General features: G+C 68.8%; 44 protein-coding genes (1 of these 44 running past the window's edge). 21 read left to right on the top strand and 23 right to left on the bottom strand.

Annotation, left to right across the window (positions count from 1 at the left end):
- The 5 genes in view from VLK61_RS03245 to VLK61_RS03225 are tightly spaced (at most 17 nt apart) and all read right to left on the bottom strand, a layout consistent with a single transcriptional unit that may run on beyond the window.
- Positions 1 to 1,053, bottom strand: the 5' portion of a protein-coding gene (locus VLK61_RS03245) for an acetyl-CoA C-acyltransferase (protein WP_325418240.1). Its footprint begins 129 nt before the window's first position; only the first 1,053 of its 1,182 coding nucleotides appear in the window; the start codon lies at positions 1,051 to 1,053; its stop codon lies beyond the left edge, outside the window.
- Positions 1,046 to 2,503 carry an acetate--CoA ligase family protein gene (locus tag VLK61_RS03240; RefSeq protein ID WP_325418238.1) on the bottom strand — a complete coding sequence of 486 codons (1,458 nt, stop codon included), beginning with the start codon at positions 2,501 to 2,503 and terminating at the stop codon, positions 1,046 to 1,048. The genes VLK61_RS03245 and VLK61_RS03240 overlap by 8 nt, the downstream gene beginning before the upstream one ends.
- The gene (locus VLK61_RS03235; protein WP_325418236.1) at positions 2,500 to 4,080 is read right to left on the bottom strand and encodes a class I adenylate-forming enzyme family protein; all 1,581 of its coding nucleotides are present in this window, start codon (positions 4,078 to 4,080) and stop codon (positions 2,500 to 2,502) included. Before VLK61_RS03235 ends, VLK61_RS03240 begins: the two co-directional genes overlap by 4 nt.
- A 4-nt stretch (positions 4,081 to 4,084) precedes the next feature.
- Positions 4,085 to 4,957, bottom strand: a complete 873-nt coding sequence (locus VLK61_RS03230) for an SDR family oxidoreductase (protein WP_325418234.1) — start codon at positions 4,955 to 4,957, stop codon at positions 4,085 to 4,087.
- A 17-nt stretch (positions 4,958 to 4,974) separates the two neighbouring features.
- The gene (locus VLK61_RS03225) at positions 4,975 to 5,955 is read right to left on the bottom strand and encodes a Bug family tripartite tricarboxylate transporter substrate binding protein (RefSeq protein ID WP_325418232.1); all 981 of its coding nucleotides are present in this window, start codon (positions 5,953 to 5,955) and stop codon (positions 4,975 to 4,977) included.
- Between the two features lie 151 nt (positions 5,956 to 6,106).
- Between VLK61_RS03225 and VLK61_RS03220 the strand changes: the two genes are divergently transcribed.
- Complete coding sequence (locus tag VLK61_RS03220; protein ID WP_325418230.1) at positions 6,107 to 6,373, top strand: hypothetical protein; 267 nt, start codon at positions 6,107 to 6,109, stop codon at positions 6,371 to 6,373.
- Between the two features lie 79 nt (positions 6,374 to 6,452).
- On the opposite strand, the gene VLK61_RS03215 is transcribed toward VLK61_RS03220, so the two are convergent.
- The 11 genes from VLK61_RS03215 to VLK61_RS03165 form a co-directional block, all read right to left on the bottom strand.
- Complete coding sequence (locus VLK61_RS03215; protein ID WP_325418228.1) at positions 6,453 to 8,036, bottom strand: methyl-accepting chemotaxis protein; 1,584 nt, start codon at positions 8,034 to 8,036, stop codon at positions 6,453 to 6,455.
- A 125-nt stretch (positions 8,037 to 8,161) separates the two neighbouring features.
- Positions 8,162 to 9,514, bottom strand: coding sequence for a DUF1254 domain-containing protein (locus VLK61_RS03210; RefSeq protein WP_325418226.1), 1,353 nt, complete (start codon positions 9,512 to 9,514; stop codon positions 8,162 to 8,164).
- A complete protein-coding gene (locus VLK61_RS03205) occupies positions 9,514 to 10,890 on the bottom strand; it encodes a sulfotransferase family protein (RefSeq protein ID WP_325418224.1) in 1,377 nt (458 codons plus the stop codon). Before VLK61_RS03205 ends, VLK61_RS03210 begins: the two co-directional genes overlap by 1 nt.
- Positions 10,884 to 13,337 carry an efflux RND transporter permease subunit gene (locus tag VLK61_RS03200; RefSeq protein WP_325418267.1) on the bottom strand — a complete coding sequence of 818 codons (2,454 nt, stop codon included), beginning with the start codon at positions 13,335 to 13,337 and terminating at the stop codon, positions 10,884 to 10,886. The genes VLK61_RS03205 and VLK61_RS03200 overlap by 7 nt, the downstream gene beginning before the upstream one ends.
- A gap of 71 nt (positions 13,338 to 13,408) precedes the next feature.
- Positions 13,409 to 14,500, bottom strand: a complete 1,092-nt coding sequence (locus tag VLK61_RS03195; RefSeq protein ID WP_325418222.1) for a WD40/YVTN/BNR-like repeat-containing protein — start codon at positions 14,498 to 14,500, stop codon at positions 13,409 to 13,411.
- On the bottom strand, positions 14,500 to 15,858 hold the full coding sequence (locus VLK61_RS03190) for a DUF1329 domain-containing protein (RefSeq protein ID WP_325418220.1): 1,359 nt from the start codon (positions 15,856 to 15,858) through the stop codon (positions 14,500 to 14,502). Before VLK61_RS03190 ends, VLK61_RS03195 begins: the two co-directional genes overlap by 1 nt.
- Positions 15,859 to 15,869: 11 nt before the next feature.
- Positions 15,870 to 17,534, bottom strand: a complete 1,665-nt coding sequence (locus VLK61_RS03185; RefSeq protein ID WP_325418218.1) for a DUF1302 domain-containing protein — start codon at positions 17,532 to 17,534, stop codon at positions 15,870 to 15,872.
- Positions 17,535 to 18,200: 666 nt separating this feature from the next.
- Positions 18,201 to 18,821, bottom strand: coding sequence for a glutathione S-transferase family protein (locus tag VLK61_RS03180; RefSeq protein ID WP_325418216.1), 621 nt, complete (start codon positions 18,819 to 18,821; stop codon positions 18,201 to 18,203).
- A gap of 59 nt (positions 18,822 to 18,880) precedes the next feature.
- The gene (locus VLK61_RS03175; RefSeq protein ID WP_325418214.1) at positions 18,881 to 21,409 is read right to left on the bottom strand and encodes an MtrB/PioB family decaheme-associated outer membrane protein; all 2,529 of its coding nucleotides are present in this window, start codon (positions 21,407 to 21,409) and stop codon (positions 18,881 to 18,883) included.
- Positions 21,410 to 21,438: 29 nt separating this feature from the next.
- The gene (locus tag VLK61_RS03170; RefSeq protein ID WP_325418212.1) at positions 21,439 to 22,422 is read right to left on the bottom strand and encodes a DmsE family decaheme c-type cytochrome; all 984 of its coding nucleotides are present in this window, start codon (positions 22,420 to 22,422) and stop codon (positions 21,439 to 21,441) included.
- Between the two features lie 31 nt (positions 22,423 to 22,453).
- Entirely contained in the window at positions 22,454 to 23,047 is a 594-nt protein-coding gene (locus tag VLK61_RS03165) for a CHRD domain-containing protein (RefSeq protein WP_325418210.1), read from the bottom strand.
- A 207-nt stretch (positions 23,048 to 23,254) separates the two neighbouring features.
- Between VLK61_RS03165 and VLK61_RS03160 the strand changes: the two genes are divergently transcribed.
- Positions 23,255 to 23,419 (top strand): hypothetical protein, encoded by a 165-nt coding sequence (locus VLK61_RS03160; RefSeq protein ID WP_325418208.1) that lies wholly within the window; start codon positions 23,255 to 23,257, stop codon positions 23,417 to 23,419.
- A gap of 56 nt (positions 23,420 to 23,475) precedes the next feature.
- On the opposite strand, the gene VLK61_RS03155 is transcribed toward VLK61_RS03160, so the two are convergent.
- Entirely contained in the window at positions 23,476 to 24,225 is a 750-nt protein-coding gene (locus tag VLK61_RS03155) for a tyrosine-protein phosphatase (RefSeq protein ID WP_325418206.1), read from the bottom strand.
- 166 nt (positions 24,226 to 24,391) lie between these two features.
- Here VLK61_RS03155 and VLK61_RS03150 point away from each other — a divergent pair, with 166 nt between their 5' ends.
- Positions 24,392 to 25,057, top strand: a complete 666-nt coding sequence (locus tag VLK61_RS03150) for a hypothetical protein (RefSeq protein WP_325418204.1) — start codon at positions 24,392 to 24,394, stop codon at positions 25,055 to 25,057.
- 20 nt (positions 25,058 to 25,077) lie between these two features.
- Here the strand turns inward: VLK61_RS03150 and VLK61_RS03145 are convergent, their stop codons facing one another.
- Both VLK61_RS03145 and VLK61_RS03140 read right to left on the bottom strand, forming a co-directional pair.
- On the bottom strand, positions 25,078 to 26,292 hold the full coding sequence (locus VLK61_RS03145; RefSeq protein ID WP_325418202.1) for a hypothetical protein: 1,215 nt from the start codon (positions 26,290 to 26,292) through the stop codon (positions 25,078 to 25,080).
- On the bottom strand, positions 26,292 to 27,962 hold the full coding sequence (locus VLK61_RS03140) for a hypothetical protein (RefSeq protein WP_325418200.1): 1,671 nt from the start codon (positions 27,960 to 27,962) through the stop codon (positions 26,292 to 26,294). Before VLK61_RS03140 ends, VLK61_RS03145 begins: the two co-directional genes overlap by 1 nt.
- A gap of 112 nt (positions 27,963 to 28,074) precedes the next feature.
- On the opposite strand from VLK61_RS03140, the gene tssB reads away from it, so the two are divergent.
- The 8 genes from tssB to VLK61_RS03100 all read left to right on the top strand — a co-directional run bounded on the left by tssB (position 28,075) and on the right by VLK61_RS03100 (position 37,382).
- Positions 28,075 to 28,581 carry a type VI secretion system contractile sheath small subunit gene (gene tssB / locus VLK61_RS03135; protein ID WP_325418198.1) on the top strand — a complete coding sequence of 169 codons (507 nt, stop codon included), beginning with the start codon at positions 28,075 to 28,077 and terminating at the stop codon, positions 28,579 to 28,581.
- A gap of 4 nt (positions 28,582 to 28,585) precedes the next feature.
- Positions 28,586 to 30,088: a type VI secretion system contractile sheath large subunit gene (tssC, locus tag VLK61_RS03130; protein ID WP_325418196.1), complete on the top strand. Its 1,503-nt coding sequence runs from the start codon at positions 28,586 to 28,588 to the stop codon at positions 30,086 to 30,088.
- A gap of 99 nt (positions 30,089 to 30,187) precedes the next feature.
- A complete protein-coding gene (tssC, locus tag VLK61_RS03125; protein WP_325418195.1) occupies positions 30,188 to 31,630 on the top strand; it encodes a type VI secretion system contractile sheath large subunit in 1,443 nt (480 codons plus the stop codon).
- 15 nt (positions 31,631 to 31,645) lie between these two features.
- On the top strand, positions 31,646 to 32,449 hold the full coding sequence (locus VLK61_RS03120; protein WP_325418193.1) for a type VI secretion system accessory protein TagJ: 804 nt from the start codon (positions 31,646 to 31,648) through the stop codon (positions 32,447 to 32,449).
- A complete protein-coding gene (gene tssE, locus VLK61_RS03115) occupies positions 32,446 to 32,958 on the top strand; it encodes a type VI secretion system baseplate subunit TssE (RefSeq protein ID WP_325418191.1) in 513 nt (170 codons plus the stop codon). The genes VLK61_RS03120 and tssE overlap by 4 nt, the downstream gene beginning before the upstream one ends.
- A gap of 22 nt (positions 32,959 to 32,980) precedes the next feature.
- A complete protein-coding gene (tssF, locus tag VLK61_RS03110; RefSeq protein ID WP_325418189.1) occupies positions 32,981 to 34,810 on the top strand; it encodes a type VI secretion system baseplate subunit TssF in 1,830 nt (609 codons plus the stop codon).
- Between the two features lie 56 nt (positions 34,811 to 34,866).
- On the top strand, positions 34,867 to 35,853 hold the full coding sequence (gene tssG, locus VLK61_RS03105; RefSeq protein ID WP_325418187.1) for a type VI secretion system baseplate subunit TssG: 987 nt from the start codon (positions 34,867 to 34,869) through the stop codon (positions 35,851 to 35,853).
- The gene (locus tag VLK61_RS03100) at positions 35,850 to 37,382 is read left to right on the top strand and encodes a class I SAM-dependent methyltransferase (RefSeq protein ID WP_325418185.1); all 1,533 of its coding nucleotides are present in this window, start codon (positions 35,850 to 35,852) and stop codon (positions 37,380 to 37,382) included. Before tssG ends, VLK61_RS03100 begins: the two co-directional genes overlap by 4 nt.
- Positions 37,383 to 37,461: 79 nt before the next feature.
- On the opposite strand, the gene tssA is transcribed toward VLK61_RS03100, so the two are convergent.
- Positions 37,462 to 38,703: a type VI secretion system protein TssA gene (gene tssA, locus VLK61_RS03095; RefSeq protein ID WP_325418183.1), complete on the bottom strand. Its 1,242-nt coding sequence runs from the start codon at positions 38,701 to 38,703 to the stop codon at positions 37,462 to 37,464.
- A gap of 38 nt (positions 38,704 to 38,741) precedes the next feature.
- On the opposite strand from tssA, the gene tssH reads away from it, so the two are divergent.
- From tssH to tagF, 10 genes are all read left to right on the top strand, one after another.
- Positions 38,742 to 41,411 (top strand): type VI secretion system ATPase TssH, encoded by a 2,670-nt coding sequence (gene tssH, locus VLK61_RS03090; RefSeq protein ID WP_414636762.1) that lies wholly within the window; start codon positions 38,742 to 38,744, stop codon positions 41,409 to 41,411.
- A gap of 66 nt (positions 41,412 to 41,477) precedes the next feature.
- A complete protein-coding gene (locus VLK61_RS03085; RefSeq protein WP_325418182.1) occupies positions 41,478 to 41,957 on the top strand; it encodes an Hcp family type VI secretion system effector in 480 nt (159 codons plus the stop codon).
- 158 nt (positions 41,958 to 42,115) lie between these two features.
- The gene (locus VLK61_RS03080) at positions 42,116 to 44,050 is read left to right on the top strand and encodes a type VI secretion system Vgr family protein (RefSeq protein WP_325418180.1); all 1,935 of its coding nucleotides are present in this window, start codon (positions 42,116 to 42,118) and stop codon (positions 44,048 to 44,050) included.
- Between the two features lie 2 nt (positions 44,051 to 44,052).
- Complete coding sequence (locus tag VLK61_RS03075) at positions 44,053 to 44,643, top strand: DUF6931 family protein (protein ID WP_325418178.1); 591 nt, start codon at positions 44,053 to 44,055, stop codon at positions 44,641 to 44,643.
- A gap of 1 nt (position 44,644) precedes the next feature.
- On the top strand, positions 44,645 to 44,947 hold the full coding sequence (locus VLK61_RS03070) for a PAAR domain-containing protein (RefSeq protein ID WP_325418176.1): 303 nt from the start codon (positions 44,645 to 44,647) through the stop codon (positions 44,945 to 44,947).
- Positions 44,948 to 45,008: 61 nt separating this feature from the next.
- On the top strand, positions 45,009 to 46,517 hold the full coding sequence (gene tagH / locus VLK61_RS03065; RefSeq protein WP_325418174.1) for a type VI secretion system-associated FHA domain protein TagH: 1,509 nt from the start codon (positions 45,009 to 45,011) through the stop codon (positions 46,515 to 46,517).
- Positions 46,518 to 46,582: 65 nt separating this feature from the next.
- On the top strand, positions 46,583 to 47,923 hold the full coding sequence (gene tssK / locus VLK61_RS03060) for a type VI secretion system baseplate subunit TssK (RefSeq protein WP_325418172.1): 1,341 nt from the start codon (positions 46,583 to 46,585) through the stop codon (positions 47,921 to 47,923).
- Positions 47,920 to 49,281, top strand: a complete 1,362-nt coding sequence (tssL, locus tag VLK61_RS03055) for a type VI secretion system protein TssL, long form (protein ID WP_325418170.1) — start codon at positions 47,920 to 47,922, stop codon at positions 49,279 to 49,281. The genes tssK and tssL overlap by 4 nt, the downstream gene beginning before the upstream one ends.
- A 1-nt stretch (position 49,282) precedes the next feature.
- A complete protein-coding gene (tssM, locus tag VLK61_RS03050) occupies positions 49,283 to 52,843 on the top strand; it encodes a type VI secretion system membrane subunit TssM (protein ID WP_325418168.1) in 3,561 nt (1,186 codons plus the stop codon).
- 45 nt (positions 52,844 to 52,888) lie between these two features.
- Positions 52,889 to 54,148 (top strand): type VI secretion system-associated protein TagF, encoded by a 1,260-nt coding sequence (gene tagF, locus VLK61_RS03045; RefSeq protein WP_325418166.1) that lies wholly within the window; start codon positions 52,889 to 52,891, stop codon positions 54,146 to 54,148.
- 17 nt (positions 54,149 to 54,165) lie between these two features.
- On the opposite strand, the gene VLK61_RS03040 is transcribed toward tagF, so the two are convergent.
- The 3 genes from VLK61_RS03040 to VLK61_RS03030 all read right to left on the bottom strand — a co-directional run.
- Entirely contained in the window at positions 54,166 to 55,248 is a 1,083-nt protein-coding gene (locus VLK61_RS03040; protein ID WP_325418164.1) for a hypothetical protein, read from the bottom strand.
- A gap of 9 nt (positions 55,249 to 55,257) precedes the next feature.
- Positions 55,258 to 55,842: an OmpA family protein gene (locus tag VLK61_RS03035; protein ID WP_325418162.1), complete on the bottom strand. Its 585-nt coding sequence runs from the start codon at positions 55,840 to 55,842 to the stop codon at positions 55,258 to 55,260.
- A gap of 53 nt (positions 55,843 to 55,895) precedes the next feature.
- Positions 55,896 to 57,671 (bottom strand): caspase family protein (locus VLK61_RS03030; RefSeq protein WP_325418160.1); only part of this gene is annotated, 1,776 nt, incomplete at its 5' end.

Genomic DNA, 57,671 nt, shown 5'->3' with positions numbered 1-57,671 from the left:
CATGCCGAACGGGTGGCCGATGGTGATGCCGCCGCCATTGACGTTGAGCCGGTCCATGGTGATGCCCAAGCGCTCGGCGCAGTACAGCACTTGCACGGCGAAGGCCTCGTTCAGTTCCCACAGACCGATGTCTTCGACCTTCAGCCCGTGTTGCTGCAGCAGTTTCGGCACGGCGAACACGGGGCCGATGCCCATCTCGTCGGGCGCGCAGCCGGCGGTCGCGAAGCCGCGGAACCAGCCCAGCACCGGCAGCTGGCGTCGTACTGCCAGGTCGGCATCCATCAGCACGCAGGCCGCTGCGCCATCGGACAACTGGCTCGCATTGCCCGCGGTGACGCTGCCGCCTTCGTTCACCGGTTTCAGGGTCGCCAGCGCCTGCGCCGTCGTGCCCGGGCGGGCGCCTTCGTCGCGCGCCAAAGTCACGTCCTCCTGCCAGACCTTGCCGTCCTTGTCCTTGCACGACATGGTGGTGCGGAGGGGCACGATCTCGGCGTCGAAATGCCCCGCGGCCAATGCGGCGGCGTAGCGCTGCTGGCTGCGCGCGCTGTACTCGTCCTGGCGGCTGCGATCGATGCCATAACGGCGTGCCACGAGATCGGCCGTATCGATCATCGGCATGTAGACCTCGGGCCGGTTCCGCATCAGCCACGGCTCTTCGCGCATGAAACGGTTGGTGTGCTCGCGCACGCAGCTGACGGACTCGGTGCCGCCGGCCACCGCGATGCTCAGCGAGCTCGCCTGGATCGCCTGCGCGGCGATGGCGATGCTCTGCAGGCCCGACGAACAATAGCGGTTCACGGTCATGCCGCTGACCTGCTCGGGGAAGCCGGCCGCGAGCGCGCTGATGCGGCCCACGTTGAACCCGTTGGCGCCTTCAGGGAAAGCGCAGCCGAGCACGACATCCTCGACCTCACCGGGGTCGATGCCGGCGCGCTGCACCGCATGGCGCAGCACGTGGGCCCCGAGCGTGGCGCCATGCGTCAGGTTGAGGGCGCCGCGAAACGCCTTGCCGATGGGCGTGCGGGCGTAGGAGAGGATGGCGACGTCAGGCATGCAATGTCTCGGGTTCTGAATTCGCGGTTTGGGAGAGTGCGTCGGACAAGGCGAGTGCACTCAGGTGCTCGGCATGGCCAGCAATCTCGCGCAGCGCCTCGGCTTCGCCGGCAAACACCGGCAACCCTTGTGCGCTGAAGGCCTGCCGCACCCGCGGGTGCGGGCTGTACACCCACAGCGGCTTGCCGCTGGCCTGCGCTGCGGCGCGGCAGTCGCGCGAGAAGCGCTCGACGTCGTAACTCGGACCGCCGATGGCCAGCAAGCCCAGCAGCACGCAGTCGGTCGCCGGGTCGGCCATCGCGCACTGCATCACGTCGCCCAGCAACGACGGTTTGGCCAGCAGCATCGCGGTCAGGTCGATCGGGTTGCGGTTGAGCGAGAAGTCGGGCAGCAGTTCGCTCAAGCGCGCCTGGCTGGCCGGGGACAGCGGCGCCAGCGTCAAACCGACACGCCAGGCTTCGTCCGCCGCGATGACGCAGGACGCGCCGGAATTGCTGACCACGACCAGCCTCGGCGCCGCAACCGCGCGCTGCGTGTCTGCCGCGCGCAGGTAGCCCGGCACGCAGCGCAGCATCTCGCCCATGTCGGCGACGGTGCGGCAGCCGCTGTCGGCGAACAAGGCATCCAGTGCGTCGTTGCCGGCGCCGAGGGAACCGGTGTGCAGAGCAGCCGAACGGCAGCCGTCCGCCGAGCGCCCTGCGCGCACCGCCACCACACACACACCACGCTGCCGCGCCGTCTGCAGTGCCGTCTGCATGCGCTCGGCGTCACCGACGTTCTCCAGGTACAGCAGGATCAGGCGCACCCCGGGCCGTTGCGCCAAAGCCGCGACGAAGTCGGCCGTGTCGAGGTCGGCTTCGTTGCCGGTGGCGGCGACACAGCGCACACCCACGCCGGCTTCGCGCAGCAGCGCGTACACCGAGACACCGAACGCGCCGCTTTGCGACACGATCGCCACCGGTCCGTCCAGCGGCACGCAGTCGGCGTAGATGGAGGCGAAGGACAGCACCGCGCCGCTGTCGAACGAGGCCACGCCGATGCTGTTCGGGCCGAGCAAACGCATGCCGCCGCGGCGGCAGATGTCCACCAGCTTCTGCTGCTCAGCCTGCCCCTGGGCGCCGACTTCCGCGTAGCCCGAAGCGAACAAGACCACGGCTCGCACACCCAGTTGTGCACACAGGCTCAGCTGGGCTTTGACGGCTTCCGAACCAACGCACAGGATCACGGTGTCGGGCACTTCCGGCAGCGCGTCCAGCGACGCATAGGCTTGCAGCCCCTGGATGCGCTCGGCGCGCGGGTTGACCGGATAGACGCGGCCGCGAAAGCCCTGCTGCGCCAGATACTGCAACGGCCGCCCACCCACCTTGTGAGGGCTGTCCGACGCCCCCACGACCGCGATCGAGACCGGGCCGAGCAAGGCCTGCAGATCGTGCAAAGCAGGGGCCGTCATGGCTGGGCCCCCTGGGCCATGTGGGGCACTGCGGGCGCTACAGGCACCTCAGGCACTTCCGTATTGGCCATCTCCTTGAGCCTGGCCTTCAGCAGCTTGCCGGTGCTGGTGGCCGGCAACTGCGCCAGCGAAATGATTGCTGTGGGCACCTTGTACGGCGCCAGCCGCTCGCGCAGAAAGGCCTTCAGCGCCAGCGTGTCCACGGTCAAGCCGGCGACCGGTTCGAGGTAGGCCACCACCTCTTCGTCGCCCGGCACGCTGCGGCCCACCACCGCGCACTGCGCGACGCCGGGAAACTCGGCGAGGGCGCGTTCGATCTCGGCCGGGTAGACGTTGAAGCCGCCGCGGATGATCATCTCCTTGCTGCGCCCGGCAATGGACAGGTCGCCGTCGGGGCCGAAAACGCCGATGTCGCCGGTGTGCAGCCAGCCGCGTTCGTCAATGGCGGCGCGGGTCTGCACCGGGTCGCGGAAGTAGCCCTTCATCACGTTGGGGCCGCGGATGCAGACCTCGCCGCGCGAGCCGGCGGCCAGGGCCCGGCCAGCGGCATCCTGCACCTCGACCTCGATGCCCGGAATCGGCCAGCCGGCGGTGATGTCGCGTGGCGGCGCATGGCCGATGGTGCGTGTGGCGGCGGGTGCGGACTCGGTGAGACCGTAGCCATGGTGCAGGCGCAGGCCGAGCAGGCTTTCCGTCTGCGCCTTGCGCGTGGCGTCGATCAGCGAGCCGCCGATGTAGATCATGCGCAACCGGTTCGGCACCAGTGTGCGGCCCTGCTGCTGGCACCACTCGTGCAGCCGCGCGTACATCGCCGGTACACCCTGGAAGGCCGTGATCGTGCCCTTGGTGATCGCGTCGGCCAGTGCTGGCGCGGTGAAGCGGCTGACCAGGCGCAGCGTGGCACCCGCGCGCAAACCGCACAGCAGCGCGCTGACGAGGCCGAAGGAGTGCGAGATCGGCAAGGCGTGGAAGATCACGTCGTCGGGCAACAGCACTTCCTGCTGCAGTGACGCGCGCGTCACGAAATCGAGATTGGCATGCGTCAGCATGACGCCCTTGGGCAGGCCGGTGCTGCCCGAGGTGTAGATCATCACCGCCACGTCGTGCTCGCCGCCCGAGTCGCTGCCATCGGCCGCCGTGCCGGGGCCGTCGCAAACCTGCAGGCGGCCTTGTGGAAGCTGTCGCAGCGTGGCCGGCGCAGCAGCGGCCTGGCGGCGCTCGGCATGGGCCGCGGCCTCGTCGGATGATGAGCTGGCGTAGTAGACGAGCCGCGGCTCGCAGTGGCTGCAGATGGCGTCGATCTCGGCCCCTGACATGCGTGCGTTCAGCGGCACCGCCCAGGCGCCGTTGCGGATGGCGCCGAACAGCGCCACCACCATGTCGGCGCTGTTCTCACCCACCAGCACCACCCGCTGGCCACGGCGCAGGCCGGCCGCGGCGAATTCGCTTGCGGCCACGCCGATGCGCTGCGACAGGTTGCGGTAGGACAGCGTGCTGCCGTCGTCGAGCACCAGCGCCGGGTGCTCGCCGCGGCCCTGCACGACGATCTGGTCGACAAGTTCACCGATGCCTGTCATCGCGTCAGCTTGCATTCGACTTGTCGCGCTGGTCCTGGCCGCGAATGGCCTCGCGCATGTCGCGCCACTGCGCGTCGCTCAAGTCGGCCAGCTCGGTGAACGAAGCGCCGTTCTGGCGGTGGCCGGCGCCGTCGATGGCGATGGTCTCGCCGGTCAGCCATTCCACGCCGTCGGCCATCAGGAACACCGCCAGGTTCTGCAACTCGCCCATGCGACCGACGCGGTTCATCGGGTTCTTCACCGTCTGGTCGCTCCACTCGACGCCCGGGCTCAGACGCTTGTTCGCGCCTTCCGTCGGGAACACGCCGGGCGCGATGGCGTTGAGCCGGATGCCGTAGCGGCCCCATTCGATGGCCAGCGACTTGGTCATCACGTCGACCCCGGCCTTGCTCATCGCCGAAGGCACGACGAAGGGCGCGCCGGTGCGCACCCAGGTGACGACGATCGAGATCACCGAGCCCTTGTGGCCACTCGCTATCCAGCGCCGGCCGACATGGTGGGTGGCGTAGTAGGTGCCGTGCAGCACGATGCCGGCCACGGCATCGAAGCCGCGCGGCGACACGTCCTGCGTGCGGCTGACGAAGTTGCCGGCGGCGTTGTTGACCAGGCCGTCGAGCGGGCCGAAGTCGCTCCAGATGCGGCCGATCATCGCGTCCACCTCATCGGCGTGGCGGATGTCGACGGCGTGTGTTGCCACCACGCCGCCATATAGCGCCATCAGCTCGGCCGCACTGGTGTCGAGCACCGGTTTGCGGCGGCCGCAGATGTGGATCTCGGCGCCCAGCTCCAGGTAGCGAGCAGCAATCTCGCGGCCCAGCCCGGAGCCGCCGCCGGTGATCAGGATGCGTTTGCCTTTGAGCAGATCGGTTTGAAACATGACGCGTTCCTTGGCTGTTACTCGAGCGAAATGTTCTTGGCCTTGATCAGCGGCGCCCATTTCGCCGTTTCGGCCTGGATGAACTTGGCAAAAGCCGCGCTGTCGATGGGCGCTGGCACGACCAGCCCGACCGCTTCGAACTGGGCGCGGAACGACGGGTCGCGCACCGCCAGCGCCACGGCTGCGTTGAGACGGGTCACGATGGCCGCGGGCGTTTGCTTGGGCACCAGCAGGCCGAACCAGGTGCTGACATCGAAGCCCGGCACGCCGGATTCGGCCACCGTGGGCACCTCGGGCAGTGCCGGCAGCCGCTTGGCGCTGGTGACGGCGATGGCGCGCAGCTTGCCGCCTTTGATCAGCGGGATCGACGAGCCCACCGAATCGATCATGAAGTGCGTCTCGCCGCCCAGCACGCCGTTGAGCGCCGGGGCGCTGCCCTTGTACGGCACATGCAGCAGTTGCGTGCCGGTTTCCAGCTGCAGCAGTTCGCCGGCCAGGTGCAAGGTGCTGCCCAGGCCGGTGCTGGCGAAACTGGTGTCGCCGGGCTTGGCCTTGGCCGTGGCGATCAGGTCGGCCAGCGTGCGCGCGGTGCTGTCGCTGCGCACCACCAGCACCAGCGGCGTCTCGGCAATGCGCGCCGCCGGCGTGAAGTCGCGCACCGGCTCATAACCGAGCTTGGGATAGAGCAGCGGGTTCATGACCACGGTGGCGGCTGCCGCCATCATCACCGTGTAGCCATCCGCCGGCGACGTGGCCAAGGCCTGCGCCGCCAGCGCCGTGTTGGCACCGGGCTTGTTCTCGACGATCACCGGCTGGCCCAGCTCCTTGCGCAACAGTTCGGCCACCGAGCGCGACAACACGTCGGTGATGCCGCCCGGCGGATACGGCACCAACATCCGGATCGGCTTGTCGGGATATGCGGCGGCTGGCGCCGTGCCGGTGAACAAGATGCCGAGCACGCAGGCCGCGACGCGGGCATAGCGCAGGAGGATGGTCATGGCGGCACCTTTCTGGTTCGATAAATCTAGTCAGCGACTAGTTTATGGAGATGTGCCATTGAGGGCATAGGTGATTACGAGAGGCAGACGTAATCTTTTCATCGACTAGACTTGGCGACCTGGCGGTACGGGGCGCGGCGTTCCTTGGAAGATGGGCGCCGGCGAATGGGATGCCGTGATCCGCATGCACCTCTTCACGCGCTCCCGCGTCTTCCTGGGCGTGGGCCTGTCGGGCGTGATAGAGCCCGGACCGGCGGATGCGATCGACTTCCTCGGCTGCTGCGGCAGCGGGTCGAACCGGCGGCTGGCCCGGGCCGGCCCCCAGCAGTCCGATCCAGACGATGCCGATCAGGCGAGACGCCTATTTCCCCGCAGCCATGAGATGTCCTCCGGCATTCCGCGCCGGCGCGGCGCCTGATTCGTGCGCCTCGGTCGGGGGGCGACGCCGCGCCGCAAGGCCCTGTACTCGATGACGGCGTTGCGCTCAGCGCTGCGCCTCACCCGTCTGTGGCCTGCAGCTTGAAGGCCGACACGGCCTGCGTCAGGTGACGTGCCTGGTCTTGCAGCGAGAACGCCGCCGCGGCGCTTTGTTCGACCAGCGCGGCGTTCTGCTGCGTCATGCGGTCCAGCTGGGTCATGGCTTCGTTGATCTCGCCGATGCCGCTGCTCTGCACCGTGGCCGAGCTCATGATCTCGGTGTTGGTGCTCGTCATCTGGCGCACCGAACTGACGATCTGCGCCATGCTGTGCCCGGCGTCGCGCACCAGCCGGCTGCCGGCTTCGATCTGCTCGACCGAGCTGCCGATCAAGGCCTTGATGTCCTTGGCCGCAGCGGCCGAGCGCTGCGCCAGCGTGCGCACTTCGTTGGCGACGACGGCGAAGCCGCGGCCTTGTTCGCCGGCCCGCGCCGCTTCCACCGCGGCGTTGAGCGCCAGGATGTTGGTCTGGAACGCGATGCCGTCGATCACGCCGATGATGTCGGCAATCTTGCCGGACTGCGCGGCGATCCGGCCCATGCTGTCCACCACCTCGCTCATCACCTGGCCGCCCCGTTCGGCGGCGGTCTGGGCCTGGCCGGCGAGTTCACTCGCCGTCTGCGCCAAGGTGGCGGACTGCTGCACCAGGCCGGTCAGCGCCGTCATCGAACTGGTGGTGCGCTGCAGGTTGGCGGCCGCCGCTTCGGTGCGCTGAGACAAGTCGTCGTTGCCGGCGGCCACTTCGGTCGATGCGGTTTCGATGGCCTGCGCGGTGTCGCGCACCGAACTCACCAGGCTGTGCAGGCTTTGCTGCATCGTGCCCAGTGCGCTGATCAGCGCGCCGGTTTCATCGGCCGAATGAGTTTCGATGCGTTGAGACAGATCACCCTGCGCCACGCCCTCGGCCAGGGCCACTGCGCCGCGCAAGGGCACGGTCACGCTGCGGGCAATCAGCCAGGCCGCCAGCGCACCCAGCAGCAGGCCCGCGGCCGCGGCGGCGATCTGCACGCGGCGGGCCAGTTGGGCGGCCGCTTCGGCTTGCTGCTGGGCCTGCGTGGCGCTGGCGTCGGTGGCCGCCACCAGCCCGTCGACGGCTTTGCCCCAGCGGTCGAAGTAACCTTTCGAATGCAGCATCACGTTCGAGACCTGCGCCGCATCCTGCTCCAGCGGCTGCTCGTCGGCTCGTGCGGCGGCGGTGCTGCGGCGTGGCTCGATCCTGGCCTTCTCGGAGGCCATGCTGTCCTCGAGCTCGGCCAGCGGCTGCAGCATCGCGCCCATGCCGGGCACGTCGCTGCCGGTGTGCGTCAGCTCGAGCAGCGCGTCCTTGGCCTTGCGGTAGGCCGCCAGGTGGCCCAGCATCTCGGCGTGGTAGAAAAGCACGTCGTCCTTCTGGGTCGACAAGGCCGTCATCAGCAGGCTGGTGTAGGTGTCGACGATCTCGGCGCGCATCGTGCGCGCCGTGCCGATCACCACCGAGCTGGCGCGCAGGGCGCTGCGCATGTCGTCCTGCTGGCGCGCCATCTGGTAGACGCCGAAGGCCGTGGTGGCCGCAAACATCGCCAGCACCAGGCCGAAGCCTAGCGCCAGGCGGTGCGCCATCGTCATGCGAGCGAGCAGTTTGCGAGTTATTAATGACGGGTGAAGTAGCCTCTGCTTCAGTGCGAGTGCAAAGTTCATGCGGCCATCCATGCGAGGCGTTAGGGGCGTGACAGGTGTGACAGGCGATGGCGTTATTCGAGGCGCTCGATGGGCGGCGGGCGGTAGCGGCCATCCAGCAATTCGGCGCAAGGCCAGTACAGGCGCGCGACCACCTGGAACGGCCTCGCCGGCACCGGCAGCCAGTTGGCGTTGGCGCCGCCGGCGGGGGCATCGTGCTGCAGCTGCAGCGTGAAGCCGCCATCGAGTTCACGCTGCAGGCCGGGGTCGCGGTCGCGCACGGCATAGCGGCCGCTGCTGTGGGCCACCAGGCAGCGCGTGGCGGCGTCGTAGACTGTGAAAGACCAGAACGCACGCACGGGAGGCGGCTGCTCGAAGTGCAGCGTGTAGCGATGCGCGGCACCGTCCAGCGGCTGGCCCTGTGCGTCTTCATCGCTGACCATGTACAGCCCTTCTTCGGCGTCCACGCCCCAGATCGCATAGCGCGCTGCTGCGGCGCGGTTCAGCAGCGCGGCCTCGTCGGCGGCCATGCGTGCGCGGCTACCGCGCAAATGCAGCGGCATCTCCCAGCCGTTGATACGGTCGTCCAGCCGTGCGGCCTTGGCCTCGATGCGCCGGTGTGCCGCGGCCACCCCATCGGCAATGGCTTTGCTCAGCGCGGGTGCCAGCTGCTGTTCGTCGAAGGCCTGGCCCGCTGCAATGCCGATGCGCTGGAAGCCCTGCAGCAGCGGCTGCTCCTCGGCCGGTGGCCGGCACAGCGAGAGCATGAAGTTCAGCGGCGCGATGAAGTCGGTGCCCGCGGGCTCGAAGCGGGTGCGCGGGTCGTGCCCCGGCGTGATGAAGTGGATGGGCGGTGGTGCCGGCGGCGGCGCGTGGCCCAGGTGCTGCGACAGCGGCTGCAGCCCATAACGATCTTCCAGCGCCTGCACCGCTTCGGCGCTTTCGCCGCCTTCGAGCAAGATGCGGGTGACGATCTTGACCAGCTGGGTTTCGGCCCGCGCCAGCTGCATACCGGCCGGCAATGTGCCCTGCCAATCCGGCCCGGCGATCAGCACCTGCTGCGCCGCATTGCCGCTGGTGCGGGTGCCGAAGTAGGCGAAGTTGTGGGTGTACAGGTCCAGCAGCTGCACGTTGTGGAAGCGGCCGGGCGAAAACTCCGGCAGGCTCAGCACAAAGGGCTCGGCACGCAGGTCCAGCCAGCCGGCACCGTAGGGCGTGTCGTTGTTGATCCACGGGATCGTGTTCAGCCGTGCCGGGCCGCCCAGCTGGCGGAAGTGATGCAGCCGGTTCATGCCCTGGTGCATCGAGCTGCTGGGGTCGCTGACCTGCGTGTGCAGGTAGCCGTAGCCGACCAGCATCGGGTAGGCGTACAGAGCGGCCAGCTCGGCAACGGCCCGGGCGTCGGCGCTGGCGCTGGCGCTCAACATCACTTGCCGGCTTCTTCGGCCACGCCGAAGCGCTGGTGGTAGAAGGCCAGCGCGCGGCGGCGCTCGGCCAGGTCGAGGCCGAAGTCTTCCGCCGCGTAGTCGTGCGCGCCATGGCGGCCACGCGGGTGGGCCGCGATGTAGTCGCGCATCGCCTGTTCGGCCGCGGCGCTGAACGGGCGGCCGCGTGCGGCATAGACCTGGCGCAATGCTTCGATGGGTTCGCGCATCAGCGCGCCGAAGTGGATGTCGACAAAGCGCTCATCGCCGTTGGCGCGGTCGCGGTCGAAGGCACGCAGCAGCCGTTCGACCGCGCCGGACAGGCTGCTGCCCAGCACCAGCGGGTTCGGGTGGTCGAAGTAGGCCCGCACGCCATAGCAGGTGAGGCTGGCCAGCGAGACGGTGGTGACCGCGGCATCGCGGTGGGTCTGGATCACCGTGGCATCGGGAAACACCGTCAGCAGCGGGCGCAGCTGTTCCATGTGGCTGGGCGCCTTCAGGATCCAGCGGCTGCCGCCGCGCAGCCATTGCAAGGTCTGCAGCACGCGGCGGAACAGCCGGTAGCCTTCGGTGTGGTCCTGCCTCGCGTACCAGCGCACATACGAGGGCACGCAGAACGAGAACTCGAAACCCATCGAGCAGAAGCCCAGCGCCAGCAGGTTCAGTTCTTCGTCCGGCTCGTCGGCCTGCATCTCGTGCATGCGCAGCAGCTCGGGCGCCACGTGGTGCAGGCGCTGCAACGCCTGCTCGGCAAGGTTGATGCGGGGATCTGGCGCGTTAGGAGTGCCACCTGAAGCCATGGCCTGCGCGGCCGCCGCGGCCGAGATCGGCTCGCCCAGCGGCAGCGGGTGCATCAGCTCCCATAGCGGCGCACTGCGCAGGCCGGGGTCGCGCGACAGCAGCCGGTGCGTCAGCGTGGTGCCGCTGCGTGGCAGGCCGACGATGAACCAGGGCTCGGCCACTTCGAGCTCCAGGATCTCGGGGTGGCGCTGCCACAGTGCCTGCAGGCGGGCGCGCGTGCACAGCAGCTGCAGCAGCCGCTGGTGGGCGCTGTGGCGGCCGGCCGCGCTGAGCTGCATCTCGTGGGCCAGCGAGTGGCACAACATCAGTAGCGGTTCTTCGAGCGGGCCGGGGCCGAAGTCCTGCAGCCCCGTGCGTTCGCGCGCCAGCGCCATCAGCGCTTGCGGGTCCAAGGTCGGCTGCGTGGCAGCGGCGGGATCGGGGCGGGCAAGGGCGGCGGGCGTGGCCTCGGCCTGATCAGCATCGGCACGTGCAGCATCGGCACGCGCAGCGTCAGCCTGCGCCGGATCCGGGTAGGCATAGAGCGCGGCGCGAGCGCTGAGCTGTTCGCGCGGCGGCAAGGACGTGCCTCTCAGCATGCGGACTTCTCCAAAATGGGCGGGTTCAGGGCCGGCGTGGTGCCGGGCAGCTTGTCGTGCCGGCTGTCGGTGGTGCCGGCCGGCTGGCCGCGCAGCAGAAAGTGCGACAGCGCCGGGATCAGCACCAGGGCGCCGGCCATGTTCCACAGGAACATGAAGACCAGCAGGATGCCCATGTCGGCCTGGAACTTGATGGGCGACCAGGCCCAGGTGATAACGCCGGCGGCGAGCGTCAGACCGACCAGCGCCACCACCTTGCCGGTGAACTGCAGCGCACGCCGATAGGCCAGGCCCAGCGGCACGCCGGCGCGCTGCTGCGCGAGCTGCACGCTCAGCAGGTACAGCGCGTAGTCGACGCCGACACCGACGCCCAGCGCGATGACCGGCAGCGTGGCCACCTTGACGCCGATGCCCAGCAGCACCATCAGCGCCTCGCACATGACCGAGGTGATCAGCAGCGGCACCAGCGCCACCACCACCGCGCGCCAGCTGCGGAAGGTGATGAAGCACAGCAGCGCCACCGCGCCGTACAGCAGCACCAGCATGGTCCGGTTGGCCTGGCGCACGACGATGTTGGTGACCGCCTCGATGCCCGCCGAGCCCGCCGCCGGCAGGAACTGCAGGCCGGCGCTGTCGTGCTGCGCGGCGAAGCGTTCGGCAATGCCCAGCACGCGCTGCAGCGTCTCGGCCTTGTGGTCGGCCAGGTAGGCGATGACAGGCGTGATCGCGCAGCCCTGGTTGCTGAGTTCGGGGTTGTTCAGCAGCGCCGGCCGCACGCCCTGGTTCACCAGCGTCTGGTTGCGCGGCAGGGTCATCCACTTCGGCGCACCTTCGAAGCCGCCGGCGGTGTAGCGGCGCACCACCTCGGGCAACGAGATCACGTCCTGCACGGCAGGGTCCTGGCGCAGCGCCCAGCCCAGGCGGTCGCTCTCCAGCAGCACCGCGGCCTTGTCGCAGCCGCCGGGCGGTGTCTTGACGATTACCGCAAACAGATCGCTGGACAGCCCGTAATGGGCAGTGACGTAGCCGTTGTCGCGGTTGTAGCGTGAATCGGGCCGCAGTTCGGGCGCGCCGGCGTCGAGGTCGCCGACCTGCAGGTTCAGGCTGATCGCCAGCGCACCGGTGCCCAGCAGCGCGGCGACGATCACCGCCGCGCGTGCCGCTTGCGGTTCGGTGAAGCGGCCAAGCCCGTTCCACAACCGGCCGATGCCGCTGCCGCGGGTCTCCACCGTGTCCTCGCGCACGCTGCGCCGCGCCGCCGCGGGGCTGACGCCCAGGTAGGACAGCAGCACCGGCACCAGCAGCAGCTTGGTGAAGATCAGGATGCAGACGCCCAGGCTGGTGGTCAGCGCCAGTTCGCGGATCACCGGGATGTCGATGATCATCAGCACGCCGAAGCCGACCACGTTGGTCAGCAGCGCCGTCAGGCCGGCCAGGAACAGGCGGCGGAAGGTGTAGCGCGCGGCCACGTACTTGTGGGTGCCGCGGCCGATGTCCTGCATGATGCCGTTCATCTTCTGCGCGCCATGCGACAGTCCGATCGAGAAGATCAGGAAGGGCACCAGGATCGAATACGGGTCGAGCACGAAGCCGAAGATGTGCATCAGCCCCAGCAGCCACAGCACGCCCAGCAGCGAGCTGGCCACCAGCAGCAGCGTGCTGCGCCAGCAGCGGGTGTGCAGGCCAATGATCAGCGCGGCGATCGCCGCCGCAGCAGCAAAAAAGCCCATCACCTGCGACAGGCCCTGGATCAGGTCGCCGGCCAGCTTGGCGAAGCCGTTGATGCGGATGCGGATAGAGCGCGACTCGAAGCGTTCGCGCACCGAGTCCAGCGCACGCGCATAGGCGCCGTAGTCCAGCGGCCGGCCGTCTTCGAGCCGGTCCATCAGCGGCACGATGATCATGCTGGAGCGCTGGTCGTTGCCCACCAGGCTGCCGACGATGCCGGCCCGCCCGACGTTCAGCCGCAACTGGGCCAGCTGCTCGGGCGAGAGCTTCTGCGCCGAGGACACATCGGGCATCACCGGCCCGCCTTGCAGCCCTTCTTCGGTCACTTCGGTCCAGCGCACCACGGGCGTCCACAAGGACTTCATCCACGCGCGCTCGGTGCCCGGCAGCAGGAACAACGCATCGTTGATCTGCGCCAGCGTGGCCAGGTAGGCCGCGTCGTAGATCTCGCCCTCGGTGTGCTCGACCACCACGCGCACCGCATTGCTGATGCCGGCCAGGTCCTTGCGGTTGTCCAGGTAGTTGCGGATGTACGGATGCGACTGCGGGATCATCTTCTCGAAGCTGGCATTGACCTGCAGCTTCGTGGCTTCGGCACCCAGCCACAGCGACACCAGCGCGCAGGCCAGCATCACCCACAGCCGGTGGTTGAAGACCAGGCGCTCCAGCCAGTTGCCCGAGCGTGTATCGAAGTCGCGGCGGCTGGGCACCACCGGCATCGCGTCGGGCATCTCGGGCGGCGGCGTGTGCGGTGGTGTGTGCGGTGTCGGATGCAGCATCGGCTCGGTGTTCATTTCAAGGTTTCGATGCGCACGCCGCGGCTGCCGGCCAGTGCCAGTGCGTTCGGTCCCGCGGTACTGACGGCGAACAGCGGCAGCGGCTGCACGCCGTCAACCCGCGCGAAGCTGGCGGCGTGGTCGCGGCTCAGCAGCAGCTGGCCGCCCTGGCTGACCAGCGCGATGCGGCCATCGTCCAGCAGCGCGGCGCCGGTCAGGCCGGTCTGCACGCCGGTGGCCACCTGCTGCCAGCTGCGGCCGGCATCGCGCGAAGACCAGGCGTTGCCGCGCAGCCCATAGGCCAGCAGCAGATCGGGCGTGGCCAGCAGGCCGAACCAGGTGCCGGGGTAGGGCGTGGGCAGTGCGGTGAAGCGCTGCGTGCCAGGGTCCAGCCGCAGCAGCAGGCCGAGTTCGCCGGCGATGTAGAGCTGATCGCTGACCGTGCCGGCCGCGTCCGTCGTGCGCACCGAGCGAATGCCGTAGAGGTGCCGGCCCTTCGGGTTGTCCAGCCGGTCGCTGGCCGGCTGCCAATGCGCGCCGCCATCGCTGGTGCTGAAGACCAGATTGAAGGCGCCGACGGCATAACCGTTGCGCTCATCGGTGAACCAGACATCGAGGAAGGGCAGGTCCGGTCCTTCAGCCTGCATGCGCCGCGCCTCGGCCAGTGCAGCCTCGATTTCGGGGCTGCGCGCACGCGGGGCATAGGCTTGTTCCATCAGCGCGGCGACCTGCCGGCCATCGAGCTGGCGCTGCCAGCGGCGGCCACCATCGCTGCTGTGCAGGATCACGCCGTCATGGCCGACGGCCCAGCCTTGTGTTGCGCTGGGAAAGTGCACCGCCACCAGATCGGTGCTCACCGGCACCTCGGCCTGCTGCCAATGCACGCCGCTGTCATCGGAGGTCAGGATGTGGCCGCGCTGGCCGACCACCACCAGCCGCGTGCCGGCGCGGGCGATCGCGAACAGCGGGCTGCGCACTGCGATCGCGCTGGCCGCGGCCGGCAATTGCAGCGGGTCTGCCGGCGTGCGCTGCAGCGGTGCGGCGCCAGCCACGACCGCCGCGGCGATCACCGTCGCCGCGGTGGCCAGCCAGCGGGCGCGAACCATCAGCGTATGCCCGAGCCGGCCAGCGAATCCGGCGTCCAGAAGGTCGACGCGCGCGGTGCCGGGTGCTTGATGCCGTAGTACTCGCCGGTGTGCGAGATCAGCACGTAGATGCCGTTCACCAGGTCGTAATGCGAGGTCATGATCGACACCGGCGCCGGCACCTCATACGAGGGCGCGGTGTAGTTCATGATCACGCGCCACAGCTTGCCCGAGGCATCGTAGGTCTCGGCCATCGCGCCGCCCTGGTCCTCGTCGACATAGAACACGCGCTTGCTGTAGATGTGGCGCTTGCCCGGCTTCAACGTGGCTTCGACGACCCAGACACGGTGCAGCTCGAAGCGGTTCAGGTCGGGGTTGATGAAGCTGGGTTTCAGGATGTCGGGCAGCTTGCTGTCGTAGTACAGCTTGTAGCTGTTGTACGGCATGTAGACCTCTTTCTTGCCGACCAGCTTGAAGTCGAAGCGGTCCATCTTGCCGCTGTAGAAAGAGGATTCATCGAACACCTGCACGCCGCCCGATGAATCGGTGGGCGTGTCGTAGGCGAAGTCGGGCGAGACCCGCACGCGCCGCTGGCCGGGTGAGTAGGACCAGGCGCGCCGGCCGGTGGCCACCGGATTCAGGTAGTCGGCAAACATCGCCGCGTTGCCGGCGCTGCGCGACATCAGCTGGTCGCCGCGCTGCCACATCAGGATGTCGGAGCTGGTCTTGTCCGGGTAGTAGTACGGCGACTCGAGGTAGCCGTTGAAATCGGCCGACTGCACCGCGCGCCCGGTGGCATCGACGTAGTTGGTCTTGGCGCGGAACTCCACCGCCGGCCCGTTGAAGTGGGCCTGCACGTTCCACATCACCTCGATGCCGGCCTTCGGAATCGGAAACGGTATGCCGCCGTAGCAGGCCTTGTCCAGACCGACACCTTCTTCAATGGTCTTGCAGCGGGTCGCGTTCTTGACCGAGTTCTCCTGCACATAGGCCGGGAAGGCGGCCGAGCGGTGCGTCGGGTAGACGTCGATGCGGTAGGCCGGGTACTTCTTCATCATCGCCTTCGCGCCCTCGGTGAGCTTGTCGGCGTACTTGTCCATGTTCTTCGCGTCGATCGAGAACAGCGGCTTGTCGGCAGCGTAGGGGTCGGGGCGGATGCCGCTGCCCTTCACAAAAGCGGGCGGCGGCGTGGTCAGGCCGCCCGTGTAGGCCGGGATGCTGCCGTCCTTGTTGCCGGCCTTTTCGGCGCCCACCGGGGTCAGCGTGCTGCCCAGCAGCTTGGCCTCTTCGGCGTCCACGGCGGCCAGGGTCAGCGTGCAGCAGGCCGACAGGGCCGCTGCGGCCACGGCCGCGATGGCAGTGCTTCGGGTTGTGCTCATGTCTTGTCTCCTCAGAAGCTGGTCTTGAAGCTGAAGGCCAGCAGACCGCGGTCCTTGTACAGCGCGCCGTTGGCCACCGTCAAAGCACCGGTGGCCGGGTTGGTGCGGTAGCGGCCGAAGAAGTCGCTGTAGGTCAGGCCGAAGGTGTAGCGCTGCAGGTAGTCGAGCTGGGCGCCGATGCTGTAGTTGCCGGCGTCCTGGTTGCCGCCCGACAAGGTGGCGGCGTTGCCCTTCAGACCATAGCCCAGGAACAGCGGCAGCGACAGGTCGCCGCCGGGTATCACCTGCAGGATCTTCGGTGCGAACAGCAGCGAGATGCCGGTGTAGTTCTTGGTCACGCAGGAGAAGCCCGCGTTGGCCACGTTGCAGCCGGGAAAGCCTTCGGCCTTGAACTGGTTGCCGGGGTTGGACTTCAGCTTGTCCCAGCGGCTGAACACCAGTTCGGCCACTGCCGTGAAGGGCACGCTGGCACCCAGGTTGCCCAGCACCGTGCCATTGATGAAGGCGTGGTACGAATCGCCGCGCGGCCCGGCATTGGTAGCGGCATCGATGCCGCTGTTGTTGACGAAGGCTGTGTTCATGCGCTTGGAGACTTCGGCCGCCACCGCCACGCCACCCAGGTTCTTGTTCAGGCCCAGGCCGACCAACTCGGTGCCTTGGGCGAAGACCAGCCGGTAGAAGCCGGCTGCCGGGTTCAGCTGCGGCGCCGAGAAGGGCTGGCGTTCGTCGAACTTGCGGTAGTACACGCCGATGGTGCCGTCCACCCACTCGGGCGACCACTTCAGGTTCAGGCCCCAGTTGCCGCGCTTGCGTTCGGGCACCAGCGGTGCTGCGCGCGCGGCCGCCGGTGCTGCCGGCGAGTACGAGAACCGGTCCGGCCCTTCGAACAGGAAATCGGCCGCGCCGTAGTAGGTGCCGCCTTCGGGCAGGCGGTTGGGCTTCCAGTCCAGGAAGTACTGGCCGGCCAGCGCCAGCGTGTCGGTGAACTGGATCTGGCCCGACACCTGATTCAGCGGCAGCACGGTTTCCTTGGCCTCGATGCCGGGGCTGCCGAGCTGCTTGCGCGTGTCGGTGGGCATCTGCGAGTAGGCCACGCTGTGGTTGGCGTTGAAGGCCACATCGCCCCAGAAGATCGAGTGCTTGCCGAGCTTGACGCGCACGGGCATGCCGCCGACATCGAAGTTGCCGAAGACGAAGGCATCCAGGAACTCGCCCGAGGGCCCGTTGTAGAAGCGCTTGGTCGACGACGAGTAGGTGTTGCCGGTATAGCTGCCGCGCCCCTGCAGCCCGGCGCCGCTGGCCACGCTGTGGTCGTGATAGCCGTGGTCGTACCAGGCCGCGGCAGTGATCCGCAAGCCCATGCGGCGCTGGTACACCAGGTCCAGCTCGGTCAGCAGATCGACGCGGTTGTTGACCACGTCGCCACGGCCGAACTTGTTGTCCGATTCGTCGGTGGTGGCGTTGGTGCCGATGGCTGGATCGATCTTCTCGGCGCGCACCGAGATGTTGTAGCGCACGGTGTTGTCCCAGCGCAGCGAAAGCTCGGGGATGCCGGTGTCGATCTCAATCGCCATGGCCGCGTGCGCGCTGCACAGTGCCGCGGCAGCTGCAGCCAGGCGGCAGCGTGGACCAAGGCGGGCCGGCAGGGGCTGCAGGTCGTTGGGGGGGGTGCTCACTGTCTCGCTCCGGTGGTTGCTGGGGGTATGCCTGGGGTGCGATGCGGCCTGCCGCGGCTCGTCACGTCAGCGCTTTTGATCTCTCACATAGTTATCTAGGTTAGCGTTGTGAGTCGGCTGCGTCCACGAGGGTTTTTCCGAGGGTTGCAACCACGCGGGGGCGGGGAGTGATGTCGGGACAGGCCGCGGTCGCCATCGCGACCCTTCAGCGGGCTACGCTCGATCGGGAGGTCCGAGGACGGCTCAAAGCAGTCCCGCTGACGAACTCGACCAACACGGTGCAGTCAGCCGTTGTGACTTCGCCGCAAGCCGCGTTCGTACGCGGTGCAGCCGGCGAGCCCCGTCGGCCCTCACGGTGTGCCGTGCGGTCGCGGGCTACTCAATCCAAGGCCGTCGGCAGGCTTGGATCCGGACATGGGGTAGACGAACAACGCCAGCAAGCCGATCGGCTCTGCTGTGCGCGCGATGGCCGCTTACTTTGAGTCATGGGAGGGCGCGTGTCGGCCATGAGGCGGCCGCCGAGTGATCGACAAGCGAAGCAACGCCGTTTCTGGTGCCAAGGGCGCTCAGGAGCGGCTTTTTGCCCCACCGGGCTGCCGTGAGTGCGCGTCTGAACACGCTTCAGTGGCCGGTTGTCCCGCGCACGATACGGCCCGTCCCACGGTCTCAGTCCGCCATCGAATACGGTCCACCGCGCTCCAGCGCGCGCCGGTAGGCCGGCCTTTGCTGGAAGCGGCGCACCCAGGCGTCCATCGCCGGGTAGCGGGTACGCAGGCCGCGTGCGGCTTCGCCGACGAAGCTCATTTGCACATCGGCGCCGGTCAGCGCATCGCCCACCAGCCAGTCGCGGCCCTGCAGCGATCGTTCGACGAAGCCCAGGTGGTTGGCCAGCTCGCTCTCGATGCGCGGCTGCAGCGGCGCACCGGCCTCGCCCAGCCGCGAGACATAGAGCTTCAACAGCAGCGGCAGCATCGCCGAACCTTCGGCGTAGTGCAGCCATTGCTGATAGGCCTCGAACTCAGGCGAATCGACCGGCGGCCGCAGGCTCTCGCCCCCATGGCGGCGGATCAGGTAGTCGACGATGGCGCCGGATTCGATCAGCGTCAGGCCATCGGCCTCGACCACCGGCGACTTGCCCAGCGGATGCACTGCCTGCAGCGAAGGTGGCGCCAGTCGCGTCACGGCATCGCGCGTGTAGTGGCGGATCTCGTAGGGCACGCCCAACTCTTCCAGCAACCACAGCACACGCTGCGAGCGTGACTCGTTGAGGTGATGAACGACGATCATGGCGGGCCTGTTCTGCGCAGTGGTGATGGCCGGATTGTGGAGGACCGCGCGGGCGCGTCTCACAGCGTGAACTGCAGCAAGACGCCGAAGAGGTCGACCCGGTAGTTGGCGGGCCCCGCGTCCAGGTAGACGCGGTTGCCGACCACGATGCCGGGGTCCAGCCCGCTGTAGTGCCAGTCGCTGATGCGCACGATCTCGTGGCGGTAGAACAGCCGCAGCGCGATGGTTCGCGACATCGGCAGGCGCAGCCCTGCGTCGAGGGCGCGCCACGCGTAGGTGATGTCGGCGAAGCCGTCCGCCGCCTGCGCCGCGAAGGCGGGGCTCTGCAGCGCATTCACCGAGGCATAGGCGTAGCCCAGCGGCGAGCGGGAAGACACCTGGGTGTACTGCAACTCGAGCTTCGGTCTGCCGAAGTCGTGGCGCAGCCCCAGCCCGAACGAGCTGCTGCGGTCCTGCGACGCCGCGCTCCAGGCCAACTCGGCGGGATAGATGCTGCCGGGCGCGCCGAAGGCGTTCGAGCACCTGGGCGGCAGGCCCAGGCAGCCGGCTGCGCCGGCGCTGCCGAGGTCGGCTGCGCCGGACTGCTGCATCTTGGACCACTGCCGCGAGTAGTAGGCGTTGACGGCGGTCACAGGGGTCGGCAAGTAGCCGGCGTCGAGGTTCAGCGCGTGCTGCGCCTGCACGCCGGTGCGCCCGAAGTCGGCCGGGTACTTGTTGGTCTTGGACTGCAGCGTGACGCCGAGGTCCACGTCGGCACGGGGCAGGTGGTTGAGCCGCACTCGCAGCACCTGCTGCCGGCGGTCCGCGAGATCGAACTTGCGCAGCTCTTCCAGGTTGTGCAGGCGATCGAGCAGGTTGGCCGTCGTCACGGTGTAGGCGGGCAGGGACTCGGTGTAGAAGGCCCGGTACGGGTTGCTGAGGTAGTCGCTGCCGCGCCGGTTGGCCTGTTCGTAGGACAGGCGCACCGTGAGTGACTCAAAACCACGATCGGTGTAGCCGAGCCGGAGGCGGTCTTCCCAGGTCCGTTCGCGCTCGCGATGGTCGCGGCGGGTGTTCTCCCGCTCCAGTTCCGCGGACAGCACCGCCCGGCGGCGGACCTGGTATTCGCCGCCCAGCTTGAGATTGTCTTGCGCGCCCGCGAAGGGGATGCTGCGGTAGTGGACGTTGTTGGTGTTGCTGAAGATGCGGCTGGCGTTGGTGTCCTGGATGATGTAGCCGTACTGCTCTGTCTGCGGGTTGAACGCCGTGTAGCGCGTGCCGTTGCGCGTCTCGCGGTGGCGCAGCGTGCTGCGCACGGTGAGCCCGCGTGCCGGCGCGAGCGAGAGCCCGAGGTCGACCAGCCGGGTGTCGATGCGCGCATCGGCATGCGCCTGGCTCAGCGCGGCGGTGGTGTTCCAGAGGTCGAAGTTGCCGTTGAAGCCGGTGCCGAACGGCGCCCCGATGCCGCTGGTGACGGTGGGCGGGATCAGGCGCTCGTTCTGCCGCATGGCGCCGAGCTCGACGGTGGCGGTGAAGCGGCCGCGCCACAGCGCCGGCAGTGCGCGTGCGTATTCCAGCTTTGCGTTGTAGGCCTCGTTGTCCGGCACCAGGTCGGCGCGCCCGCCGAGGATGCGCAGTGCGCCCACCGGGTGCTGGAACGGGTTCTCCCAGCGCAAGCTGTCGATGCTGTTGCGAAACAGCGAGGCCGACAGCGCCAGGTTGAAGTGGCTGGTGTCGTCGGCGAACTGCAGGCCGGCGTGCAGGTCGTGGGTCCGGTAGTCGACGGGCTCGACGGTTTCGCCGTTGCCCTCGTTGCCGCCGAAGGCGCGCGCCCCCTGGCGGCGCTCGATCGCATAACTGGACAAGAAGGTCCAGCCTTCGCCGAGCCGCAGTTCGATGCGCGCAGCCCCGGTGCGACGCGTCACGCCGAGTTCGGTGTCGGCGGTCTGCTGAATCAGGCGCTGCACAGCCGCCGCGTTGGTGGCGTTGTTCGTGCTGGCGCCGCCGGCGGCGACGCCGCTAGCCAGTGGCAGCGTCAGCGTGCCGGTGCCGACGCCCTGCCAGATCGGCCTGGCGCTGGTGGAATAAATGTGCGGCGTCTCGTTGAAGCTCAGGCTGATGCGGTAGTCGTTGTAGCGGCCGACCTTCAGGCCGTAGAACTGGTCGCGCCTGCCGGCGCTGCCGCCGACGATCTCGATGAAGCGCGCCTGGTCCGGTTTCAGCGCCTGGGCATCGAAGCGCTGGAGGGAGAACCCCTTGTCGATATCGCGATAGCGGCGAAACAGCGCGTTGCGCTGGTGGGCGTCACCGAGCAGCACGCCGGCCTCGGCGAAGCCGTAGAGCTCCCATCCCGATGCCGTGCGCTGCGGCTCGCGCAGGAGGTAGGGCGGTTCGTAGAGCTGGCCGCTGGGCGTGCGCGATGCCGGCAGCCGGTAGGGGCTGAGGCCGGCGGGGTCCCGGTCGCCGGCGCCGATGACCGGTACCGGATTCATCGGGTCGGCGGCCACGCCGGGCCAGGCTGCGCTGGATTGCGCCAGGGCGGGTGTGCTCGCGCAGCACGCGCCGGCGGCGACGCAGCCCAGCCTCAGGATCGCGTCACGGATGGGCATGCTGGATCTCCGCTGCCGCTTTGGTGGGCTCAGCGCAGGAACCGGACGCCCGCGGGGTGGTTGCTGCCATGGATCTGCGCGTGGCAGGTCTGGCAGCCGCGGGCCATCAGCCGCTCGCTCGGGTCGGCGCCGCCGGGCTGGTTCGTTGCCGTCAGCAGCTTGTTCTGGTGCGTGCGGTTGGTGTGGCACTGCTGGCACAGGAACGGCCGCGGCGCCACCAGCAGCGCCTCGTGGTTCGAGCCATGCGCTTCATGGCAGTTCATGCAGTTCTCGCGCACCGGCGCGTGCTCCCATATGAACGGGCCGCGCTTCTCGGCATGGCAGGCGGTGCACAAGTCGTTCACCGCGTTCGCCTTCAGCATCGGGCGGGTCGGTGAGCCATGCGGGTTGTGGCAGCTCTCGCAGGACATCTTGCCTTCCGGCAGCGGCATGTGGGAGCGTTTGCGGAACTCGGCGCGCTGCTGCTGGTGGCAGCCGTAGCAGGTCTCGGAGATGCCGGCCTTCTTCAGCAGCCCGCCGGCGGAGAACCGCGCCATCGGGTTGTGGCAGTCGCTGCACCCGAGTTGGCTGGCGGCATGCACCGAGTCCGGCCAGTAGATGCGCTGGCGTCCCTGGTGGCAGCCCAGGCACTGCGCGTTCTGGGTGTCGACCGGCGTGCCCCACGTGCGTGTAAACCCGATGAGCGCGCTGCGGTCGACCGCATTGGCGACATGCCGCGAACCGGGGCCGTGGCAGGCCTCGCAGACCAGGCGCTCACGCTCGTTGCGCGGGTTCTGCCGGAATGCCCTGGCGTGCACCGTGTGGCCGAAGTGATTGTTCTCCGAGGCATGGCAGCGCAGGCACACCGCTTCGCCGACGTCGCTGGCGGTGGCCGGTGCCGGTGATGGCTGTGCCGCCACAGGCCCGAGGAGCAGCGCGCACAGCAAGCCCAGCACGCAGCGCAATACCCACGAGCCACGCGGCTGCGTCGCAGCGGCGCTTGCGCCGCTGCGCGCTGTGGAGCAGTGCTGCATGGCCGCGCCTGCGCGCCGTGGCGATGGCCGCTCAGCGGAACGGCGTGGCGGCCGTCAGCGTGAAGCCATCGCCACCCACATATGTCAACTCGGCAGAGAAGGAGGCCGTGGTGGCGTGCCCTGGCACCAGGACCACCGGAAGCATCAGCTTGCCTCCGGCAAACGAGGGCAGTACCAGGGTGGCGGAATTCTCCAGCAGCTGGGCGCGCATCTCGCCGCCGGAGGCGAGCGTGCTGTGGAGGTTGAAATACCACTGGCCGGCCAGCAGGTCCACTTCCTGCGCGGCCGTCAGCGTCACGGTGCCGGTCACCTTGCCGGCGTTGCCGGTGGGCGTCGTGGGCAGCCCGATCTGGACCCCCGCATTGGTGCCCAGCGGGGCCGGTCCGTGGAAGTGCGCCGCCGTGGCCGTCGACCCGGGGTGGAGCTGGTAGACGATGCTGTAGAGCAGGACCTTGGTGGTCGAGTCATACAAGGCCGTGACACTGCCGGTGCCGGTGGAGGCGGGCACAGTCTGCTCCTGCGTGGGTGTCAGGGGCAGACCGACGTAGGCATAGATCTCGGCCCAGGCGCCGGCGGGCAGCGCCAGGGCGGCGGCGGTCAGGATACTGCTGGCAAGCTTCTTCATAGTGGTCAGGCTCCGTGATGGCGAGCGCCGGTGTGTGCGCCCGTGCTGCTAACGATCGACGGAGCGGGTCTATTCCGTACCCCCCTAACTGATGCCGGCAGGCATTGGGTCTCGATGGGGCGCGAACGGCCTGTGTGGGGTGGCGCACGGACAAGGTGGATTCATGCGCGTAAACACGGCGACTCCACAACCTGCGAAAGCCCTGACTTGTCCAATGCCATTGCTGCCCACAAGCACCGAACCCGGCTTCATGTCCTGCGAGATCGCCTGAAGCGCGCCCTGCGTGACCAGAAGCGGGGACTGGCGGGTGCCACCGAGCGCGTCGCCGCCCATCGCGCGAAGCGTCTGGAGTACCGCACCGCCAACGCGTAGGCCTGCGTTCGCCGCGACCCGCCCCTGACCTGATCTCGATCGGCACGAAGGGCCGGTCAGCGGTCTTCGAGGTAGCGCGCGGCCAGCGCGGCGCGGGCCGACGGCCCCAAGCCCAGCCGTTGCGACAAATAGCGCTCAATGCCCCCGTGGTCAGCCTCGATCGCGTCGATCGCCGCCTGCAGAAAACCTTCTTGCACGCTCCACAGCACCTTCATCACCTCGGCCGGCGTCTCGCTGGGCGGCAGCGGCGGGTGGCGGTAGACGGTGTTGGTCAGCAGAAAGTCCTGCAGGACCACGTCGTGCGGCACGCCCAGCGCCCACAGCACCAGCGCTGCGGCGACGCCGGTGCGGTCCTTGCCGGCGGTGCAGTGAAAGACCACCGGCGCATCGGCCTGCAACAGGTGCGAGAACAGCTCGGCAAACCGTTCGGCGCGGTCGTTCACCAGCCCGCGGTACAAGTCCTTCATCAGCCCGGCGACGGTGGCCGCCGACAGCGACTGGCCGGCGGCCACGATGTCCTGCATGCGCTGCGTGACCGTCGGCTCGATCGCCAGCGGGTGCTGCACCAAGCCGGCGATGTCATACGGCGTGGCCGCACGCTCGGCCTCGCCGCGGAAGTCGAAGCTGCGCGCCACGCCCAGCGCGGCCAGCGTGGCGCGGTCGGCCTCGGTCAGGCTGGCCAGGTGGTCGGAGCGGAACAGCCGGCGCCAGCGCAGCGGCCGGCCGTCATGGCCGGGGTAGCCGCCGAGGTCGCGGAAGTTGGTGGCGCCTTGCAGCGGGAGGACGCGGGGCAGGGGGGTGAGCATGGCTGGATTGTCGCGTGCCTCGGACCGCAGTCGTCCTCTCTGGTCCGCCGGGCAGCCGACTTGCCTGCCTGCTTCGGCGGCGACGTTTTTTGCGAGGCCCCAAGGATTTGACTCACCCAGCGGGCGTCACATAGGCTCGGCTACTTGACGCAATCGGAGTTGACCCATGTCGCCACCTGATGGCTCACGCAAGGACGCTTCCCGCGCCGCCGATACGCTTGGTCAACAGGCGGTGGAGCGCGCCATCCTGGAAGCCGGCGCGGCGCTGAAGCTGAACGACGAAAGCCTGGGTCGCGTTTGTGCCGCCGCTCGCAGCGAGGCCCGGCTGCGGCATCCGGCCATCGCCGTGCCCAGCGCGGGCGGCGACGATGCGCCCGACTCTTTCGAGTTCGGCAAGGTGCACGCCCCGTCGCCGGGGAAGTTCGATCCGCGCGTGGTCCAGATGCGGCTGTCCCCGTTCATCGCCAGCGCCTGCGGCGCGGTGGGCTCGGCGCTGGGCGCCGTGCCTGTGCTTGGCTGGGCCATGATCGCCGTGTCCGCAGCGATCGCACTGCGCGACTTCTGGAAGAGAAAGGTCACGTTCGACGGAGTGCACGGCCAATTGCTGTTCGAGATGTACCGCAGCACCGACAGCGGGAAGTCGCACGAGATTCCCGTCGATCACCTGTTCGCCAACGTCAACGCGTCGCGTGTCAACGTCAAGGAACCGCCGCTGCATCGCGTCGACTTCGACCTCGCACTCAACCTGTTGCTCAGCAACGGCATCCTGAGTCTGAAGGCTGCGCAGGGCACGCTCGAGTGGACCGAGATGGCCATCGAGGTCGGCCCTTGAGCCGCCGCCCCTTTTGAGTGCTAGGGGCCCCGGCTCGGGACCACCTGTTGCTGCACCCTGAGGCGGCCACGCAGCAAGCCATCGCGTGCAAACCGCGCCTCCGCCAACACGCGCCTGGCGGGCCCGTCCAGGCCGCCATCGATCACCGGCCCCAGCCATTGACCGAGCAGCGGATGGGTATGACCTGCGGCAGCCAGCGGGCGCTGCAGAGCGTCGTTCGCGGCCCAGTGCCGAAGCGGCGCGTCGAGAAGGGCGCCCGTGCCCGCACCGGGCATCGCGGCACGCATCATCGCATCGGCGCGAAACCACAGCGGCGGGTGTGTGCTGAGCGGTTCAGGCGTCTCGCTGAAGACCTGCATGGCATGAAAGATGATCGGCACCAGCGCTGCGCCGAGCAACGCTGACGCGGTGGCCGACAACATGCCCGCCTGGAGGCCGGTACTGGCGTCCCGCTCGTGGGCCTCGCCGAAGAGCCTTGCCGCAGCGAAACCGTCGGCTTCGATCTCGAGGGCACGCCGTGCTTCGTCGGTCAGCCCCCCGGCCTTGGGGGGGGCTGCGCCGTCCCTGATCCGCAGTTCCTCGATCATGCGGTAGCGCTGCTTGCGCGCACCCAGCTCAAGGTGCCCGAGGCACACGTGCCCCAGCTCATGCAGCAGCAGGAAACGCAGGGCATTCCAGACGGTGCGCTCGAAGGCCTGCCGGCGCGGGCCGGCCAGGCCGAGCAGGCCAGGCGCGAGCCACCCCGGTGTGGGCACCTCGTCGACCACCTTCGGCAAGGGACGGTCAGAGCGGGCCATCGCAGAAACGAACTCCATGCCACGCGGCACGGCCAGAGCGTCACTCGGCGGTGGCATCAGCGTGCCGATTGGCTCGATCTCGGGCAGGAACTTCGGGTTGCTCCACAGAGCCGCCGCCAGTTCGAACACCGCGCGTGCACTTCCCTCGTCGATGGTCGCTCGCCGCAGGCGTCCTTCACGCACGGCGCGCCCGTTGACGCGCGGGCTCGGGTCCAGGCCCAGCACGAGCACATCCCCGCTGGCCAGGCGGGCGAGCACCTCGTGCCCTTCGATGTGCCAGATGAGATCAGCCGGCAGCAGATGGCGAAGTGCCAGCGCCGCCGCTTGCGCGGGCGCCGACCGGGCAGCTTGCGCGGTGGTCACGACATCGATGCCGTGTCGCTCGCGCAAGCCGCGCAGCAAGTCCAGCGCAGCTTGCAGCTCCGCGGGAGCGGCCATCACTTGCCGCCGATGGCGGGGATGTCGGCAATGAACGCCTTCGCCTTGGCCGGGTTGAAGGCCAGCGACGCGATCTGCGGGCGCACGTCGCCCAGGGTCACGATGCGGTCCCGGCTGGGGTTGAAGTCCGCATCGGCATCGACCAGACGAAAACGCTCGACCAGGAACTCCCGCTTGAGGGCTGTCGCCTGCGACTGCAGCGCGATCGCCAGGCCCGCGGTCGGCGCCGAGCTGGCAATCACCTCGTCGGCGCCGCGAACGCCCGGCGGCGCCAGATTGCCGATGCCCATGACGATCGGGCTCGCGAACAGGGTTTCGCTCGCGAGCCGGCCGACCTTCTTCGTGAACAGCGCCTTGATCGCGTCCAGGTAGGCGTTGGTGGCCTCGCGGGCGTCCTTGCGCAAATCCGAGATCTGGGTCGCTCCGGACGCCAACAGCGTCTTCAAGGCGCCCAGGTAGGCCAGCTTCATCTGCCCCACCTTCGTCGATGGATCGAGGAAGGGTCGGAACAGGTCCCCGTCGTCGAAAGGCAGGCCGTCGGGAATCTGGATCAGCGGGAAGTCCTCGAGCTGGCCGCGCTGGACCTCGCGCGTGGCGAGCAGTTCGTCGAATGCCATGCCGATGGTGGTGTCGACGGCGACGCCCTGTGTGTCTTCCTCGGTCAGGGTGAGCCCGAAGTTGTAGTGATAGGCCTGGTTGGCGATGGCCATCATTTCCGCAAGGCGCGACCGATCGCCCTGCACGACGTCGCTCACCGCGACCTCGAACTTGTGCCGCGCATTGCCTTCGCGCGGACGCAGCTCGGCAAAGCGGTCGGCGATGTACTTGAGCTGGTCTTCGGTGATCAGCCGCAAGCCCAGGTTGTGTGTCGGCCGTCCGAAGATGCCGTCGATCAGCTTGGCGAAGCCGAAGGACATGTCGAATCGCGGCCAGCTGCGGTTGTTGCCGTTGTGGAACACGCCTTGGGCGATCGTCTTGTAGAGCGGGCGCAACGCGGCCCACTCCGCCGAAGCGACCAGGTCCTGAAACGAGGTGCTGCCGCTGCGCGCCATCTTTTCGGGCATCTCGTACAGGGCCACCGGGTCGCCTTCGCGCGTGAGAAGGCGGATGAAGTTGGTGGCCATCATCACGCGCAGCAGGCTGTCGTCGTCACGCAAGTATTTGCGGGCCACCGGGTGGTTGATGAGGTAGCCGTCGTTGAGATACATGCCGCCACCGAAGAGCACGTTCTTGGCGATCATCTTGTTGAAGAACGCCTCGCCCAGGTATTCGTCGGAGTAGCGCAGCATGACGTCGTCGAGCAGGCCCGAGTAGGTGCGAAGCAGGCCGGCGTCGGGCGAGCTGGATTCAAGGGGCGGCGGGGGGCGGTCGGGGCCTTGTTCGGGGCGGCTTCTTGCCCGCGCCGGTTCGCCTGTAGTTGCCGGCGGCGATGGGCGCCCGGGCAGTTCGCGGCCGTGAGCCAGGGCCCTCCTGGCGCCTGCCGCCTTGCGGGCCCGCATTCCTTGCGCCGCCATGGGATCTTCCCCTCGTGTGTGCTGCGATTCTGAACGATTGTCCTCAGCTGTGGCGTCGCGCCAGCCCGTCCCGGGCGCGGCGCGCAAACCAGCGGTCGGGCGCACCCGGGGCGGCGCGAAATCCTGAGGCAATAGTGCGCTCTCCGCTTGTTGCACGCATGACTTCTCGGGTAGATTCAGCGATAGTCCTGTGTTACCTTTTGCGAGCGTTCGCACTGCCCGTAGCGAACGGAATATTCCACCGGACCGAAGCAACATTGAGGAAACCATGAACAGCGTTCACCAAAAACTCGCCCGCGTCCGCAAGCCTCGGGTCCACATCACTTACGACGTCGAAACCGAAGGCGCGGCCATCGTGCGCGAACTGCCATTCGTCGTCGGTGTGATGGGTGACTACGCCGGCGACCCGACCGAGCCGATCAAGCCGATGGCCGAACGCAAGTTCGTGCAGATCGACCGCGACAACTTCAACGACGTGATGGCCCGCATCGCCCCCGGCCTGAACCTGAAGGTCGACAACACGCTGGCCGGCGACGACAGCCAGATGGCGGTCAACCTGAAGTTCAAGTCGATGGACGACTTCGACCCGGCCAAGGTGGCCGACCAGGTGCCCGCGCTGAAGGCGATGCTGGAAACCCGCGCCCGTCTGCGCGACCTTGTCAGCAAGGCCGATCTGTCGCAGGAACTCGAGGGCCTGCTCGAGGACGTGCTGCAAGACAAATCGAAGCTCGACGCGCTGTCGGCTCAACTCGGCATGAAGAAGACGGAAGGCTGATCCCATGAGTGCAACGGAATCCCAAGGCGCGGCCGGCGCGTCAACAGTCACCACCACCACCGAAGGCGGCCTGAGCCTGCTCGACCAGGTGCTCGGCGCCACCAAGCAGACCGAACGCGACCGCGCCGAAGAACTGATTCGCGCGCTGACCGAAGAGGCCTTGAAGGGCACGGTCACCTTCAACCGCAACCTGGTCGTCACCTTCGATCGTGCGATCGCCGAGATCGACCGCAAGGTCAGCGAGCAGCTCAACAAGATCCTGCACCACGAGCGCTTCCTCAAGCTCGAAGGCAGCTGGCGCGGGCTCAACTACCTCGTGATGAACAGCGAGACCGGCACGAGCCTGAAGATCCGGATGCTGCAGCTGTCCAAGAAGGAGATGGGCAAGGATCTGCAGAAGGCCGTCGAGTTCGACCAGAGCCAGCTGTTCAAGAAGATCTACGAGAACGAATTCGGCACGCCAGGCGGCGAACCCTATGGCGCGCTGATCGGCGACTACGAATGGACGGCGCACCCGGAAGACGTGGAAACGCTGCGGCTGGTGTCCAACGTGGCCGCTGGCGCGTTTGCGCCCTTCATCTCGGGCGTCGGGGCCGGCATGTTCGGCTTCAAGGACTGGAGCGAACTGTCCAAGCCGCGCGACCTGGCCAAGATCTTCGAGACCACCGAGTACACCAAGTGGCGCGGCTTCCGCGAGACCGAAGACTCGCGTTTCGTCTCGCTGGTCATGCCGCGCGTCATTGCGCGCGTGCCCTATGGCGCGGCCACCAAGCCGATCGACGAGTTCAACTACGAAGAAGCGCCGACCAACGCCGATGGCTCCGCCAAGGCGATGGATCACGACCACTATTGCTGGATGAACGCGGCCTACGTGATGGGCACGCGCCTGACCGATGCCTTTGCGCAGTACGGCTTCTGCACGGCGATTCGCGGTGCCGAGGGTGGCGGCAAGGTCACCGATCTCCCGACCCACACCTTCACCTCGGACGACGGTGATGGCGACGCCAAGTGCCCGACGGAAATCGGCATCACCGACCGGCGCGAGGCCGAGTTGTCGAACCTCGGCTTCCTGCCCTTGTGCCACTACAAGAACACCGACTACGCGGTGTTCTTCGGTGCGCAATCGACCCAGTCGCCGAAGAAGTACGACCGGCCCGATGCCACGGCCAATGCCGCGATCTCGGCACGCCTGCCGTACATCATGGCCACTAGCCGCTTTGCGCACTTCCTGAAGGTGATGGCCCGCGACAAGATCGGTTCCTTCATGGAATCGACCGATTGCGAAACCTGGCTCAACCGCTGGATTCAGAACTACGTGAATCCGATGGAAGGTGCCGGCCAGGAAGCCCGTGCCAAGTACCCGCTGCGGGAGGCCAAGATCGAGGTCAAGGAAATCCCGGGCCGGCCGGGTTCCTACAACGCGGTGGCCTACCTGCGCCCATGGCTGCAGATGGAAGAGCTGACCACGTCGATGCGCATGGTGGCGCGTATCCCGCAGAAGTCCTGATCCGGGCGGCCGTTCGCGATGCCCGAAACGCCGAGCGAAACGCTTCGGGAAGCTGTCTTCGCGGGGCGTTTCGTGGGGCGTGCCGAGAAGGCCGCGGACGTGGCCACGCTGGTCGCCTCAGCCGACTCCGGTACGCATCTGGCCCTGTGGTTCGGGCCCGTCTGGCTGGCTTGGCTGCGCGAGCAGCCTGAGCCGGGCGGGGTGCTGCGGGCGGCCCTGGACAGGGACATCGCAACGCTGGATGCGATGATCTCCCGGCAACTCGACGCCGTGCTGCACCATCCCCGGCTTCGCCGCCTCGAGGGCTCGTGGCGCGGGCTGCATTGGCTGGTCGAGCGCCTGCCCGCCAGCGGCGGGCGCACGCGCGTGAAGATGTTGCACGCACGCTGGGCCGAGGTGTGCCGCGACATCGAGCGTGCGATCGAATTCGATCAGAGCCACCTGTTCCGCAAGATCCACGAAGAAGAGTTCGGCATGGCCGGTGGCGAGCCGTTCGGGCTCATTGCCGGCGACTACGAGGTGTGGCATCGCCTCGGACCCAGCCATCCCACCGACGACATCGGCGCCTTGACGGGCCTGGCCAGCATTGCCGCAGCCTCCTTCTCGCCGATGATCCTGGGCGCCGCGCCCGAACTGCTGGGCGTGGACAGCTTCGCCGAGATCTCGCCCAGCTTCGACCCCGCCGGCGTGCTGCAAGGCCTGGAGCACCAGCGCTGGCGTCAGTCCACCGCACAGGAAGACCTGCGCTTCATCGGCATCGTGCTGCCGCGCGTGCTCGGCCGTGCGCCCTGGGTCGACGACGGCAGCCGGGTCGACCGCTTTCGCTACCGCAGCCATTCGCCCGGCCCGGCCCAGCGCGTCTGGACCAGCCCGGTCTACGGCTTCGCGGCGGTGACCGTCCGGGCCTTCGAGCGCTACTCCTGGCCTGCCGAAGTGCGTGGCGCCGACATCTCCGACGAAGCGAACGGCGGCGTGCTCGACGACCTGCCCTTCGAGCGCTTCTACTCCGACCTCGCGCACGAGGCGCCGGCCAGGGCGCCGCTGGAAGTGGCCTTCACCGACGGCCAGGAGAACCAGCTCAGCGACGCGGGTCTGATCCCGCTGTCGGCGCTGGACGGCCTGCCCGAGGCCTGTTTCGGCGCGCTGCCGTCGCTGCACCGGCCGCCGCGCATGTCCACGGCGATAGCGCAGGCGAACCAGCGCATCTCCGCCCAGCTCAACACGCTGCTGTGCGTCAGCCGTTTTGCGCATTGCGTCAAGCTGATGGGGCGGGACATGACCGGCAGCTTCATGGATCCCAACGATGTGGAAAGCCACCTGCAGAAGTGGCTGAACCGCTTCATCAGCGGCGGCGGCCTCAGCAGTGCCGAGGTGACGGCGCGTTATCCCTTGCAGGAAGCCCGCGTCGAGGTGCGTGAACGGCGCGGCCGCCCCGGCGTGTATAACTGCACCGTGCACCTGAAGCCGCATCACCAACTCGACGAGATCGGCGCGTCATTTCGCCTCGTGACCGAGTTCGCGCAACGCAACGCAAGCACTTAATCCAAGGATCATTCGATGACCACAGCAGGTGATGCCCTCCGTGCCGGCGATATCGCCGGAGCCCTTGCCGCCGCCACCGCCGCTGTCAAAGCAGCGCCGACCGACGCCGACGCGCGTTGGCTGATGGCAGAGGTGTTGCTGCTCACCGGCGAAGCCGAGCGCGCCGACCGCATGCTCGACGCCGCCGCGCTGCATGAGCCCAATCCCGCCGTGCTGGAGTTCCGCAAGCTGTTGCGCGCCGAGGTGTTGCGCATGCAGGTGCTGCGCGACGGCAGGGCGCCGAAGTACCAGGGCGACGATGCCACGCCGGCACAGCAGGCGGCGCTGCGCGCGCGCATGCTGCTGAGGCTGGGCGACGCGGCCGGCGCCAACGAGGCCGCGGCCGAGATCGAGGCCTTGCGCACGCCCGCGCCGGGCCGCCTGGAAGCCGCTGATGGCAGCAGCGTGCCCTTCGACGACCTGCGCGACGCGGATGACCTGTTCGCGGCGGAGTTTGAAGTGCTGACCACCGCGGGCGACCACCTGCTGGTGCCGGTGAGCCGTGTGCGTTCGCTGGAGTTCGATGCGCCCCGGCGCACGCGTGACCTGGTCTGGCGCCGCTGCGCGATCGACCTCAAGGACGGCACCGAGGGCGTGGTCTACCTGCCGGCGCTGTACCTGGGCGCGGCGCCGGAGACCGACCACGCGCTGCTGCTCGGCCGGGTCACTGAATGGACCGATCCGGCCGATGGCCCCGTGCGCGGCCGAGGCCAGCGCATGCTGCTGGTGGGCGAGGAGGTGGTTCCGTTCACCTCGCTGAAGACCGTGGTGTTCGATTGAACCAGGCACGGACGGGGCCACCGGGCGCGCGCAAGGGTCCCCCCCGAGCCCAGCTGCCGCTGCTCGACCGCCTGCTGGACGCCGACCCCGACGCCCAGGAAGCGCCGACGCCGACGGCCGCCGAGGCGCTGGAACGGCTGCACCTGGCGGTGCGCCGCGACCTCGAGTCATTGCTGAACGCACGCCGGCGCCGCCGGCCATTGCCGGAACTGTTGTCGGAGCTCACGAGTTCGGTCGTCAACTACGGCATTCCCGATCCGGCCTCGGGCGCCTACGCGGTCCCTGAACTTCGCATGGCCCTGGCGCGCGAGGTGGAGGCCACCATCCGGCGCTTCGAGCCGCGGCTGAGCAAGGTGACGGTGTCGGTCATCGGCCAGGAAGATGACCTCGGCGGCACGCTGCGCCTGAAGGTCGACGCCGTCTTGCGCGCCGACCCGGTGCCCGAGCCGGTGAGCTTCGAGACCTTGCTCGAGCCGGTAACCCGTGACGTGACCGTCCGCGAGACATGAACCCTGACCTGGCCTGTTGACCATGGCTGACGCACTGCTGCCGTACTACGACCGCGAACTGGCTGCGATACGCAAGCTGGCGGGTGAGTTCGCCACGGCGAATCCGAAGGTCGCGGGCCGCCTGCGGATCACCGCCGACGCGGTCGACGATCCACATGTCGAACGCCTGCTGGAGGGTGTTGCGTTCCTGGCGGCGCGCGTCCAGCACCGGCTCGACGACGATTCGCCCGAGTTGTCCGATGCGCTGCTGGAGCTGCTGTGCCCGCATCTGCTGGCGCCGGTGCCTTCGCTCACCACGGTGCAGCTGCGCGCCAAGCCGGAGGCCACCGGCCCGTCCCGCGTGGCCCGCGGCACGCCTTTGCTAACACAACCAGTACGCGGCGAGGCCCTGCAGTACCAGACCTGCCACGAGACGGTGTTGTGGCCGGTCGCGATCGACAAGGCCAGACTGGCCGGCTTGCCCTTGCCGGCCCCGCCGAATCCCCACGCGCCGCGCGCGGCCGCCGTGCTGCGGCTGAGCCTGGTGACGACGGTGCCCGGCCTCGGCTTCATCGACCTGGGGCTGGACCGGCTGCGCCTGCACTTGCGCGGCACCGGCCCGACGGCGACGCAGTTGCTTGAGCTGCTGTGCACCTCGACATTGTCGATCGCGCTGGCCGACGGGCCGGCCGACCCGCGCCCCACCTTCCTGCCGCGCGAGGCCCTGGCCCAGGTCGGCTTCGAATCGCACGAGGCCGCGCTGCCGTGGCCGCAGCGGGCGTTTTCGGGTCATCGCCTGCTGACCGAGTACTTCGCGTTTCCAGAGAAGTTTCTGTACATCGAACTCTCCGGGCTCGAGGCACGCAGCATGGTGCACCCCGGCAGCGCGCTCGAGGTCTACATCTACCTGTCGCGCACCAGCGGCGATCTGGAGCGTAGCGTCAGCGAGGACAACTTCGTGCTCGGTGCCACGCCGGTCGTCAACCTCTTCGATCATCCGGCCGAGCCGGTGGCGATGGACGGCACGCAATCGGAATGGCTGGTGGTGCCCGACGCGCGGCGCCCGGCCGCGCTCGAGGTCTATGCCGTGGAGGGTGTGCGCTTCAGTCGCCCCGATGCGCCGCAGCCGCGCAAGGTGCCGCACTTCCAGCGCCTGAAGCATGAAGAAGGCGCGGAGGAAGACGCTGACGGCCTGAGCTGGCTCGCTTCGCGCCGGGCCGCACCGGCCATCCTGGGCGGCACGGAGACGCGCTTGATGCTGCGTGATCCGCAGTTCGATCCGGCGTTGCCCGCCGATGGTGTGCTCAGCATCGACACGCTGTGCTGCAACCGCGACCTGCCGTCGCTGCTGCCCTTCGGCGGCGGCCAGCCGACGATGCGCATCACCGACCCGGCAGCGCCGGCCGGTGGCGTCGAGTGTCTGGCACCGCCCACGGCCACGCTGCGGCCCCAGCTGCGTGAACGCAGCGGGTGGCGGCTGGTGTCGCACCTGGCGCTCAACCACCTGGGCGTGACAGGCGGCCCGCAGGCGGCGATGGCGCTGCGCGAAATGCTTCGGCTGCACGACCTGCGTGACACGCCGGAAACACGGCTGGCGCTCGACGGCATCGTGTCGGTCAACGCAACGCCGGGCGTGGCGCGCCTGCCCGATGCCCGCCCCGGCAGCTTCGCGCGGGGCATCGACCTGGCACTGACCTTCGAGCCGCAGGCCTGGACCGCGGGCGGCCTGTACTTGCTGGCGGGCGTGCTCGAACGCTTCTTTGCGCTGCAGGTGTCGATCAACGGCTTTGTCAGGACCTCGGTCTATCTGCGGGGGCGCAGCGGCAGCGTCGCCACCTGGCCGGCCCGCAGCGGCACGCGGGTGCTGTTGTGAGCGAGGCGTCCGACCCGCCGCCAAAGCCCGCGTCAAAGCCGGGGCCGAACCGCGCGATGAGCCCGATGGAGCGCTTGCGGCTTGAACCCGCACGCTTCACGCTCGACCAGGCGGCCGCGGTCGTGGCGCCTGGCAAGGACCCGGCGGACATCGCCTTTCGCACCGTCTCGCGGCTCGGCGCGCCGGGGGGCGAGGTGGCCCATGCGCTGCCGCCCGAAGCCGAGCTCGTCACCGAACTGGTGACCCCGACCTTCGGCCTGATCGGCCCCGGCGGTGTGCTGCCGCGGCACTACACCGCCTGGGTCGATGGCGAGTCGCGCAAGCGCTCCACGGCGCTGCATGCGTTCCTGGACCTGATCTCGCGCCGCTTCACCGGGCTGTACGTCAAGGCCGGTGCCAAGTACCGGCCCACGCGCAGCCCCCGGCAGGCGGAACAGGTGCTGGCCGCGGCCATCGGCCTGGGCACGCCGCACCTGAGCAGCGCGTTGGCAACGCCGCTGCAGGCCTTGCTGTACCACGCGGGCGGGCTGTCCTCCCGCGCGCGCAGCGCCGAGCGCCTGCGCGGCATGCTGTCCGAAGAAACGGGCAACGACGTGCGCATCATCGAGTTCGCCGGCGGCTGGCTGCGCTTGCCGCCGGCAGAGCAATCGCGGCTGTCGGCACCGGGCCTGCCGGGCCGCCATGTGCAACTGGGCACCGATGCAGCGGTCGGCCTGCAGTTCTGGGACCCCGCGGCGCGCTTCCTGGTCAACCTGGGCCCACTGTCGCTGTCGGACTTCCGGTCCTTGCTGCCCGGCGCCGCGCTGCACACGCGCCTGGTCGAGCTGACGCGTCTGCAGGTGGGGCTGGAGCAGGACTTCGCTCTCAACCCGGTGCTGGCCGCCGCCGAAGTGCCGCCACTGAAGCTGGGTGCGCCTGGCACAGGCTCGGCGCAGCTGGGCTGGACCAGTTGGCTGACGGCGCCCCGTCCACGACAGCATGCAGCCGGCGATGCGGTATTGCGCCCCATGGCGCCTTCGACTTCAGGGAATGAATCGACATGAGTGAGCAGACCTCCTGGTCTCGTGGTTACCCCGTCAGCGAGAGCTATCCGGCCTCCTGGCATCACTTCCAGTCGCCGGCCCATCTGCGCGTCATTTGCGCGCTGATGGGCGTGGCCTGGGAGGTTGGACCGGAAACGCCGCTGTGCATTGCCGAACTGGGCTGCGGCACCGGCTACACCTCCCACATGCTGGCCGCCGGCAATCCGAATTGGCAGGTGATCGGGCTGGACTACAACCCGGCGCACATCGCCGAGGCGCGCAGCATGGCGGCCGCGGCGGCGATCGACAACCTGCGCTTCATCGAGGCCGACCTGGCTGAACTCGACGACGAAGCACTGGACCGTCTGCCCGAGTTCGATCTCATCACCGTGCACGGCGTCTGGTCGTGGGTCGCCGATCCGGTGCGCGAAGGTGTGCTGCGGCTGTTGCAGCGCCGCCTGAAGCCGGGAGGCCTGGCGCTGGTGAGCTACAACGCGCTGCCCGGTGCGGCCGGCGGCCTGGGTCTGGCGCGCCTGGTTCGTGGGCCGATGCAGGCTGCGGGCGACAGCACGGCAGGCGTGGCGCAGGCCACCAAGCTGGTCGAGCGGCTCGTCGCTGCGCAAGCGCCGCATCTGCAGCAGTCGACGTGGCGCCGCGCGCTGCTGGGCGAGATCAAGGGCGCGCGGCCCGGCTATCTGATGCACGAGTTCCAGACCGAACACTGGCGACCCAGCTTTCACGCCGACGTGGCGACATCGATGGCCACGGCACGCTGCGAATACGTGGGCAGCGCCACCATCGACGAGAACTTTCTTCAGATGTCGCTGTCGCCTGCGCAGCGTGAACTGTGGGAAGAGGCGCCCGACACGGCGACCCGGGAATTGATCTTCGATCTGTGCGTGCCGCGTGCCTTCCGGCGCGACCTGTATGTGCGCGGCTTGCGCCGCGTGTCGCGGGACGCGGCGGTCGATGCGCTGTGGGTCGCAGCGGCCCCGCATGCGATGGGCGAGGTCGTGCTGAAGGCGCAGGCCGGCGATGCCGCGCTGCCGCCGCTGCTGATCGATTCGGTCAGGTCGGCACTGGCCGAGGGGCCGCGCAGCATCGGCGCGCTGCGCGCCTTGCCGGGCTGCGGCAACGCCACGCCGGCCGAACTGATCGCCTTGTTGATCGGCTCGGGTTGTGCCGTGCCCTTGTGGCGTCAGCCTGGCGCCGGCGCGGACTGGGCCGACGCGGTCGCCGCTGCCAGGCGGCTGAACGCCGTGGCTGCCGAGCGGCTGGCCCCGTTCGGCATCGGCACCGGGCAAATGGGCCTGGCCACGCCCGCACTGGGCGGTGGCTTGCCGGTGAGTCCCTTGGGACTGGCCATCGCACGCTTGATGGCCCAATCCGGCGCGGATCGCCAGGGCCGGCAGGATGCACCCGCGCTGGTACGCCGCCTGTTGCCGCCGGGGCCGCCGCCATCGTCCGACGTGATGGCGGAACTCGAGTCGACTGTCGCGCGCTTGCTGGAGGAGTGCGGTCCGGTGTGGCGCGCGATGCACATCGTGTGAGTCAGGCCGTCGCGGAGGAAGGCTGGTCCGGCGCCTGACGAGCGTTCCGCGCCGCGTTCCCACGCGGCGCGACGCCAGCTCACTGGCTCTCGGGCCTGATCCCCAAGCGCTGCAGCATGGCATTGCGCACGTCGGCATCCGGCAGCACTTCGGACAGCAATTCCGATAGGCTCATCCGGCCGCGGCGCACCGCTTCTTCCAGCGTATAGGCCAAGGGTGAGTGCGGCTCGGTGCGACGGAAGTACTCCGCAATGCGGTCCAGCTCGCGCAAGGCACCGTCGCGTGTTTGCAGCGCGCCGCCGCCGGCGCTTGCGCCACTGGCGGCACCGGTGTTGCTGCCGGCATCGACCACGGCGGCAGCGGCCTCCTCGGGCCCTGCGTCGGCCACCACGCCGCCCAGCCGTCCGATGATCTCGATCATGCGGTCGAGCAGCGTCGTCACCTTGCGGATCGAGGGTGCCTCGGAGCCGAAACGTGCATCGAGCACGCGGTCGAGTTCACGCCAGGCTTCGATGGCCGCGGTGGTCTGGCGGCCCATGCTGACCAGATAGGCCTTGTCCAGCCGCGCCTCGGCCTCGAGGGTTTTGAACTCGGGCGCGCCTGCGGCATAACGCGCTTGCTGGCGCGCCTCGTCCAGCGTCGCGACCTGCTCTGCCTGCTCCCATTGGTACAGGCCAATACCGGTGCCGTCGGCCCGGCGGAACATCGGCAAGCGGCGCAGCGCCTGCATGATCGTGCCATCGGCGCCACTGCCTGAGAGGCCACCGATGGGCGAGGCCCGGCCTTCCAGGCCATCTTCATCGGGCTGGGGGAAACACGCATCCCAGAAGCCCTCGCACAGGCCCGCGATCAGCCGGGCGCCGGCGGTGGCACCGGACAAGCCATGAATGCGCACCAGCGACTCGGTGAGCCACGCCGCAATCTCGAGATCCTTGGTCTGCGTGGCCAGCGCCTTCTGGCCGATCGTCAATATGTCACGCCAACCGGCGGCTTCTGGACCCTCGCTTTCGCCATCGGCGTCGCGCGTGCGTTCTTCGGCCCGGGCCGCTGACCGGGCATCGCGCAAGCGCTGGTAGGACGAGCTTGCCGAATAGTCCGCCCGCAGGTCCAGACCCGCCCCTTGATCGCCAGTTTCCAGCGGCGCCAACAAGGGGCCGATGTCAATCGAGTCGCTCTCCATTTGCCCTCCAGGTTGTCGCCGGCGCCAGCGGTGGCGGGGCGCGAAATCAGCCGGTGCCGAGTGCAATTTGAGACTCGGCCGTGCTGTAGACAGGCGTGAGCCTATCCGATATCGTCCCCGAACCGAAAAATTCTGTTTCAACGAGCTCCTAACTCGCAATCTCCCTGGAGGATCTGACAATGGTGGCGGTAGATCTCAAGTCCCTCGCAGGACGTTTGACCGACGTTGGGCGCCGGCAGCTCGAGGCTGCTGCGGGGCTCACGCTGTCGCGCAGCCATTACAACGTCGAGATCGAGCATGTGCTGATCAAGCTGGTGGAAACCTCCGCCAGCGACGTCGCCACGATCCTGCGCAAGCAAGGTGTCGACGCCGGCAAGGTCGCTGCCGAACTCAACCGCTCGCTCGACAAGCTGCGCACCGGCAACGCCCGGGCGCCGGCCTTGTCGCCGGACATCGTGAGCTGGCTGCGCGAGGCCTGGATCATCGCGTCGCTGGAGGCCGGCTCGAACCGCATTCGCAGCGGGCACATGCTCGCGGCCTTGCTGGCCGACGAGACACTGTCGCGCTCGATCCGGGACAGCTGCCCGTCCTTGATGGCCATACCGGCCGCTGCTGTGCGCGGCAACCTCGCCGAGCTGGCCGCGGGCAGCGAAGAAGGTGGCCAGGCCGAAGCCGCGGCAGCGGCAGCCGGCCCGGCCGCACCGGGCGGCGAGGCACCGCGCGGCGGTGGGCCGCTGGACCAGTTCTGCACCGACCTCACCGCGCAGGCCAAGGCCGGCAAGATCGATCCGATCCTGGGGCGCGATGCCGAAATCCGGCAAATGGTCGACATCCTCACGCGGCGCCGGCAGAACAACCCGATCCTCACCGGCGAGCCCGGCGTCGGCAAGACGGCGGTGGTCGAAGGCCTGGCCCTGCGCATCGCTTCCGGCGACGTGCCCGAGGCCCTGAAAGGCGTCAAGCTGATGTCGCTCGACCTCGGCCTGCTGCAGGCCGGCGCCGGCGTCAAGGGTGAATTCGAGAACCGCCTCAAGGGGGTGATCGACACGGTGAAGTCGTCGCCGACGCCCATCGTCATGTTCATCGACGAGGCGCACACCTTGATCGGCGCCGGTGGCCAGGCCGGCCAGAACGATGCGGCCAACTTGCTCAAGCCGGCACTGGCCCGCGGCGAGTTGCGCTGCGTCGCCGCCACCACCTGGGCCGAGTACAAAAAATACTTCGAAAAGGACGCGGCCCTGACGCGCCGCTTCCAGGTGGTCAAGGTCGACGAGCCGTCCGAGCCGCTGGCTGCAGCGATGCTGCGTGGCCTGGTGGCAACGCTGGAAAAGCACCATGGCGTGCGCATCCTCGACGAAGCGGTGGAAGACGCGGTCAAGCTGTCGGCACGCTTCATCCCCTCGCGCCAGTTGCCCGACAAGGGCGTCTCCTTGCTGGACACCGCCTGCGCGCGGGTGGCGATGAGCCAGGCCGCGATTCCGGCGCCGATCGAGGACCGCACGCGGCGCCTGGCGCTGATCGCCACCGAGCTGGCGGCGATCGGCCGCGAATCCGCGACCGGCACCGACCACGACACCCGGCGCGCCAAGCTGCTGGAACAGCAGACCGAGGCCAAGGCCGAGCTGGACACGCTGACCGCCCAGTGGAACCAGGAGAAGGAACTCGTCGCCAGCATCCGCGACCTGCGCCTGCGGGCCGAGACGGCGTCGCTGGAACTGCTGCCATCCGACACGCCGGTGCCGCCGGCCGAGGACCTGGAAGCGCTCAAGCGCGACCTGGCCAGCACGCTGCTGTCGCTGCGCCAACTGCAGGGTGAAGAGCCGCTGGTGCATCCGGTGGTCGACGGGCAGGCCGTCGCCGAGGTGGTGGCCACGTGGACCGGCATACCGGTCGGCCGCATGGTCTCCGACGAGATCAAGACCGTGCTGGCGCTGCAGGACAAGCTGATGGAACGCGTGGTCGGACAAGACCATGCGCTCGACGCGATTGCGCAGGCCATCCGCACCAGCCGCGCCGGCCTGACCGATCCGCGCAAGCCGATCGGCGTGTTCATGATGGCCGGCACCTCCGGCGTCGGCAAGACCGAGACCGCGCTGGCGGTGGCTGATCTGCTGTATGGCGGTGAGCAGAACCTCACCGTCATCAACATGAGCGAGTTCAAGGAAGAGCACAAGGTCTCGCTGCTGATGGGCTCGCCGCCCGGTTACGTGGGCTACGGCGAAGGCGGCGTGCTGACCGAGGCGGTGCGTCGCCGGCCGTATTCAGTGGTGCTGCTCGACGAGATGGAGAAGGCCCATCCCGGCGTGCAGGATGTCTTCTACCAGGTCTTCGACAAAGGCCAGATGAAGGACGGCGAAGGGCGGGACATCGACTTCCGCAATTGCGTGATCATCATGACCAGCAATGCCGGCACCGACACGATTGCCAAGCTGTGTGCCGACCCGGAGATGACACCCGAACCCGAGCAGCTGCGCGAGGCCTTGCAGCCCGACTTGCTGAAGGTGTTCAAGCCGGCCTTCCTCGGGCGCTGCAATGTCGTGATCTATTACCCACTTCGCGACGAGATCATGAAGAGGATCTGCCTGCTGAAGTTACGTAGCATTGGCAAGCGCGTGCTGGAGACTTATGGCACTCCGTTCACCTTCGACGATTCAGTTCCTGATACCGTTGTGGCGCGATGCAAGGAAGTGGAATCCGGCGCCCGCAACATCGACAACATCCTCAGCCGCTCACTGCTGCCCGAGCTGTCGGAGATGTTGTTGGCGCGCATGGCCTCGGGCGAAAAGATTCATCGCGTCAAGGTTGGCATGGATCCGTCGACAGGAAGTTTTCAGTACGATCTCGGTTGAATCGTCCCCGCGGCCGAGCATGCGATGAGCGGGGACATCGGCGACAAAAGAAAGGTTTGACACATCATGGCTATCTTCATGAAGTACGGCGCGATGGACGGCGAAGTCACCGCCACGGGCTACGAGAAATGGATTGAACTGCAGAGCTTCCAGTGGGGCGTCGGCCGTGGCATCTCCTCGGGTGTTGGCGGCGCATCGAAGCGCGAAGCCAGCGCGCCCAGCGTTTCCGAAATCACCGTCAGCAAGACGATGGATGCGTTCTCGCCCCTGGCACTGAAGGAAGCGATCGGCGGCAAGGGCGTCGAGGTCAAGATCGACATCACGCGTACCGATGGCGATGGCAAGCACGTGGCCTTCCAGAAGTACATCCTCACCGGCACGATGATCAGCGGCTACAGCACCAGCAGTGGCGGCGACCGTCCGAGCGAGTCGATCTCGCTGAACTTCTCGAAATTCGACAACGAGTACATCAAGGTCGACGACGCGTTCGCGGCGGTCACGACCGGCCACTACATCTATGACCTGACGACGGCCAAATCGGGCTGAGTTGGGTTGAGTCGGCGCCGTCGTCCGGGCATTGCTGCCCGACGATTCGGCGCGCGCCGGCGGCACGGATCGCGTCGGCTTGGCTGCGGTAATCACCCGCCGATTGACGCCGCGATGATTGCTCGCATACCGCGTTCCATCGGCAGGACCCGCCTGGCATGTCAGATTCCCGATTTCTCTTGATCAGCTCGCCGCTGGGTCCTGGTGCGCTGGTTGCTACACGCCTGGCTGTCACCGAGCAGCTCGGCTTGCCCTATTCGATCGATGTCGAGGTGCTCGGCAGCGATCCTTCGCTGACCGCGGCCGATCTGCTGACGCAGGAAATCACGGTCAGCATCACCCAGACGGCGGACGGGCAGCTCATCGAGCGGCACTTTCACGGCCTGGTGGCGGCGTTCGAACGGCTGGGCCCCGGATCCGACGGCCGCATGGTCTATCGGCTGGAAGCCGTTCCCGGCATCTGGCGGCTCGGGCTCAAGCGCAACTGCCGGGTGTTCCAGGACAAGACGGTCCAGGCCATCGTGACGGCGGTGCTGGGCGAGCATGATCAGCCGGCGCCGACCTGGGGCATCCTGCCAGCGCTGCAGCCGATCGTCTATTGCACCCAGTTCAACGAGACCGACCTGCATTTCATTTCCCGTCTGCTCGAAGAGCACGGGATGACGTACTACTTCTCCCACACGGCAAGCGCGCACACTTTGCACGTCAGCGCCACTGCGCCCGGGTTCCCTGCCTTCGTCGGCGGCGACGTCGTTGCCGCGCATCGCACCGACGACTACTTCCAACTGAACGACTGGCGGCGTGCCAATCGGGCCCGCTCGGCGTCGACCCAGTTCGAGGACATGGACGGCGAGCGCAGCCAACCCTCCGTGGTGCTGAGCAAGACCAGCAACACGCGCACCTATGCCGACGAGCCCGCGATGTGGCAGGCGGGCAAGGTCTTCCGATGGCCCGGCGGCATGTCCACGCGCCCCGGTGTGGACAGCGCCGCGGTCGCGATGGGCGAACAGGAGTCCGCGTCGGAAGATTTTTCAGCCAGTGCGCTCGACCCCCGCTTTGCCGCGGGTTCGCGCATGTCCGTCGCGGTGCGCTTCGAGGACGGCACCGAGAACAAGGAGCCGTATGTGGTCACGGCCGTGCGCCACATGGCCACCGACTCGTCGGGCGTGAGGTCCGGCACCGGCGGCAGCGAGACCTATGCCGGCGCGCTCAGCCTGTCGGTCGCCAGCCGCACCTGGATGCCGGCGCCGCGCCATGCGAGGCCGGTGATGGCGGGGCTGTATTCGGCCAAGGTGATGGGCCCGTCCGGCGAAAAAATCCACGTCGACGAGTTCGGCCGCATCAAGATCAAGTTTCGCTGGGACCGTCTCGGCCCCGACGATGACACCGCCTCGTGTTGGGTGCGTGTGATGCAGGCGGCCGGCGGCGCCTGGGGCGGCACCTGGTTCCTGCCGCGGGTGGGCGATGAAGTGCTGGTGGCCTTTCTCGACGGCGATCCCGATCGTCCGGTGGTCACCGGCGCGGTCTACGGCAAGGACGCCAAGCCGCCGTTCCTGCCGGGCACCAACCGTGCGCAAAGCGGCTTCCGCTCCCGCAGCTACAAGTCCGAGAGCGCCGACGACTCGAACATCCTGCGCTTCGAGGACAAGAAGGGCTCGGAGGAGGTCCTGGTGCACGCGCAGAAGGACCTCACCGTCGAAGTCGAGAACGACGAGAACCGCACGATCGGCCACGACAGTACCGAGACGGTGCAGAACGCCCGCACCGCGACGATCAAGGATTCGCACGACACCTTGACGGTGGAGAAGGGCAACCGGACCGCGACCATCAAGATGGGCAATGACACGCACACGATCAAGATGGGTGATATGACGGTGAAGTGCGAGTTGGGCAGCATCACCCTCGAGGCGATGCAGAAGATCACGCTGAAGGTCGGCCAGAACACCGTGGTGATCGATCAGGCGGGCATCACCGCCAAGGGCATCATGATCAGCAACGAGGCCCAGGCCATGCACAAGACCAAGGCGCCGATGGTGCAGGTCAACGCCGATGCGATGGTGCAGGTGCAGGGCGGCATCGTGATGCTGAACTGACGATGAGCGCCACTTTGCCCAAACTGGCCGCGCCATTGGCACCGCTGCTACCCCGGCTTGAACTGGAACCCGAGGCGGCCAGCGCGCTGGCCGGTGCCCAGACGGCTGCCGAGGGTGTGATGCAGCTCGAAGCCAAGGGCTTGCGCAACGACGCCGTGCGCCTGGCGGCCCACGCGCTGCCCAAGCGTGAGGCCGTGTGGTGGGCCTGCATGTGCGCCGGCGCCGTGCCCGACGTCGCGCTGCCGCCCGCCGATGCCGCTGCGCGCGTGGCGGCCGAGGCCTGGGTGCGCAAGCCGGCCGACGATGCCTTGCGCCGCGCCGCCTGGGACGCCGCGCAGAAGACCGGCTTTCGCAGCCCGGAGGCCTGGGCCGCCGTGGGCGCCTTCTGGAGCGGCGGCAGCATGGCGCCCGAAGGCCAGCCGGTGGTGCCGCCGGCCGAGCACCTGACCGGCGTGGCGGTCAGCGGCGCGGTCGTGATGGCTTCGGTGCGTGGCCATCCCGAGCGTGCACAGGCTCGCCTCGAACGATTCCTGAGCGCCGCGCGCGACATCGCCAACGGCGGCGCCGGCCGCATCCCGCTGGAGGAAAACTAGGATGGCCGGCCCACCCGCTTCCCGCCTGACGGACATGCATGTGTGCCCGATGGTCACGCCGGGCGTGCCGCCGATCCCGCACGTCGGCGGACCGATCATCAAGGGCGAGCCGACCGTCCTCACCGGCAAATTGCCGCAGGCGCGGGCTACGGATCAGTGCATCTGCGTCGGCCCGCCGGACATGATTGCGAAGGGCAGTGCGACCGTGCTGGTCGGCAAGCTGCCGGCGGCCCGTATCGGCGACACCTGCGGCCACGGCGGCACCATCGTGATGGGTTTTCCGACGGTCCTGATCGGCGGATAAACTGGCATGCGGTACCGGTGCCCCAGCAACTCAACAGCGACAACGCAGCGACCTACAGGCAATGTCAACTCTCACGCTCACAGTGCTGCGCAGCCCTGACAACGTGCCCGCGCAACAGCGCCAGGCCAAGGGCGGTGAACTGACCATCGGCCGCAGCGCCGAGTGCGACTGGCCCTTGGCCGACCCCTTGAAGTCGCTGTCCCGCAAGCATTGCACGCTGCAGTTCTACAGCGGCAACTGGCAGGTGCGCGACCTGTCGGTCAACGGCACGTTCGTCAATTCGCTGGCCGCGCCGGTCGGCCGCGATCTGGTGCAGCCGCTGCGTGACGGCGACCGCCTGCTGCTCGGCGACTACGAGATCGAGCTGCGCATCGAAGAGGCGACACTCGCCGTCGGCAGCCCTTCGTCGCTGGACTTGGCGTCGAATCCTTTCGCGGATGCGCCGCAACCCTTTGCCGATGCGCCACAGGCTTTCGGCCATGCGCCGCCGCCCTTCGGGAGTGCGACGCCCTTCGGGAGTGCTCCACCCTTCGGGGGTGCGCCGCCCTTCGGTAACGCGCCACCCTTTGGCGATGTGGCGCCGCCCTTCGGTGATGCCCAGCAAGGCTTCGGCAACGCGCCGCGCCCGGGCTTTGCCGCCGCGCGCCTGCCTGGGCTGGACGATCCGGTGGATGTGCTGGGCGGCTTTGCGCCGGCTTCGCATGCCGCGACCGTCATGCCGGACCACAGCGCATCGAGTTCCGACGCGTTCGTGCCACCGCCGATCGTGCCAGCGGGAGGCAAACAACTGGTGCCCGACGACTGGTTCCACACACCCGTCGCGGCACCGGCGCCGCCCATGGCGGCCTTTGGTCAGCCCGCTCCGGCACCGGTAGCTGCGCGCGCACCGGCTTCATTCGCTGCCAGCGATGTAGCGCTGCAGGCTGCCCCCGTACCGGCGGCGCCGGCTGCAGCGCTGCGACCGGTGTCGGCACCTGCCCCCCTGGCGGTGGGCGGCGACATGGCGGCGTCGCTCGCGGCCCTGTTGGCCGGCACCGATCTGACGCCCGACATGGCGGCCCGTGCGGCGGCCGACCCCGAGGCCGCGCTGCGCAATGCCGGCGCGCTGTTGAATGCCGCCATCGCCGGCATCCGCGCCTTGCTGATTGCGCGGGGCTCGGTGAAACGCGAGTTCCGCATCGAACAGACGATGCTGCGGTCCAAGGAAAACAACCCGCTGAAGTTCGCCGCGTCCGATGAACAAGCACTGGCGACCCTGCTGGATCCGCGCACGAAGGCGCTGCACTTCGTCGAAGAGTCGGTCAGCGATCTCACCGTGCATCAGATCGCCACGCTGGCCGCTACGCAGGCCGCGGCGCGGGCGCTGATCGAGCAGATGGGGCCGGACAGCATCGAAGCCGAAGTGACTGGCGGCGGGCTCTTCCCGGGCGCGCTCGACAAGCGGCGCTGGGAAGCCTACAAGCGCCGCCATGCGAGACTGCTGGAGCAGTTCGAGGATGATTTCGAAAGCGCCTTCGGGACCGCGTTTGCCCGGGCCTACGAACAAGCCGTCGCACGCGACAAATCTTGAGTTGATGGACCGGCGGGCCGCGGGGCCGCGCCGGTTCTACCGCGCTAGCCGCGCTAAGGAGCCGAATGGCCTGGCATGACAAGGTGGTGTGGCAGGAGGGCATGTTCCTTCGCGCACAGCATTTCCAGCAGCAGGATCGCCACGCGGCCCACCAATTGCAGGCGCGGGCCGAGCCGCTGCGCCCGCACCCCTGGGGCGTGACCGAGTTGTCGATCGACCGCGACCTGCTGGCCGCGGGACGCTTCGCCTTGTCCTCGGCCTCTGGCGTGATGGAGGACGGCACGCCGTTCTCGATTCCCGGCGGCACCGATGCGCCGCTGCCGCTGGACCTGCCCGAGGGCACGCGCAATGCCGTGGTGTACCTGGCCTTGCCGCTGCGGCAGGACGGCAACCCCGAGGTCACGTCCACCGATGCCGGCCCCGAAGAACTGCGGGCGCGTTATGCGCTGCGCAACTTCCCGGCCTTCGACACGCATTCCGACAGCACCATCGCCGCCGAGCTCAGCGTCGGCCGGCTGCGGCTGCGCTACCTGCTCGAGGGCGGTGAACTCGCCGGCTATTCGCGGCTGGGCCTGGCCCGCATTGTCGAGGTCCAGGCCGACCGCCGGGTGCAGCTGGATGAGCGCTTCATTCCGCCGTGCCTGCGCATTTCGGCCAACGCACTGTTGGCCAACCTGACGGCCGAATTGGTTGGCATGCTCGGCCAGCGCGCCGAAGTGCTGGCGGCCCGACTGGGGCAGCCGGGCGCACGCGGCGTGGCCGACATCGCCGACTTCCTGCTGCTGCAGACCGTGAACCGCTGGAAGCCGCTGATGGCGCACTGGGCCGATGCGGGCAACGTGCATCCGGAATCCTTGTTCGCCACGCTGGTCCAGATGGCCGGCGAACTGGCCACCTTCACCGCGCCCGACAAACGTGCCGGCGTCTACCCGGCCTATCGGCACGACGACCTGCAGCGCAGCTTCGCGCCGGTGGTGGCCGACCTGCGCCGCTCCTTGTCGGCCGTGCTCGAAACCAATGCCGTCGCCATCCCGCTGCAAGAGCCGAAGTTCGGCATTCGCGTGGGCATGATCAGCGACCGCAACATCCTGCGCGCCAGCCAGTTCGTGCTGACGGTGTCGGCCGACATTTCCGGTGAACAGCTGCGCCGGCTGTTTCCCAACAAGGTCAAGATCGGCGCCGTGGAGCACATCAAGGAACTGGTCAACGTCTCGCTGCCGGGCATTGCCGTGCGTGCCTTGCCGGTGGCACCGCGGCAGATCCCGTTCCAGGCCGGCTCGGCCTACTTCGAACTCGACCGCGGCAGTCCGCACTGGCAGCAGATGATGAATTCCGGCGGGTTCGGCATCCATGTGTCGGATGAGTTCCCGAATCTGAACATCGAACTCTGGGCGATCCGCGCATGAGCGACAACCCGTTCAGCGAACCCGACGACGACGAACGCACCGTTCTGCGCCGTGCCGGTGGCACGCCACCGCCTGCGGTTCCGACGCCACCGCGCGCGGCAGCCGCGCCCATGCCCGCCACCGCACAGCGGCTGGCCGGCGAGGCGGATGCGCTGCCCAAGGTCGGCAAGTCGCCGATGGCCGCCGCGGCCGCGCCCTTGCTGGACCTGCTGGCCCGCATCGGAGCGGGGGCACAGGCCACCCAGGTGAGCAATGCCGAGGAGCTGCGCGACCGCGCGGTGCGGGCGCTGCAGGCCTTCGAGGCCGACTGCCGGGCCGCCAGCGTGCCGGACGAGCAACTGCGCGCCGCGCACTACGCGCTGTGCGCGGCGCTGGACGACACCGCGCTGGCCACGCCCTGGGGCCAGTCCAGCAGCTGGGCGGCGCGCTCGCTGAGTTCGACCTTTCACCAGGACGTGCGCAGCGGCGAACGTTTCTTCGACCTGCTCAGCGGCATGCAGAAAGAACCGGGCCGCTACCTGCCGGCGCTGGAGATCTGCTACCTGTGCCTGTCGCTCGGCCTGCGCGGCCGCTACCGGCTGGACAGCCGCGGTACCGGTGAACTGGAGCGCATCCGCGAGGGCCTGTACCAGCTATTGTCCAAAGTGAACGGCGCCTGGGAGCGCGAGCTATCACCCCATTGGCGCGGCGTCGATGCGCCGCACCGCGGGCCGGCACGCAACGTGCCGCCGTGGGTGGCCGCGGCGATCGTGCTGTTCCTGCTGGCGGTGGGCTACATCGTGGCCTCCAACTGGGTCAATTCCCGGGGCGATGCATTGCAGCAGCGCGTGGTGCAACTGCCGCCGGCCAAGCCGCCGCTGATCACGCGCGAAGCGGCACCGGTGCCGCCGGCCCCGGTGGCGCCTGCAGCGGATGACGGCGTGAGCAAGCTGCGCAAGTTCCTGGCGCCCGAAATTGCCGAGGGGCTTGTCGTCGTCGAGGGCGACCTGCAGCGCCTGATGATCCGCATCATGGCCCGCGGCATGTTCGAGTCCGGCAGTTCGGAACTGCAGCCTCGGTTCGTGCTGCTGCTCAACCGCATCGGCGAAGCGCTGCGCAGCGAACCCGGCCGGGTGATGGTGCTCGGCCATTCCGACAACCAACCGATCCGGACCGTGCGCTTCCCATCGAACTTCCAGCTCTCCGCGGCGCGGGCCGAATCGGCCAAGGCCATCCTCGTCAGTGCCACGGCCCAGGCCGAGCGCTTCAGTTCCGCGGGACGCGCGGACACCGAGCCGCTTGCGGCGAACGACACGCCCGAGGGCCGCGAGAAGAACCGGCGCATCGAGATCGTGCTGTCGCGCGGCGAGGGCCGTTGACGTGAAGGCGCTTCTTTCGGCCCTGATTTCCTTCCGCGGCTTGTGCGGCCTGGTCGGTGCACTGCTGCTGGCCGTCGTCATCTGGTTGTTCGCGCCCGCGCTGGGCATCAACGCGCTGTGGCTGCTGCTGTTGCTGACGGTGCTGCCGGTGCTGATCTGGTTCACCGTCATGGCGTTCCTGGTCCGGCGCGCGCAAAAGCGCGACGCCGCACTGGTGGCCGGCGCCACGCAGACCGATGACAAGGCGGCCAAGGCCGGCGCGAAGGCGGCCGCGGCGAGCGAAGAAGAGCGTGCCGTGGCCGGCCGCCTGGCCGATGCGCTGGCGGCGATGAAGGCGGCCGGCGGCGGCAAGGGCGGTTACCTCTACGAACGGCCGTGGTACGTGCTGATCGGCCCGCCCGGCTCGGGCAAGACCACCGCCATCCGCAACTCCGGGCTTGATTTCCCCTTGGCCGAGGGCCGGGTGTCTGGCGTCGGCGGCACGCGCAACTGCGATTGGTGGATCGCCGAGCAGGCGGTGCTGATCGACACCGCCGGCCGCTACACCACGCAGGACAGCGATGCCTCGGCCGACAAGGCCGGCTGGGAGCGTTTCCTCGAGCTGCTGCGCCGCGAGCGCCCGCGCCAGCCGCTGAACGGCGTGGTGGTGGCTTTTGGCGCCGACATGCTGAGCCGGCTCGACCCCGCCGGCCGCGAGCAGCATGCGCAAGCCGTGCGACGCCGCGTGCGCGAGCTCGAACAAAAGCTCGGGCAACGCCTTCCAGTCTATTTCCTGATCAGCAAGGCCGACCTGGTGGTCGGCTTCTCCGAGTTCTTCGACGACCTAGACCGCGAATCGCGTGGCCAGGTCTGGGGCATGACCTTCGCTGCGGAGGCCGGTGCCGAGGGTCCGGTGACCAAGTTCGCGGCTGAGTTCAGCGCGCTCGTGCAGCGCCTGCAGGACCGTGTGCTCGAACGGCTGCAAGCCGAACGCGGTGCCGAGCAGCGCGCGCGCATCGCCGGCTTCCCGGCGCAGTTCGCGTCGCTGGAAGCGCCGCTCGGCGCTTTCATGCAGGCGGCCTTCGGCGGCTCCAAGCTTGACCCGGCGCCGTTTTTGCGTGGCCTGTACTTCACCTCCGGTACCCAGGAAGGCACGCCGATCGACCGGCTGACCGGTGCGCTCTCGCGCGCTTTCGGGTTGGATCCGCGGCGTCCTGCGGCGGTGATGGGGCAGAAGGGCCGCAGCTACTTCCTGGGTCGCCTGCTGCGCGACGTGGTCTTCAACGAAGCGCGGCTGGCAGCACGCGACCGCGGCCATGAGCGGCGCCGCCGCCTGGTCCAGATCGGTGTCGTGGCGGCCTCGGTGGTGCTGCTGCTCGGTGGCGCGGCGCTGGGCTGGTACGCGCTGAACATCGAATCCACGCGGGACCGGCAAACAGCTGCTGCCGTCGAAGCCGCCGAGACCAGCGCGAAGGGCCTGCCGCTGGACGTCGTCGCGCCCGCCGACGACTTGTCCCGCGTCTTGCCTTACCTCGACAGCGCGGGCGCGCTGCCGCCCGCAGCGCAGGGCGCCGGCGGCCGGCTGGGGCTGAGCCAGGAGGACAAGCTCGTCGGCGCGGGGCAGGTGGCCTACAAGCACGCGCTCGAGCGCGTGATGCTGCCGCGGCTGCTGTCACGCCTGGAAGGCCAGATCCGCGCCGGCATGCAGAAGCCGGCCTACCTGTATGTGGCCACCCGCGTCTACCTGATGCTCGGCCGCCAGGGCCCGCTCGATGCGTCGCTGATCAAGGAGTGGATGGCAGCAGATTGGGCGCAGGCCTATCCCGGCGCCGTCGCCGCGCCCACGCGCGACAAGCTGATGGCTCACCTGGACGCCCTGCTGGGCCAGGATTTCAGCACCTACGCGCTGGACGGCGTGCTGGTGGACACCGCGCGGCGCGTGTTCTCCCGCCTGCCGATGGCCGATCGGGTGTATGCGCGCCTGCGCAACACGGCCACCGACGCAGCGCCGTGGCGGCCGGCCGATGCACTGGGCCCCTCCGGCCAGCGCCTGTTCACGCTGCAGGCCGGCAAGCCGATCACCGAAGCCGCCGTGCCCGGCTTGTTCACGGTGGAGGGGCTGTACCGCAGCTTCCTGCCCCGCCTGCCCAAGGGCATCCTGGAAGCCGCGTCCGAGAGCTGGGTGCTGGGTCCTGAAGCGGCGGCCGCGGCGGCATCGAACCCGCAGCAGCTGGAGGGCGATGTGCTGCGGCTCTATGCGCAGGACTACATCGCCGAATGGCAGAAGCTGCTCGACAGCATCGCGCTGGCGCCATTCGGCAGTCCGACCAAGTCGGCCGAGGCACTCAACCTGCTGGGGGCGCCCAATTCGCCGCTGCGCGACCTGATGCAAGGCATCGCGAAGCAGCTCTCGCCCGGCACGGCGCCACCGGCGGTGGCCGCCGGCGCCGCGGCCACCACCGCCGCGGTGAAGGGGGTGACCGGTGCCGCGGTGAAGGGGGTCACCAGCGCAGCGCCGGCCGTACCGGGCGCCGGCGCTGTGACGGCCGGCGCTGCCGGCCGGCTGGCGGAGTCGATCGGCATCGCCGCGCCGACCAGTTCGGCCAGCGTGGTGGCCAAGACCGTCGAAGACCATTTCCGACCGCTGCGCGAAGCCGCGGGCAAACCGCTCGACGGCGTGATCGCGGTGCTGAACGAGTTGTACGTTCAGGTCGCCAAGGTCGCCACCGCCGCACCGGGCGGCGCCGCGCCGCCACCGGCCGCCGGGCTCGACCCCGGCCAGCGCCTGATGGCCGAGGCGCAGCGTGCGCCGGAGCCGCTGTCGCGCTGGCTCAGCGCGGCGGCGCAAGCGACCTCGGCCGTGCGCGCGGGGGGCACGCGCGCCACGGTGGCAGCGGCTGCGGCGCAACAGCTGGCACCGTTCTGCAAGGGTGTCGAGACCCGCTTCCCGTTCCGCCGCGACGCCGCCGCGCCGGACATGCCGATGGACGATTTCGTGCGGCTGTTCGGCCCGGGCGGCGCCTTCGAGTTGTTCTTCAACCAGAACCTGAAGGCGATCGTCGACACCAGCCAGCGGCCCTGGCGCCCGGCGGTGGCCGATGGCGGGCCGCCGCCGGTATCGCCGTCCGACATCGCGCAGTTCCAGCGCGCCGCGGCGATCCGGGATGCTTTCTTCCCCGCAGCCTTGCCCGGCCAGCCCAGCAGCGCGCTGCGCTTCGAACTGGTGCCGGTGTCACTCGACGCCGGTGCGAAGGGCGCGGTGCTCGAGGTCGACGGCGCCAAGACGGCCATCGCCCCGGGCGCCGCCGGTGCGCGCGCGGCGCAGTTGCAATGGCCCTCGAAAGGCAACGTCAGCCTCAGCTTCGACGGGGAAGCCTCGACCTTGAGCAACGACGGGCCCTGGGCGGCGCTGCGCTTCGTCGCACGGGGCAAGCTGCAGCCCACCAGCGTGCCGGACCGCTTGCGCCTGAGCCTGCAGCAAGGGGCCCGTTCGGGCGAGTTCGAGTTGCGCACCGGTTCCATCGTGCACCCCTTTGCGCTGCGAGAACTCGCCGAGTTCCGCTGTCCGCAACTGACGCCTTGAGACGACCCTGGACAACGATCACCTGGATGACGGGGGGAGGGCAGCATGACTGGCGTTTACGGCAAGCTGCCTTCGTATGGCGACTTCGTGCGGCGCGAGTTGCCGCAGTCTTTCGTGCTGCCATGGGACGAGTGGTTGCAGGCCGGCCTGGGTGCGGCACGTGACGCGCTGGGCCAAGAGTTCGATGCGCTGTGGGCGGCGGCCCCGCCGTGGCGCTTTCGCTTGGGCGCAGGCGCCTGCGGTGCCAGCGCGGTCGCCGGTGTGCTGCTGACCAGCCAGGATTCGGTGGGCCGGCAGTTTCCGCTGACGCTGGCCGCGCTGCTGCCCGACGACGCGTCGGCGCCCAACGATGCCTGGTATGCCGCGCTCGAGCAGGCGGGCCAGGCCGGGCGCGACCAGGGCGACAGCGTCGATGCTCTGCTCGCGACACTGCCCTCGGCGGCCATGGGGCACAGCTTTTTGGCTATCGATGGTGTTCCGGCTGAAGGCTGGTGGACGCGCGACGGCCGCCGCTGGCAGCTGTCGGCCCTGCCCACGGTGAGCCAGTTCCGCAGCCTGCTTCAAGGCGGCAATGGAGCGGGGGTCGGCGGCGGCAGCCGGGGCGAGCGCTTCGTCGCCCGGGCCGCCAGCCACCCCGGCACGGTGCGCACGCGCAACGAGGATGCCTTCGTCGACCGCGGCGACATCGGCCTGTGGGCCGTGGCCGACGGCGCCGGCGGGCATGGTGCCGGCGACGTCGCTTCCGCCGCAGTCGCCGCCGCGCTGTCCGATCTGCCCAGTGGCCTGTCGGCTGCCGAAATCCTGGCGCAGGTGCGGCTGCGGCTGGGCGCGGTGCATGCCGAGTTGCAGCGCATTGCCGCCGCCAGCACCAACGGCGAGATGCCGGTCACCACCGTCGTGGTGCTGATGGCCCGCGGCGACCACTTTGCCTGCCTGTGGGCCGGCGACTCCCGCGCCTACCTGCTGCGCGACGGCAGCCTGTGCCAGGTGACGCACGACCACAGCCTGGTCCAGGAACTGGTGGAAGCCGGTGCGCTGGCGCCCGAGGATGCCGAATCCCATCCGCAGGCCAACGTCATCACGCGCGCGGTCGGCTCCGAAGAAGCGCTGGAGCTGGACAAGGTGGCCGGCCGCATCCAGCCCGGCGACGTGCTGCTGCTGTGCACCGACGGTTTGTTCAAGGCGCTGCCGGAGAGCGATATTTCACGCCTGCTGGCCGCCGGCCAGGGGCCCGAGCAATTGCTCGAAGAGGCTTTGCGGGCCGGTGCCCGCGACAACGTGACGGCGCTGGTGGTTGAAGTCTAGTCCAGCGGCCTGGGGCGTTATCGGCCGGACACCGCGGCCCCGACCGCCGGCTCGTCGGCGTTGGCCGGCAAGCTGCGCCAGAAGCGGGTGCGCAGCTCCGCCAGTTCGGCCTGCGGGATGCCCACGGCCTCGGCGTTGAAGGCCCGCACGTCCGGTGTGTGCATCAGCAGCGCCTGGGCCTCGTTGAGCATCAGTTCTTCGTCGCGCTGGTTGTAGCCCAGGCCGGCCAGAAAGCGCCGCATCGACGCACGCTGCGCCTCGCTGAGGGCCTCGCGCCAGAAGCGCCGGCAGTGCTCGCGATAGGCCGGGCGGGTGTAGAAGCGGCCGTGGCTGAGTTCATGCCGCAGCACGGAATCGCGCCGGCGCTCGTCCACGGTTTCATCGACCGGCGTCGACGGGTCGTCGGGCTGGGTCGCGGTGAAGGTGATCACCGCCTGCGTGCCTTGGGGGCGCAGGCCCTGCGCTGTGTCGACCAGCAAGCCATGGCTCAGCAGCACCTGGCGCAGGCGCTGCTCCGGCGGGTTCAGGGGCTGCCCTTGCTTCAGGACCAGCGCGTAGAAGCGCGCCAGTCCGGCGCCGTCGTAGTCATGGCCCTGGTAGAAGGTCTGCGAGTTGTCGCCGGCGCGTGCGATCAGCGCGGCCAGTTCGCTGTCGGTGAGCACGCGGTCGCGCGGGGCATCGGCCTTCTCCAGCAGGGCGGCCATGCGGTTCATGGCCGCACCTTGCGCGGCCAGGCTGGGGAACTCGATCGCCAGCACCGCCGCGTTTTCCTGCAATCGCGCCACCCGCCAATCGGTGGAGTGCCCGGCCAGCCATTCGGCAATGCTCAGCGGCTGCGGCTGCGGCTGCGGCTGCGGCTGCGATGTCGACGGCTGCACCATCGGCTGCGCCACAGGCAGCGAGCGCGTCAGCAGGGCCGAAGCCGGCGCGGCGGCCGGGCTCGGCGCCGCAGCCTGCGCCGCAACCGGCGCTGCCGCCGGCCCGCCGCGCTGCGGCATCCAGCCGATCAGGATCACCAGCAAGGCCAGCAGCATCGCGGCGATGCCGGCCAGCGCCCAGCGCAGGACCATGTCCCGGCGCGCGGCCTTAGTCGGCGACAAGGGCGGCACTCAGCCGCGGATGGTGACGATGGTGACCCGACGGTTTTCGGGGGCGTCGATGCGGTCCTTGTTCAAGGGCTCGGCCGAACCCTTGCCCTGGGGCTGCAGGCGTTCGGGCAGCACGCCGTGCTTGCTCACCAGGTAGCCGACCACCGCTTCTGCGCGTTGCTGCGAGAGCTTGCGATTGATCTCCGCATCGCCGCGCGCATCGGCATGGCCTTCGACACGGAAAGTCAGGCCGGCCAGCGCGTCGGACTGCAGCGCCTTGCCCACCGTGTCCAGCGCCGATTGCGAATCACCGGTCAGCGCGGCCGAATTGGTCTCGAAGGTGATCAGCAGGTTGGCACGGCCGGGCGCGGCCGGTTTGGGTGGCGTCGCGGCCGCACCGGGCGCTGCCGGCTTGAAGCCGCGCATCGCGCCGCTGGCGCCCTGCGGCGGATCGATGTTCAAGGCGTCAATCAGCGCCGATTCGGTGACTTCCTTGTTCTTCAGCACGACCGGGTCGGCCGCATGGACCGGCAGCAGGCCGGCGGCGGCGAGCACCAGCGCCCCCAGCAGAGGACGCGGCAGGCAAGGAGGGGACAGGTGGTTCATGGGGCGTTTCCTCAAGAGTCGGGACAGGTGGCAGGCGGCTTCGATGCTGCGCCTCACGGGCGCGCGTCGAGCTGGCGCTGCTCGAACAGGTAGTCACCCCCGGACTGGTGGCCGGCCGCCCGCGAAGCACTGTACTGCGGGCGCTGCGGCAGCGAGCGCGCCACGGCAAAGCGTACGCGCTCGAAGACGTTGCCGCCAGCCTGCCAGTTCGAGACCTGGTCCAGCGTGTTCATCAGGTTGTAGGCAAACGGCGAGTGCCCGTTCTTGCCCTCGTCGAACACCGGCTCGTTGCCGCCGGAGGACATCACGACGACCGACTTGCGGTCGAGGATGGACTGCGGATTCGGCGGCGTGGCCTGCGGACGGATGCGCTCTTCGGAGGCCAGCGAACCCGAGTAGCAGCTGTCGGACACCAGCGCCACCTGCGATGCGCCGATCTGCGCCACGAGCCGGCTGATGTCGGTGTTGGACAGCCAGGTCTCGGGCTGCTTGGCCACGCTGTCGGACAGCAGCCAGTAGCCCAGCTTGGTGGTCTCCACGAGTTCGCCGTGACCGGCGTAATAGACCACCACCGAATCCCGCGGGCCGACGGTCAGCGCCAGGCGGTTGAGCGCGGCCACCAGGGCCGGCTTGGTGGCGTTGTCGATCACGATGGCTTCATAGCCGAGCTTGGTCTCGAAGACCTTGGCCACGGCGTGGGCGTCGCGCACGGCGTTGTTCAGCGGCGGGATCGACGCATCGCTGTAGCGGTCGACGCCGACGACGAGCGCGATCTTGCGTTCGATCTGCGGCAGCGACGCCGAGCGCACGGTGCGCTTGGCCAGCGGCAGCTCCGGCGGTTTGGCGGACTGCAGCGTGGGTGGCGTTGCGGCGACTGTCGGTGGCGCCGCGGGCGCAGCCGGAGCCTGGGGCGCCGTGGCCGCCGCTGGCGGCAGCGAGGGCGCGGCGGGCGCTGCCGGTGTGGCCTGCGGCACCGCGGGCACCGGCACCGCCGGCTGGCCGGCGATGCGCAGCTCCGGCGCCAGCCGCTCCTTGAGCTGGGCGGTGATCAGGCAAGTGCCTTGTTCGGCCTCCTGCAGCGTCCTGCACTCGCGCAGGTCGGCGAGCGTGGGGTTGCGTTCCAGTTTGGCGACGGCATCGGCCAGCAGGTTCTGCATGAACAGCTGGCGTCCGTCCAGCAGCCCCTGCACCTCGGCTTTGGACAGGCTGGACAGATTGACGGGCGCAAAGTCACCGCTGGGCTTGGCCTCCGTCCGGCCGCTGCTGGCGCCGGTTCCCGACATGTCCACGACGCCCGCGTCGGCATGCACGCGGCTGCCGCTGGCGGTGATCGTGGCGGTTGTGAACGTCGGCTCCACGACAAGGTCCGAGCCGATGAGGGTGGTCGTCACCGGCACCAGGTCGGCCGCCAGCGTCAGCGCCTGGGCATTGCCGCTGGCCTGGGAGAAGACATAGTTCTGCGCACTGAGCCCGCTGCCCAGCACGGCATAGCTGCCGGGCGGCGAGGTGGGCGTGGCCGAGGTCGTGAAGCTCAGCGTGCCCTGCGTGGCACTGGCCAGCGCATCGCCTGCCACGAAGCCGCTCACCGAGCCCGGCAGGCCATCGAGCGATTCGCCCAGGGTGCGCACCTCGGGTGTCGCCACGTACAGCAGCTGCGCCGGGGTGATGCGGGCGAACAGCACCGACGATTGCGTCAGCGTGTAGTTGGCGGCGTCGCTGCCGGTCAGCGTGTAGCCCGAGAAATTCACCGGCTTGCCGTTGCCCACGTTGCGGTCGGAGAAGTTGCCGACGCCAGTACCGGCCAGCGACACCGCATCACCGGGCAGGGT

This window comes from Aquabacterium sp. (assembly GCF_035476535.1).
GTDB lineage: Bacteria > Pseudomonadota > Gammaproteobacteria > Burkholderiales > Burkholderiaceae_C > Pseudaquabacterium.
This window is presented reverse-complemented; position numbering and strand designations above follow the sequence as displayed.

Coding starts and splice junctions, on each gene's coding strand:
- VLK61_RS03240 (WP_325418238.1), bottom strand. CDS start 2,503: ATGACGGCCCCTGCTTTGCACGATCTGCAGGCCTTGCTCGGCCCGGTC.
- VLK61_RS03235 (WP_325418236.1), bottom strand. CDS start 4,080: ATGACAGGCATCGGTGAACTTGTCGACCAGATCGTCGTGCAGGGCCGC.
- VLK61_RS03230 (WP_325418234.1), bottom strand. CDS start 4,957: ATGTTTCAAACCGATCTGCTCAAAGGCAAACGCATCCTGATCACCGGC.
- VLK61_RS03225 (WP_325418232.1), bottom strand. CDS start 5,955: ATGACCATCCTCCTGCGCTATGCCCGCGTCGCGGCCTGCGTGCTCGGC.
- VLK61_RS03220 (WP_325418230.1), top strand. CDS start 6,107: ATGGGCGCCGGCGAATGGGATGCCGTGATCCGCATGCACCTCTTCACG.
- VLK61_RS03215 (WP_325418228.1), bottom strand. CDS start 8,036: ATGACGATGGCGCACCGCCTGGCGCTAGGCTTCGGCCTGGTGCTGGCG.
- VLK61_RS03210 (WP_325418226.1), bottom strand. CDS start 9,514: ATGTTGAGCGCCAGCGCCAGCGCCGACGCCCGGGCCGTTGCCGAGCTG.
- VLK61_RS03205 (WP_325418224.1), bottom strand. CDS start 10,890: ATGCTGAGAGGCACGTCCTTGCCGCCGCGCGAACAGCTCAGCGCTCGC.
- VLK61_RS03200 (WP_325418267.1), bottom strand. CDS start 13,337: ATGCCGGTGGTGCCCAGCCGCCGCGACTTCGATACACGCTCGGGCAAC.
- VLK61_RS03195 (WP_325418222.1), bottom strand. CDS start 14,500: ATGGTTCGCGCCCGCTGGCTGGCCACCGCGGCGACGGTGATCGCCGCG.
- VLK61_RS03190 (WP_325418220.1), bottom strand. CDS start 15,858: ATGAGCACAACCCGAAGCACTGCCATCGCGGCCGTGGCCGCAGCGGCC.
- VLK61_RS03180 (WP_325418216.1), bottom strand. CDS start 18,821: ATGATCGTCGTTCATCACCTCAACGAGTCACGCTCGCAGCGTGTGCTG.
- VLK61_RS03175 (WP_325418214.1), bottom strand. CDS start 21,409: ATGCCCATCCGTGACGCGATCCTGAGGCTGGGCTGCGTCGCCGCCGGC.
- VLK61_RS03170 (WP_325418212.1), bottom strand. CDS start 22,422: ATGCAGCACTGCTCCACAGCGCGCAGCGGCGCAAGCGCCGCTGCGACG.
- VLK61_RS03165 (WP_325418210.1), bottom strand. CDS start 23,047: ATGAAGAAGCTTGCCAGCAGTATCCTGACCGCCGCCGCCCTGGCGCTG.
- VLK61_RS03155 (WP_325418206.1), bottom strand. CDS start 24,225: ATGCTCACCCCCCTGCCCCGCGTCCTCCCGCTGCAAGGCGCCACCAAC.
- VLK61_RS03150 (WP_325418204.1), top strand. CDS start 24,392: ATGTCGCCACCTGATGGCTCACGCAAGGACGCTTCCCGCGCCGCCGAT.
- VLK61_RS03145 (WP_325418202.1), bottom strand. CDS start 26,292: ATGGCCGCTCCCGCGGAGCTGCAAGCTGCGCTGGACTTGCTGCGCGGC.
- tssB (WP_325418198.1), top strand. CDS start 28,075: ATGAACAGCGTTCACCAAAAACTCGCCCGCGTCCGCAAGCCTCGGGTC.
- tssC (WP_325418196.1), top strand. CDS start 28,586: ATGAGTGCAACGGAATCCCAAGGCGCGGCCGGCGCGTCAACAGTCACC.
- VLK61_RS03120 (WP_325418193.1), top strand. CDS start 31,646: ATGACCACAGCAGGTGATGCCCTCCGTGCCGGCGATATCGCCGGAGCC.
- tssF (WP_325418189.1), top strand. CDS start 32,981: ATGGCTGACGCACTGCTGCCGTACTACGACCGCGAACTGGCTGCGATA.
- tssG (WP_325418187.1), top strand. CDS start 34,867: ATGAGCCCGATGGAGCGCTTGCGGCTTGAACCCGCACGCTTCACGCTC.
- VLK61_RS03100 (WP_325418185.1), top strand. CDS start 35,850: ATGAGTGAGCAGACCTCCTGGTCTCGTGGTTACCCCGTCAGCGAGAGC.
- tssH (WP_414636762.1), top strand. CDS start 38,742: ATGGTGGCGGTAGATCTCAAGTCCCTCGCAGGACGTTTGACCGACGTT.
- VLK61_RS03085 (WP_325418182.1), top strand. CDS start 41,478: ATGGCTATCTTCATGAAGTACGGCGCGATGGACGGCGAAGTCACCGCC.
- VLK61_RS03080 (WP_325418180.1), top strand. CDS start 42,116: ATGTCAGATTCCCGATTTCTCTTGATCAGCTCGCCGCTGGGTCCTGGT.
- VLK61_RS03075 (WP_325418178.1), top strand. CDS start 44,053: ATGAGCGCCACTTTGCCCAAACTGGCCGCGCCATTGGCACCGCTGCTA.
- VLK61_RS03070 (WP_325418176.1), top strand. CDS start 44,645: ATGGCCGGCCCACCCGCTTCCCGCCTGACGGACATGCATGTGTGCCCG.
- tagH (WP_325418174.1), top strand. CDS start 45,009: ATGTCAACTCTCACGCTCACAGTGCTGCGCAGCCCTGACAACGTGCCC.
- tssK (WP_325418172.1), top strand. CDS start 46,583: ATGGCCTGGCATGACAAGGTGGTGTGGCAGGAGGGCATGTTCCTTCGC.
- tssL (WP_325418170.1), top strand. CDS start 47,920: ATGAGCGACAACCCGTTCAGCGAACCCGACGACGACGAACGCACCGTT.
- tagF (WP_325418166.1), top strand. CDS start 52,889: ATGACTGGCGTTTACGGCAAGCTGCCTTCGTATGGCGACTTCGTGCGG.
- VLK61_RS03035 (WP_325418162.1), bottom strand. CDS start 55,842: ATGAACCACCTGTCCCCTCCTTGCCTGCCGCGTCCTCTGCTGGGGGCG.